We start from the raw sequence: 57,152 nt of genomic DNA, 5'->3' as shown, positions 1-57,152 counted from the left end.
GCGAGACCGCCGCCATCGTCAGCCAGACCAACCGGAACTTGATCGAGTACTTCGCGTGCCGGATACAGGCGAACGCCACCAGCGCGCCGAGCGCCGACAGATCCAACGCGAGCCACGCGATACCGGTGCCGTGCGCGAAGGTTTCGGCACCGCTCGCGGCAAGCACATCAAGCACGCCTGCCCGCTCCTTCGAACTGCTGCGGCTCGAGCTGGGCGATGGCGTATTCGGTCACCGCCGCCAGCGCCTGACGGACCTCGACGGCATTGCGCGCGTCGATGTCGACGATCGGGATGCCCTCGCGCACCGAGAGCGCTTCGCGCAGTTCGGCGATGGGGAAGCGCGGGGCGTTGGGGAAGCGGTTGACCGCGATCAGGAACGGCAGTCCGCGTGCCTCGAAGAAGTCGACGGCGGCGAAACTGTCTTCCAGCCTGCGGGTGTCGATCAGCACCACCGCGCCGATGGCGCCACGGATCAGGTCGTCCCACATGAACCAGAACCGTTTCTGACCCGGCGTGCCGAACAGGTAGAGCACCAGGTTGCCGGGCAGCACGATACGCCCGAAGTCCATGGCGACGGTGGTGGTTTCCTTCTCCGGCGTCTCGGCGAGATCGTCGATGCCGTCGGAGAAGTGCGTCACCATCGCCTCGGTGCGCAGCGGCACGATCTCCGATACCGCACCGACGAAAGTCGTTTTGCCCGCACCGAATCCACCGGCCACCACGATCTTGGTCGACGCGACTCGTTGTTCCTGTGTCGGCGGGCGCATGCCATCAGAGGCCACGGAGTCCACGCAAAGTCCTCTCCATCAGTGATCGGCGTTCGTCGTAGCTCGCCTGCTCGGTCAGCGTCGAATGCACTCGAAGAATCCCGCCCACTACGAGATCGCCGATCATCACCCGGACCATACCCAGTGGGCGACCAAGGTATGCGGCAATCTCGACGACAGAAAGCCGATGTGTGGCAAGACGCACGATTTCGATCCGCAAATCGCCTGCGGACCAGTCGTTGTGCGCTGTATAAGAGACCGTTTCCACGACCGCCTCCAGGGGCAGTGCGATCGCGGGTTCGGTGCGGCCGGAGGTCAGTGCATAGGGCCTGACTCGCGTCGTGGGCCGCTGATCGGATCCGTAAGGGCTCGACATCTCACCTCAGCCGGCGGAGCGGGCGGTGGCGGTGACCGCCGAGCCCACCCGGTCGACGAGCAGTGCCATCTCGTAGCCGATCCGGCCGATGTCGTGGCTCTTGTTGGCCAGAACCGCCAGGTGCGAACCGTTTCCGACGCTCATCACCAGCAGATAGCCCCGCTGCATCTCCACGATCGACTGCATCACCTTGCCGCCGTCGAACAGGTGCGCCGCACCCATCGACAGGCTGGCCAGGCCCGCGGTGACCGCGGCCAGCTGCTCGGCGCGATCGGCGGGCAGGTGCGGACTGGTCGCCTGGAGCAATCCGTCGGCGGAGACGAGCACCGCGTGCGAGACGCCGGGCACGTCGCGGGTGAAGCGGGCGACCAACCAGTTCAGATTCTCGTCTGTGGGGTGCGCGTTGCTCATTCGAGGCCTCCGTCGTTGTACTGGATCTCGGCACGGCCGCTGCGGACGCCGCTGAGATGTCGGGTCAAGTTGTTGCGGATCTCCTCGGGGTCGCGCGCGCCCGCTTCCTCCGCGGGGGTGAGCCCGCCCGGGACGAGCTGGGCGCCCGGCTTGCGGATCGGCAGCCCGCCGCTCGTGCGCGAGGACGTGGGTGGGTGGTCCGCCTCTGCGGCGGCCGACCAGCCCGCGTCGCCGGGGGCGCTCCACGACCCGCTGTTGCCGTTACCGGATTCGGTAGGGGCGGAGGCGGGTTCGACCAGCCACTCCGAGACCATCCGCTGGTAGATCGGGGTCGGCGCCGGGCCGGAGACCGGCTGTAAACGGGTGCTCGTCGTCGGCATCGGGTCGGCGTCGACCGGCCGCGACACCGGCTCCGGCTCGGGATCCGGCGGCACGGCAGGCGTGGCGAGCTCGGCGAGTGCGTTCGCGGGTATGCGTTGCGGCAGGCCGAAGGGCGTCGAGTCGGCGGCGGGCGTAGGCGGATCGGTGGACACCGGGAGATCGTCGGTGTCGTGTTCGTGCTCGGCCCACATGCCCACCGGCGCGGCGTCCACGTCGGGCTCGACCGCGACCGGTTCCGGTGGCGGCGCCGGTACCGAGGCCGGAACGCGTTGCGGGAGACCGACGCTGGTGAGCGGGGTCTTCGGCGTGCCAGTGCCGTTGGCCGGGACGACCGGATCCGGACTCGCGGGCGTGTAGATCGGGGGCAGTGGTGATGCCGGGAGATCGGGGAGGTCGAGCCCGGTCACCGCGTCCAGAGAGACCAACGGGCGCGGGCCGATCGGCATGATCGGATTCGGGCCGGTGATGTCGGCCGGAGTCAGGGCGTACGGGCCGATTCCGGCGGGCATGATCGGATTCGGGCCGGTCGCCAGTGGATTCGGTCCGGTGGACTGGCCCGCCGACGGGACGGGCGGCGACGGCGCGACGAGCGCGCTGGGCAGATGCACACTGGCGGTGATGCCGGGCTGCGGTGCCGCACCGCTGGTCCGGCGCAGGCTGACCGTGATGGTGTGGCGCTTGGCGAGCCTGCCGACGACGAAAAGACCCATCCGGCGCGCCGTCTCGATGGTGACCTCACCACCGGAGGCGAGCCGGTCGTTGGTCGTGCGCAGATCCTCGGCCGACATGCCGAGGCCGCGGTCGGTGATCTCGATCAGATAGCCGCTGTCGACCGCCCGGCCGACGATGACCGCCACCGACGTGCTCGGCGGGGAGTAGCGCAGCGCGTTGTCGATGAGCTCGGCCAGCAGGTGCTCGATGTCGACCGCGGACTCACCGGCGACGACACCGTCGGGCACATTGCCGATCTCGACCCGCTGGTAGTCCTCCACCTGCGAGACCGCGCTCCAGAGCATGTCCGACAGCGGCACCGGCGGCAGATGACCGCGGCGCAGCACGGTGCCCGCGAGCACGAGCAGGTTGTCGCCGTTGCGGCGCATACGGGTGGCGAGGTGGTCGAGGCGGAACAGCGTCTGCAGGCGCGAGGGGTTGTCCTCGTCGTGCTCGAGTTCCTCGATGAGCGCGAGCTGCTGTTCCACCAGCGACTGACTGCGCCGCGACAGCGTCTCGAACATGTTGCCGATCTGCAGGCGCAGACGGGCCTGGTCGCCCGCGAGATTCAGGGCCTGCTCGTGGATCTCGTCGACGGCACGGGCCAGCTGGCCGATCTCGTCGGTGGAGTGCACACCCACCGGGGTGATCTCCGGCGTCGCGCCGCCGCTGCGAACCACGGCGAGCTCGTCGGGCAGCTTCACGTGAGCCACCTCGAGCGCGTCGCGTCGCAGCCTGCGCACCGGCACCACCAGGGTGCGGGCCACGGCCAGCGCGAGCGCGAGGCCCGCCAGCAGCATGCCGAGCACCAGGGTGGTCTCCCGCAGGGCGCCGGTCTGGGCGGTCGCGGTGTTGCTGTCGAGGGTGTGGTCGACGGTGTCGAGTAGCGCCGAGATGGTGGACGAATAGGTGTCGGCGCTGACCTGCAGGGTGTTGAGCACCGCGGCGTTGGTGGTCGGGTCGCCGTTGTTCTGGCTGAACACGCTGATCCGGGTCTGCACCGCGTCCAGCAATGCCGCCTGATTGCCCGCGTGCTCGGGCAGGACCATCGCGTAGGTCTTGATCATGTTCGCTTCGGCGCCGAGCTCCACGAGCATCTTCGCCCGCGCGCTCTGGCTGCGACCCGACTCGGGCGCGACGACCAGCGTGCGTTCCCTGGTGAGGATCCGGCGCGATTGGTGCAGCGCGGTCAGCTGCAGGAAGTAGCGCTGCACGACGGTGTCGTCGACCTGCGGGGTCTGGGCGAGCGCGTTGCCGATTCGTTCGCCGATCATGTCGGTCTGTTCGCTGACCATCGCCGGGGAACCGCCGCGCACCGTATTGCGCAGGGTGGCGCCGGTGGTGACGGCCGCGTTGAGCTCCCTGGCGACGCCGGGTTCGATGCGGGCCGTGCGCAGCGCGCTCTGCACCTCGGCCAGCGCCTGGTCATAGGTGGTGAGCGCGGCGTCGGTCTGCGGGTCGGCGATCGCACCCCAGTTGGCCGTCGCGGCGACGGCGAGTTGCTCGGTCGCGGTGGCGAATTTGACGACGGGACGGATGACGGTGGCCTGTTCGGTAGCCGCGCCGAGCTGCGTCATCGTCTGCAGTTCGTTGTTGATGCGCAGCACCGCGAAGGTGGTCGCGAGCATCACCGGCAGCACCAGCACCACACCGACCTTGCGCGTTACCGACCAGTTGGACAGGCTGAATTGCCAGGAGCGCGATGCAGGTTCCATCCGCGTGCGTTGCCTCTGCTTCCACGTGTGACCCCGGCCCGCGCGGGGAGGTCGCGGAGCGATGCGAGCGCAGAACCAACTGGAGGTCTTCTTTTACCGCAGGAAAGATACCGTGCTGGGTGGTCAACGGCAATCCGGGCGGCTCGTTTCATAATTCTCCGAATAGCCGCCGCCACAACGACGATTCGGCCGATCTTGTCAAGACCTACAACCGATCCGCCGAAGTGCTGTGCGCGGACACGTCGACTCGCCCGGCGGCCCTCTCAGTACGTTCTCAGTCGATCACGGCAAACTACAGCCATGCGCATTCTGGTAGTCGACGACGATCGCGCGGTGCGGGAATCACTGCGCCGGTCACTGAGCTTCAACGGCTACACCGTCGACCTCGCCGTCGACGGTCTGGACGCACTGGAAAAAGTGACCGCATCCAGGCCCGATGCCCTCGTCCTAGACGTCATGATGCCGCGCCTGGATGGCCTCGAAGTGTGCCGCCGACTGCGCAGTACGGGCGACGATCTGCCGATTCTCGTTTTGACCGCGCGCGATTCGGTATCCGAACGGGTGGCCGGGCTCGACGCGGGTGCCGACGATTATTTGCCGAAGCCTTTCGCGTTGGAGGAATTGCTCGCGCGTTTACGGGCGTTGCTTCGCCGGCGTACGCCAGATCCTGGTGAAGCGTCCGAGGCGATGGTGTTCGCTGACTTGTCGCTGGATCCGGTCACCCGCGAGGTTTCGCGCGGCGAACGCGCGATCAGCCTGACGCGCACCGAGTTCTCGTTGCTCGAGATGCTGATGGCCAATCCGCGCCGGGTACTCACCCGCGGCCGGATCCTCGAAGAGGTCTGGGGCTACGACTTTCCCACCTCCGGCAACGCGCTGGAGGTCTACATCGGCTATTTGCGGCGCAAGACCGAGGCCGACGGCGAAGAGCGATTGATCCACACCGTGCGTGGCGTCGGCTACGTGCTGCGCGAGACCCCTCCGTAGGCGGGCGCTATGGCACACAAGGAACCGGTGGTCGCCGTTCTCGGCAGGCCGCTCGACGCGAGCGAGATGCGTCCCCCGACCCCGCTGACCAGGTCGGTCTCGCTGCGCTGGCGGGTGACCCTGCTGGCGGCGTCGGTGGTGCTGATCGCGGTCGCGCTCACCTCGATCGCGGCCTACGCGATGGTGGCGCGCGCGTTGTACGCCGATGTCGACGCGCAGCTGGAGGCGCGCGCGGCGACGATGATCAACAACAATTTCGAGACCGCCGGTTTCCAGTCGATCGTGCTGGCGGGGCTGTTCTCCAACGATGTCGGCGTCGCGTTGATCTACTCCGGCCACAAGCCGTATATGCCGCCCCAGCAGACGATTCCGCCGGTCGGCGCCCAGGAGCTCGCCGTGGCCGACGGCAAGATCAGCTCCTCGCTGCGCACCGTCGGCGACCAACGGGTCCTCGCCGCGCGCACGAACAGCGGCGCGACGCTGATCATCTCGCAGAAGCTCTACCGCACCCGCGAGGTGCTCGACCAGCTGGCCTGGCTGCTGTTCGTGGTCGGCGCGTGCGGTGTGGTGCTGGCCGCCGCGGCAGGCACCGCGGTGGGGCGCACCGGCCTTCGCCCGATCGCCCGGCTCACGGCGGCGACCGAGCGCATCGCCCGCACCGATGACCTGACGCCGATTCCGGTGACCGGTGACGACGAATTAGCCAGTCTCACCGAGAGTTTCAACACGATGCTGCGGGCGCTGACCGAATCACGCGATCGTCAGCGCAGGCTCGTCGCCGACGCGGGCCACGAGCTGCGGACCCCGCTCACCTCACTGCGGACCAATATGGAGCTGCTCATCGCCTCGGGCAGGCCGGGCGCGCCCCAGTTGCCGGACGAGGACATGGCCGAATTGCGCGCCGATGTGGTCGCACAGATCGGTGAGCTGTCGACGCTGGTCGGCGACCTGGTCGATCTCGCCCGCGAGGACGCCCCCGAAACCGTCTACGAGCGGGTGGATCTCGGTGAGGTGGCCGAGCGCGCGCTCGAGCGTGCACGGCGTCGGCGGGTGGGGATCACCTTTGTGGCCGATCTCGCGCCGTGGTTCGTCTACGGGCACGAGGCGGGGCTGGAACGGGCCGTCCTCAACGTCCTCGACAACGCGGCCAAGTGGAGTCCGCCCGACGCGGTCGTGCAGATCGCCATGCGCCCGGCCGGACCGGGCCTGCTCGAACTGGCCGTCGGCGACGCGGGACCCGGCATCCCCGCCGGCGAACGGGAACTGGTCTTCGAACGCTTCTACCGCACCACCGCCTCGCGCTCGATGCCCGGATCCGGGCTCGGGCTGGCGATCGTCAAACAGGTCGTGACCAAACACGGCGGCACCATCGCCGTCGACACCTCCGATCGCGGCGGCGCGCTGGTCCGGATCGTGCTGCCGGGGGAGGCGCCGACCGTGCTCGACGAGGTCGACGACGAGTGAGCGCCGGAGTCTCGGCGAACTGATAGTCCGATCTCAGGCGCCTCTCAGTAGCCATCAGGAAGCTGGTCAGCAAGCGTGAGGAGACAGATACCATGACCGACGATCCCCAGCACCCCGCTGACCGGCCCGCCGCTACCGGACCGGGCGACGCGGGCCATCCCGCCGAGTCGGGCCCGCCGGCCGGGAATCAGGGGCAGGCGCCAGGCTCCGGCGGCCAGCCACCCTACCGCGACCCGTCCCATGGACAGGCGCCCCACGGCGGACAGGCGCCCTATGGGGGGCAGCCGACTGCGCCGTTCGGGGCTTCCGCGCCCTACCACGGCCCCATGTCGTTCGGTGGCCAGCCCGCGCAGGGTGGCCAGGCGTCACACGGCGGTGCCCAGCCGCAGGCATTCGGGCCCGTGCAGACTCCGCAGCGCAAGCCGTTGCGGCTCGGCCTGGTCGCCGGTGCGACGGCCTTGGCTCTGGTCAGCGGTGGTGTCGGTGGCGTTGTCGGAGTGCTGGCCGCCGACTCGGGTTCCGCGCCGGTGACCAACGCGCTCGAGGTGCCGAAGCCCGAGGTGAACACCGTCGCCAACGCGCCCGCCGGGTCCACTCAGGCCGTGGCGCAGCGGGTGCTGCCCAGTGTCGTGATGATCAAGGTCGCGGGAAGCCGCGCGTCCGGCGAGGGTTCCGGGGTCGTGTTGTCCTCGGACGGGCTGATCCTCACCAACAATCACGTCGCCGCGGGCGCCGGTGCCGCGGCGAAGATGGAAGTGGTGTTCAGCGACGGCAGCACCGCGCCCGCCACCATGATCGGCGCGGATCCGGTGTCCGACCTGGCGGTCATCAAGGTCAGTGGCAAGACCGGCCTCACGCCGATCGAACTCGGCACCTCCGACGGTCTGGCTGTCGGTCAGCCGGTGATCGCGATCGGTTCCCCGCTCGGCCTGGCCGGCACGGTCACCACCGGCATCGTCTCGGCCCTCAATCGGCCGGTCTCGACCAGCGGCGAGGGCACGCCGAGCCAGGTGAACCCGGTGATCGACGCGATCCAGACCGACGCGGCGATCAACCCGGGCAACTCCGGCGGCGCGCTGGTCGACGGGCAGGGCAAGCTGATCGGCATCAACACCGCCATCGCCAGCCTGGGCGGCGAGGCGGCGGGCGGCACCCAGAGTGGGTCGATCGGCCTCGGGTTCGCGATCCCGGTGGATCAGGCGCGCCGGGTGGCCGACGAACTGATCAAGACCGGCCACGCCACCTACGCCCAGATCGGCATCAAACTGCGCCCGCAGGACACCGCCGCGCGCGTGCTCGAGGCCACCCCAGGCGGCCCCGCGGCGAATGCGGGCATCCCCACCGGTGCCGTCATCACCCGTCTCGACGACCGTCCCATCGATTCCGGCGACGCGCTGATCGCGGCCGTCCGCTCACACCAGCCAGGAGACAAGGTGAAGGTGACTTACACCGACGAACAGGGCGGTAACTCCAAGACCGTCGAGGTCACGCTCACCGCCGCGGCGGCGGAAGGCGGCCGATGATGCGTTCGAACGCAAACCTGTCGTGCGTAAGCGCTACGGTGATGACCATGGACATCGATGCTCCCGTGGCAGGGCGCGCACTGGTTGTTGTCGTCGACGATCGGACGGCTCATGGCGGCGTGGATTCGCTCGGCCCGCTCGTCACCGAACTGCTCAACGAGGCCGGGTTCCTCGTCGATGCCTCGGTGACGGTGCAGGCCGAGGAGGTCGAGATCCGCAACGCGCTCAACACCGCGGTGATCGGCGGAGTCGACCTGGTGATCTCGGTCGGCGGCACCGGCATGTCGCCGCGCGATATCACCCCTGAGGCCACCACCCAGGTGCTCGACCGTGAACTGCCCGGCATCACCGAGGCGCTGCGCGCGTCCGGCCGGGTCGCCGGCTCGCTCGACGCGGGCTTGTCGCGTGGTGTCGCGGGCATCTCCGGCAGCACCCTGGTGGTGAACCTGCCGGGCACCCGCGCGTCGATCCGCGACGGGATGGCGACCCTCGGCCCGCTGGCCAGCAAGGTGATCGGCGAGCTGTCCGGTCTGGACGAATGACCTCCGACTCCCACGCCCCGGTTCCCGGCCCCGATGATCAGGGCCGGGAACCCGCTTCGGCGGAGGCGATCCGGCGCAAGGCGGCCGAGGCGGCGCGGCTGGCGCGGATCTTCGGCGATGTGCTGCCGGAAACCACCGGTGACGAGCGCGGCGAGGGATCGGGCGGCGCGGGCGGCGACGAATGGTTACGCTCCCAAGTTCCCCCGCATCACGGGTGATCGTCCCGTTATCTACGTAGCCGCTACGTAATAGGCGATCTTCGAAAAGCCGTTTTCTGAACGAACGTGAACGGCGGACAAATACTCGAGACCACGCGAAAGCGTGGTCTTTTGTCGTTCGCCGACCCAGATCGTTATCTCCGACGGGTTCCTGTCAAGGTGCCATGACAGGAGTCTTCGCGACTGCATCAATGCACGTCAAGGCATGTGGCGATGTACGAATGTGTGCTGTGGTTCACAGTGAAATTTACGAACTCTTTCGTTGCCGTGTCCATAGAACGGCGTTTAATGTTCGCCATTGAGCCACCAACTATCGGTCCCCGCAGTACTCCCACCTCTGTGCGTTGAACCACCCGGTGGAACCCTGGCTCGGGTTCGCCACACCGGCCCCGGCCGTATCGTCGAAATAACAGTTGGTTACGTAACGGCAACAAAGGGGCGACACACTGATCTGGGCCCTGTGAGGTCCATTTGTCCGGCTTCGAAAGTCGAAGTCGGCTGTTAGACACCTGATGAGGGGAAGTATGAGCGAGAACCGCACCACCGGTGTGCGCCGTGGCGTCCGTGCCGCGGGCGTCGGCGCTGCCGCGGCCGCCGTGGCCATGGGCCTGCTGTCGACCGGTGCCGCCAACGCCGATACCTTCGTGCCGTTGCCGGACGGCCAGAAGGTCAGCCCTGCTGGCGTGACCATCACCCGCACCCACGAGTCCGCACTGATCTCGCCGTCGATGGCCGCCAACGGCGCGGGACGCGTCGTCTGGGTCTCGGGCACCGCGATCGCCGAGGTCACCGAGACCCCCGAGGGCGAGGTCGGCCCCTGGAACGGCCCGACCGGCCGTCCCGGCTCCAACAACTCGTCGACACACGGCACCTCCCAGTTGAACACCGGCTACATCGTCGGTTGCCAGGTGAGCATCGCCGACGACGCGATCGGCGCCGGTCTCTCCGGTGGTCTGAGCACCGGTGGCGTGAGCGCAGGCGGCTCCATCGGCGTCAACCTCGGCCCCGGCGAAGTGAAGTTCGTGCAGATCAGCTCGAAGGACATCCTGAAGGCCGGTACGTACGCGATCGACTACCAGGACGCGGAAATCGAGATCCAGGGTTGCGCCGGCTACGCGCAGGCCCGGGCGTACACCGTCGTCGAGGTCATCGGCGACAACTACTCGAAGACCACCCTGTACGGCATGCCGTTCAGCATCGGCTGACGTCTTTCGATCCGGCACGAATCTTCTTCTCGCTGCGGCGAACTCAATCCTCGAGGGACAAATCCTATGATCAACCGTAAGTTCATGGCGAAGGTGGCGGGCGTCAGCGCTGCGGCCACCGTGGCCGTCGGCCTGTTCTCGACGGGCGCGGCCAACGCCGATACCTTCATTCCCCTGCCGGGTGGACACATCACCAAGACGCTGTCCGACGGCACCGTGGTCGACATCGCCCTGGTCGGCGAGTCGGCCAACATCAGCCCGTCGATGGGCTCCACCCCGGTCCACCGCAACGCGTGGGTCTCGGGTAGCGCTCAGGTCACCGTCTCCGACGGCGGCTCCGGCAAGATCTACCCCGGCTACACCGTGGGTTGCCAGGTCAACATCGCGGGCGGCGGCGTCTCCGGCGACGGCTCGGTCGAGAGCGACTGGGAAGGCAACGTCGACGCGGGCGTCGGCACCGGCGGCGAGCTGTCGCTCGGCCCCGGCCAGTCGAGCTCGTTCTACATCCTCGACCGCGAGGTTGCCGACGACTTCGGCAACGAATCGCACAGCAAGAACAACAAGTTCAAGAACGGCTCCGGTTCGGTGACCTGGTCCGACACCACCATCGGCCTGACCGGCTGCGCCGGCTACGCGCAGGCGCGTGCCTTCGTCTCCGTCGAGGTCGAGACCGACAACGTCATCTCCTGGGTGACCCTGTGGGGCGCTCCGTTCAGCCTCGGCTGATCTGTTCGCATCCCGAACTCGAAACGGGCCGGTCGCTACTGCGACCGGCCCGTTTTGTTGTGCTTTCAACGTCGTAGCGCTGGACATTACGAGTCCGCCTCATTATGTTGAACCCCGATTCATAGCTTCTCGATTCACCTCCCGGCAGGACGCTCAGTCCTGTTGCCAGCGGTGCCTGTCCCCGTGACACACCCCAGCTGGGTCCGGGCGCATCACAGATATCGGCCTCGATGGTCGAGGTCGGATTTGCGTATACCTCGAGGGGAAGAATGAGCGAGAACCGCACCAACCGCGGGCGTCGCGTCGCGTGGAGCGCAGGCGCCGCAGTGGCCGTGACGATCGGCCTGTTGCCGGCCGGTGCTGCCAACGCGGACACCTTTGTCCCGTTGCCGGACGGCCAGAAGGCCGGTCCCGGTGTCACTTTGAGTCGTACCGGCGAGCATGCCGTCGTCTCCCCGTCGCTGGCCGCCAACGGCGCTGGTCGCGTCGTGTGGGTATCGGGCAACGCGCGCGCCGATGTGCAGGTCACGCCGGAGGGTGAGGTCGGGCCGTGGAACGGTCCGTCGAACCGTCCCGGCTCCAACAATTCTTCGACGCATGGCGCGTCGAACCTGAGTCACGGATACATCGTCGGTTGCCAGGTCAGCATCGGCGACGACGCGGTCAGCGCCGGATTGTCCGGTGGTGTTTCGACTGGTGGCCCGTCGGCCGGTGGTTCGATCGGCCTCAACCTCGGACCAGGTCAGGTCGCCTTCGTGCAGATCGATGCCAAGGACATCCTGAAGCCCGGCGTCTATTCGGTGGAGTACCAGGACGCGGAGATCCAGGTCCAGGGTTGCGCGGGCTATGCCCAGGCTCGGTCCTACTCGGTGGTCGAGATCATCGGCGACCACTACTCCAAGACCACGTTGTACGGAGCACCGTTCAGCATCGGCTGATCGCGCATCCGAACCGAAACTCTTTCTCGTTCACACGAATTCACCCTCGAGGGGTCACTGTGATGATCAACCGTAAGAGCATGGCGCGCGCAGCCGGTGTCACGGCAGCGGCGACCGTGGCGTTGGGTCTGCTTTCCACAGGTGCGGCCAACGCCGACACCTTTGTTCCGCTGCCGGGCGGGCACATCACCAAGACACTGTCCGATGGCACCGTCGTCGATATCAGCCTGGTCGGCGAGTCTGCCAATATCAATCCGTCCCTGGGTTCCACGCCCGCGCATCGCAACGCCTGGGTTTCCGGCAGCGCGCAGGTGACGGTATCCGGTGGCGGCGGCGGCAAGATCTTCCCCGGTTACACGGTCGGCTGCCAGGTCAATATCGCCGGTGGCGGCGCGACCGGCGGCGCGGACGCCGAAAGTGATTGGGAGGGCGCTGTCACCGGCGGCGTGTCCTCCGGCGGCGAGCTCTCCATCGGCCCCGGCCAGTCGAAGTCCTTCTACGTCCTCGACCTCGAAATGGCCGACGACTTCGGCAACGAAACCCACAAGACCCGCAACGCCTTCAAGGGTGGCTCGGGCTCGGTGACCTGGGCCGACGAGACCATCGGCCTGTCCGGCTGCGGCGGCTACGCCCAGGCCCGTGCCTTCGTGAGCGTCGAGGTGGAAACCGACAACGTGATGAGCTGGGTAACCCTCTGGGGCGCGCCGTTCAGCCTCGGCTGAGCAATCGCAACAGATGAATTCGGGTCCCGCTCACCAGGTGAGCGGGACCCGAGCTGGTTGTGGGAGTGCCCGGATCAGTAGGTGTTCTTACCGTCGGCATTCGGCGCCGGTTCGGGCAGGTAGCTGTGCTTGCCGTTCGACAGACTGTGCTGTTCGGCGAGCAGGTCGCGGATCTGGATGAGCAATTCGTTTTCGCTGAGTTTCTCGTCGGCCTTGGAGAATCGTTTCTTCGCCTTGGTCGCCGGCACCACCAGGACGAAGTAGAGGATCAGCGCGACCAGCAGGAAGTTGATCGCCGCGGTGATGATCGGCCCGATCTCGATGAAGGTCGCCGGTTTGTCCGCGACGAGCTGGAAGCCGAGCCCCATCTCGTTCGATCCGCCGAACACCGCGAGGATCGGATTGATGATCCCGTTGGTGAACGCGGTGACGATCGCGACGAACGCCGTGCCGATGACGACGGCGACCGCCAGGTCGACCACATTGCCGCGAAGTAGGAAGTCCTTGAAACCTTTGAGCATTGCCGATGTCTCCTTCGTCCAGGAGCCGGCCGTGGGCGCTGTGCTCCCTATCGAATGATGCGAAACGGTGGTGCTTGGTTCCTCTGCGATGCTATCGAGAGTTCGGGCAAATCTCTCGCGAACTATACCGTCGCCGACGACAGGACGTTCAGTGGAAGACGACTGTCAGTGCCGTTCGCAGAGAAGCACCGGCGACAGCGGTCGCGTATTCGGTATCAAGGGCGAGCAGGACCACCCGTTCCGCCCCGCGTCGATCGCCCGTCGCGGTGACGAGCACGACCGCGGCATCGGTGGCCAGCGTCCGTGCGGGCTTGCTCGCCCCTGGTCCGCCCGCGTCCTCGACACCGATCACATCGACCCGGTCGCCCGCCCGCAACACATCAGCCACCGCGGCATCGGCCAACCGGATCGGCACGATCCGCGCATCGGCACTGCCTGCGGCCGCCGCGGCCAGCCGTGGACCGACGACGCGCAGATCGGTGAAGGTCTCGCCCGCGCGCATGGCACCGGTCAGTGTCGCGCCGAGCAGGGGAGCGGTCGAATCGACGGAACCGGTTGGCAGCGAACGGGATTCGTGGTGATCTATGCGCAGATCATCGGCGGTGAGCAGCCGACCGGGCGCCAGATCGCGGGCCGCGACGACCACGGTGACCTTCGCTCCGCCGGGGTCACCGCGCACGAACAACACGACGGCGGCGATGGCCAATACGGCGGCGGCGATGCGCCGGGCGAGTAGGGCATCGGCCCAGCCCGGACGATTACCGAGGGCGAAACGCCAGGAGCTGCCACGTCCCAGATCGGCGAGACTGCGAGTCATGGCGAAAGCGTAGAACCGTGGCAGTGCGGAAAAGCCGCCGAAAGCCCCGCCTGTGGATAACTACGGGGCTGTGGATAACTGCCGAAAAGTCAGCTGGCGGCGGCCGGAGTGGAGGTGGTGCTCGCACTCGACGACGAATCCCCGTTGCCGCTCGATCCGTTGCTGCTGGTACTGCTGCCGCTCTCGGCGGAGGTCTTCGCCGGCTCGCTCGCGGTGGACGCGCCGCCCCGGCTGTCGGTGCGGTAGAAACCGCTGCCCTTGAACACGATGCCGACGGAGTTGAACAGCTTGCGCAGCTTCCCGGAGCACTGCGGGCAGACCGTCAGTGTGTCGTCGGAGAAGGACTGAACGATATCGAAGCGGTTGTCACACTCGGTGCACGCGTACGAATAAGTTGGCACAGGATCCTCCGCAAGTCTCTCGTCGATCTAGCACTCTACCGCCGACACTGCCAACGTCGCGAATCGCCGTTTCATTCCGGCGAAACAGGGAGGTCGCGGCCCAGCTGCCGTAGCCCGCCGCCCGGGGTGAGCGCCCAACCCATTCGCCGATCGTGCGGTTCCTCGGGAAGCCGGTCGACCAGTTCATTATCCCGGACAACGGCGATCAGGCGAACGTCCGAGCGCGCGGCACCGAGCGTCCGGTCGTAGTACCCGGCGCCACGCCCGAGCCGCACCCCGCGTCGATCCACGGCGAGCGCCGGAACCAGGATGGTCGTGGCCTCGGCCACCACCGCGGGCGGCAACGTCTCGGTGGCCGGTTCGAGCAGGCCGTAACGGGCCTTGCGCAACGAACTCGCACCCTCGTAGCGCGCCCACTGCAGCGGACCCGGCTCGCCGGTCACCGGCAGCAACACGGTGGCGCCACGCTCGCGCACCGCGTCGAGCATCCGCAGATCGCCGGGTTCGCCCCGCACCGCGACGTAGGCGCACACGATGTCATCGACCCCGGCCAGACGGGCCGCGGCGGCGGCGAGGGCCGCCGCGTCGACAGCGTGTTCAGCGGGGTCGACCTGTGCGCGAGTGGCCAGGATCTCGCGGCGCCACGCATATTTGGTGCGCTCACCGGGCATCTCCACAGCGACCACCATAGTCTGCACAGACACGCAGCGATCCGGCGTCTTTCGCGCAGGGCCGCAGCGTTGGCGGAGGTACGCACAGGGTGCACAGCCGCCGAGCGATCCGATGTCTTTCGCGCATGGCCGGAGCAGAGGCGGAGGTACGCCTAAGCTCTTGCCGACGCCGGATCGCCGCGAGGAGACGATCGGACGGCACTGAATGGATAGGGTATTCGCATGACAGACAAGACTTCCGGTTTCCGCACTGCGGTGGTACCCGCGGCCGGACTCGGGACGCGGTTTCTGCCTGCCACCAAGACGGTGCCCAAGGAGTTGCTGCCGGTGGTCGACACCCCCGGAATCGAGCTGGTCGCCGCGGAGGCCGCCGACTCCGGCGCCGACCGCTTGGTGATCGTGACCTCGCCGGGCAAGGACGGCGTGGTCGCCCACTTCGTCGAGGATCTGGTGCTGGAGAGCACCCTGGCCGAGCGCGGGAAGTTCGCGCTGCTGGAGAAGGTTCGCAAGGCCCCGGCGCTGCTCGACGTAACCTCGGTCGTGCAGGAGGAGCCGCTCGGCCTCGGCCACGCGGTCGCCCAGGCCGAAGCCGTGCTCGACGACGACGAACTGGCCATCGCCGTTCTGCTGCCCGACGATCTGGTGCTGCCGTGTGGCGTGCTCGAGACGATGAGCCGGGTCCGTCGCGAACGCGGCGGGTCCGTGCTGTGCGCCATCGACGTGCCGAAATCCCAGGTCAGCGCCTACGGCGTCTTCGACGTCGAGGAATGTGCCGACGGCGCCGAAACCGACGTGCTGCGGGTGAAGGGCATGGTCGAGAAGCCCGACCTCGCCGACGCGCCGTCGACCCTGGCCGCAGCGGGCCGCTACCTGCTCGACCGAGTGATCTTCGACGCACTGCGCCGGATCACCCCCGGCGCGGGTGGGGAACTGCAGCTCACCGACGCCATCGCCCTGCTGATCGCCGAGGGCCACCCGGTGCACGTGGTGGTCCACCGTGGGTCGCGCCACGACTTGGGCAACCCGGGCGGTTATCTTCGAGCTGCTGTGGATTTCGCCCTCGAGCGGGAGGAATACGGTCCGCAACTGCGCGAGTGGCTGAACTTCCGGCTCAGCCCGGAGTGGGATCCACAGTCGCCCGTCGCCTAAACGCGCCAGATACGCCGCCGCCATAGATACAGGAGCTCGATGCGCTCGGTTGAGGATCAGCTGATCAAGGTCACCGCGGCTGCGGTCGCACCCCGGCCGGTCCGGGTGGCGATATCCGAAGCCCAGGGTTTGCTGTGCGCCGAGGACGTCGTCACCGAACGGCCGCTGCCCGGCTTCGATCAGGCCGCCATCGACGGGTACGCGGTGCGCAGCGTCGACGTCACCGCCGCGGGCGTCGACGTGCGCGACGAGGAGGGCGAGCTGATCGACCTCACCCTGCCGGTGGTCGGCGAGGTGGTGGCCGGTTCGCGCCAGCCCATCCGCTTGCAGCCGCGCCAGACCGTGCGGGTCGATACCGGCGCGCCGCTGCCGACCCTGGCCGACGCGGTGCTGCCGGTGGAGTTCACCGACGGTGGGCGGGCCAGGATCAAGGTTTTCGAGCCGGTGCGCTCCGGCGACTACGTCCGCCGCGTCGGTGACGATGTGCAGCCCGGCGATGTGGCCGTGCGCGCGGGCACGATCATCGGCGCGGCCCAGGTCGGCCTGCTCGCCGCCGTCGGCCAGGACAAGGTGCTCGTGCACCCGCGTCCACGGCTGTCGGTGATCTCCATCGGCGGCGAGCTGATCGACATCGATCGCACGCCCGGCCCCGGCCAGGTCTACGACGTGAACTCCTATGCCCTCGCGGCGGCCGCGCGCGACGCGGGCGCCGACGTGAACCGGGTCGGCATCGTCAGCGCCGATCCGCGCCGGCTGCGTGACGTGGTCGAAGGACAGCTGGTGCGCTCTGAGGTCGTGGTGATCGCGGGCGCGGTCGGCGGCTGGGCCTCGGATCAGGTGCGCGAGGCGCTCGACGGGCTCGGCGAACTGGAGGTCGACCGGGTCGCGATGCACCCCGGCTCGGTACAGGGTTTCGGCCGACTCGGGCGCGACGAGGTGCCCACCTTCCTGCTGCCCGCGAATCCGGTGAGCGCGCTGGTGGTGTTCGAGGTGATGGTGCGTCCGCTGATCCGGATCGCGCTCGGCCGTCGTCAGCCGATGCGTCGAATCGTCAACGCGCGCACCATCACTCCCATCACCTCCATGCCGGGCCGCAAGGGCTACCTGCGCGCGCAACTGCTGCGCGACGAGGCGACCGGCGACTACCTGGTGCAGCCGCTCGGCAACGGCAACAGCGGCTCCTCGCATCTGCTGGCCACCCTCGCCGAGGCCAACAGCCTGATCGTGGTGGAACCCGACGACACCGATTTCCGTACCGGTGACGAAGTGCAGGTCGCGTTCCTGGCGCAGCGCGGCTGAGCAGTGGACTCCATGAACGTGTTCCGGGCCGGACAGCACCCCGGATGGCCCGCCCGGCTCGGTCCGGTGCTGGTGGCAGGCGGCAAGGTGACGCTGCGACCGGTGCGTTTCCGCGACGCGGCCGCATGGAGCCGGATCCGGTTGCGCGACCGCGACCATCTGGAGCGGTGGGAACCGACCGGGCGCGGCTCGTGGGAGGCGCGCAATCACGCGTCGAACTGGCCGTCGCTGTGGACGAGTTTGAAGGCAGAGGCCCGGCGTGGGGCGATGATCCCGCTCGTCATCGAGGTCGACGGGCAGTTCAGCGGTCAGCTCACGATCGGCAATATCGTGCGCGGCGCGCTGCGGTCGGGCTGGATCGGGTATTGGGTGGCCAAGGATCTGGGCGGTCAGGGGGTGGCGACGGCCGCGTTGGCGCTCGGCCTCGACCACTGCTTCGGATCAGTCGGCCTGCATCGCGTCGAAGCGACCGTGCGACCGGAAAACCTTGCCAGCCAGGCGGTTCTGCGCAATGTCGGCTTCCGGGAAGAGGGCATGCTGCGCCGCTACCTCGATGTCGACGGCGCGTGGCGCGATCACCTTCTGGTCGGGTTGACCGTCGAAGAGGTTATGGGCACTGTGGTGGATCGCCTGGTCAGGGAGGGTCGAGCGGCGCGGCCGTGAAATTTCTGTTACTCATGTGGCAGGTGTGCACGGCGCGCCTGCCACACGGGCGCGTCTGCCCGAATTAACCTACGGACGTCAGTGGTGCGTCCACAGATGGACAACACGTAGGTGGGGACGGGAGGTGATGACCGCGATGCCGAACTCGATCCTGTGGATCGGACTGGTAGTGCTGTGGGTCTTCGTTCTGTTCCCGATCCTGGCGGACCGGCATCCCCGGATCCGCCGTACCACCGATGCCGCGCTCGCCACACGCGTGCTGCACCGTGGCGGGGCCGAACGACGGATCCGCATCGGCGCGGCAGGCGGTCACGAGAGTGACCCCGATTACCGACCCCGTGTGCTGCGCAAGCGCCCCCACCGAACTGATTCGGAGGATCGGATGACGACCGAAGAGCCCGTCACCGAAGATGACGACGAAAAGCTGACCCCCGCAGTCGAACTCGAAGCGGCGGCCGAGGTGGGCTCCGGCGAAGCCGAAGAGCCTACTGAAACAGCTGATCTCGACGACGACGTAGCTGAAGATGCCGCGGCGGAGCCACTCTCGGCGCAAGCGGGCGAAGATCCGCCCGTCGCCGCGCGCATCCCACCCGCGCCACCGGCCCGCCTCGACGACCTCACCGCCGAAGACGCCGAGTTCGATGACGACGACGACTTCACCCCCACGCGACGCGGCCGTGGCGGCTACGACCCCGAGGCCGACGCCATCGCCCGCGCCGCCCGCTACCGCTTCCGTCAGCGCGCGGTCATGGGCCTGATCATCGGCATGATCCTGTTCCTCGCCTTCGGGCTGCTGCTGAACTCGATGTTCTGGTGGGCGTGCGGGCTGTCCGCTGCCGTGCTCACCGGCTATCTCGCGTACCTGCGCAAGCAGGTCCACGTGGAGGAGGAGATCCGCCGCAGGCGCGCTGCCCGCCTGACCCGCGGCAAGCGTCAGGAAGCCGCTGAGGCGACCCCTGAGGCGGCTACCACGCGTCGCACGATGGACCGCGACACCGCACGCGCCCTGCGGCGCCGCTCCACGCTGCTCGACACCGACGACGAGGACCCGAGGTTCGAGTTCCTCGAGATCTTCGATCCGGCCACTTCTCGCGCACTCCGCAACCGGGTCGAGGACCTCGGTCAAGCCGTCGGCGAGTAACTGGTGCAACCACGCAATATCCGCAGGTCAGAGTACCGATTCGGTATCCGGGCGCAAGCCCTGATACAGTGTCACAGCGCGGTTCACCAGAGCCGCACGGGGCTATAGCGCAGTTGGTAGCGCGTCTCGTTCGCATCGAGAAGGTCAGGGGTTCGATTCCCCTTAGCTCCACCCAAGAAGGGCCCGGTCATCGACCGGGCCCTTTCTCTGTGTCGCCCCGACCCTGCTGCGAACCGCCACGCGGCACGCACTCTAGGCGTGCCGACGATCAATCGCATGCCCCCAATTGTTTTGGCATGACTATTGATGAATAGATACCGGCGAGTAAGAGCCTTTTCCATTTCGGGGGTCTGAATATTCGAGCCGCCGGCAGTTCTGCGCGCACGATGCCGGAGTGCAGTCTGAAAGCCTCATTTTGCTGTACAGCAGGGGTTTTGAATTATTCGCCTACTGCCTAAACCGTTAGCTCGGTCACATCGGTAACGCTGTCCAGGTAATAGCCGATAGAACGCAAACGGCTATTACTCTGCAGGTCAGCGCATTTGCGGACCTTGCCGAATAGCAGTAACGTTTCGGTAAATTACATGATCCGCGCAGGACCGCGAGCGCCCGCGCTCACCAAGTTCGCTGCCGGGGAGGAATCGGTTCACCAGCGAACAGATGTGACGCCACCAACGGGAGGGGGCGTCGAACGCGTCTGTTGGAAAGCATCAGAGGCAGTTCATGACAGCGGTCATCGAGGTTCGTTCCGAGCCCGAAGAAATACCGAATACCCATCCGTCGTTCGCTTTTCGTGGCGTCGCGCTGATCGCCTCGATCGCCGCGATAGCGCTGACGGTCACCGCGGGACGCTTCGACTTCTTCGGCGATGAACTCTATTTCCTTTCCGCCGGAAGACGACTCGACTACACCTTCGCCGATCAGGGTGCGGTGGTACCACTGTTCGCCTGGATCGCCGACACGCTCGCGCCGGGATCGGTGACGGCACTGCGGTTCCCGGCCATCCTGATGTGTGTCGGTGCGATCGTGGTGTCGGCGCTGATCGCCTACGAACTCCGGGGCAGTCACCGCGTGCAACTGCTCGCCGCGGCCACCTACGCGACCTCCAACCTGGTGGCCACCCAGGTCATCTTGAGCACCTTCGCCTTCGACGCCACCCTCACGGCCGTGATCACCTGGCTGTTCATCCGCTGGGTGCGGACGCGCCAGGACTGGCTGATCGTCGTGGCGGGACTGGTTGCCGCCGTTGACATGCAAGTGAAGTGGATGATCCCGATCGTCTGGGGATCCCTCGGCCTCGCCGTCATTCTGTGCGGACCCCGCGAGGTTCTGCGTCGTCCCGCACTCTGGGTGGCGTCGGGCATCCTTACGCTGTCGCTGGTTCCGATTCTGTTCTGGCAGTCGCAGCACAACTGGCCGCAGTTGGCCATGGGCTCGATTATCGCCGCCGAGCAGGATGCCACCGGATTCGGTCAGCTGGGATTCGTTCCGCAGTGGCTCGGTTTGGCGGGTTTCCTCGGCGTATTGCTGATGGCTGTCGGATTCTGGGCTGTGTTCAAACAGGAATCGTTACGGCCGTACCGATTCATTGCGATCGCCTTGGTGATCATGACCACAGTTGTTATCGTCACGCGCGGTCGGCCTTACTACCCGACGGGCTTCTTCCCGGCCATGTTCGCCCTCGGCGCCGTCGGCCTGTGGCAGTACGACCGGAAACGGTGGATGAATCTGGCGATGATTCCGGTCGCCGCCCTCTCGGTATTGGGATTCATCGTCTCGATCACGGTCACGCCGCTGCCCGCCAGTTGGCGCTTTGTCGCCGAAGACGGCATCGATCTCGGCATTCGATCGGGCTTCTGGGGCACCACCAATTGGACGGCACCGGTCGCGGCGGTCGACACCGGTTACGACAAGCTGTCACCCGCCGAGAAGGCGAATGCGGTCGTTGTGGCCCAGGGTTATTGGCAGGCGGGCGCCGTCGAACAATTCGGCGGGCAATACGACCTGCCTGCCACCTACAGCCCGAGTCGGGGCTTCGGCTTCTTCGGCCCACCACCGGACTCCGCGACCTCGGTGATCTACCTCGGGCTCGATTCCGCCGAGCCCGAATTGCGCTCCCGTTTCACCGAAGTGGAACGGGTCGCGCACCTCGACGACCCCATGGGCATCCCGGGCATCGACCGCATGACGGCCGTCTGGGTGTGCAAGGGCCCGAAGCAGCAGTGGTCGACCGCCTGGGACACCATGACCACCCTGTACTTCGATCTCGGTCTCTGGCGAGACCACCGGGCCACCACCCGGCCCACTCGCTGAGTCACGCAGAAACGCGAAAGGCCCGCCTCACCGGAGGCGGGCCTTTCGATACTCGGGAGATCGCGGTCAGTTCTTGACCAGCTCCGGCTCGTCAGCGGCGTCCTGCACGGGTGCGGCGTGCGGGTCGGTCGCCGCGCGGTTCGGCAGCAGGACCGCCATGACGATCACGATCAGGGCCAGGGCGGCCGAGATCAGGAAGGCCAGGCGCATGCCGTCCAGGGTGGCGGTGGCCGGTGCGACGCCCTCGTCGATGAGCGAGGTGCTGCGCGCCGACATGACGGTGACCACCAGGGCGGTGCCGAAGGCGGCCGCCACCTGCTGGATGGTGCCAAGCATCGAGCTGCCGTGCGAGTACAGGTTCATCGGCAGGGCGCCCAGACCCAGGGTGAACACCGGCGTGAACGCGGCGGCCAGCGACACCATCAGCAGGATGTGCAGGCCGAGCAGCTGCCAGTACGGCATGTCCGTCGAGATCTGGGTGAAACCGGCCAGCGAGGCGAAGATGCCGATCGAGCCGGGGATCACCAGCGCGCGCCCACCGAACTTGTCGAACATCTTGCCGACTGTCGGGCCGAGCAGACCCATCGCCAGACCACCCGGCATCACCAGCAGACCGGTCTGCAGTGGGCTCAGCCCGCGCAGGTTCTGCAGGTACAGCGGCAGCAGGATCATCGAGCCCATCATCGCCAGGAACGCGATCGACATGAGCACCAGCGCCTTGGTGTAGGTGCCCTGCAGCAGCACGCGCAGATCCAGCAGCGGGGTGCCGTTGCGCTGCAAGCTGATCTGACGCAGCGCGAACGCCGCGATCAGTGCGACACCACCGGCGGTGATCAGTGCCGCGGTGGTGTAGCTGTCACCGTGGAACTTGCTCAGACCGAACACCAGCCCACCGAAGCCGAGGGCGGCCAGCGCCACGCTGGGGAGGTCGAGCGTGCCGGGCTGCGGCTCGCCGACGTTCTCGAGCTGACGCAGACCCAGCCAGGTGACCACACCGGCGATCGGCAGCATCACCACGAACAGCAGTCGCCAGGATTCGATCCCGGGGATCTCGATCTGCAGGATCAGGCCGGAGATGACCGGGCCCATGGCGGGCGCGACCGAGATGGCCAGGGTGACGTTGCCCATCACGCGGCCACGGTCCCGCTCCGCCACGACGGTCATCAGGGTGGTCATCAGCAGCGGCATCATCACCGCGGTGCCACCGGCCTGGATGACGCGGCCGATCAGCAGTATCGCGAACGTCGGCGCGAGAGCCGAGATCACGGTGCCGACGATGAACACGCCCATCGCGGCCGCATAGGCCTGCCGGGTCGTGACCCGCTGCAGGAACCAGCCGGTGGTGGGGATGATCGCGGCCATCGTGAGCATGAACGCGGTGGAGACCCACTGCGCGGCGACCTCGGTGACGTGCAGGTCGCTCATCAACCGCGGGATCGCGTTGATCATGATGGTCTCGTTGAGGATGACGACGAAGGTCGCGAGCACCAGCACGCGGATGACGGTCGGTGTCTTGCCCTTCGTCATCGGTGGGGAGACGTCGGCTGGCATCGGGGTACCTCCGGGAAACATGGGAGCGGCTGGGCGGGAGCTGTGGCCCGATACCGAGTCGACGATGTCCCGGCACCACATGAGAAAAGACGGATTCCGTCGGTTTAACTCATCGGGCGCCGGTCAGTATTCCGGTCGGGTACGACACAAATCACCTGGTTTTTCGGGTGCGCGCTGGTCTGTGCGGGCTCGAAGCCACAGGTCAGCGGGGTTATCGAAGCGAATCTCAGATCCGATGGTGAGCCTGGTCACTGCGGGATCCGGGCTCATGACCGATCGGTGTGTTCGCCTGTGTTTACCTCCGGACGCCGGGTATACCGGGATTGTGACTACATCGAGAACGTGGCTTGCTGTGGTGTGCGCGATGATTGCTGCTCTCGGGGGTGCGAAGGCATCGGCCGATCCGGGGGCCTATGTGGCGGGGGAGGCGCCGCTGGGTGGTAGGTCCGCTCAGATCGATGTGTATTCGCCCGCGATGGGGCGGGTGATCCAGAACAAGGTGATCAAGGCTGCGGGGGCTGGGGCGCCCACGTTGTATCTCCTCACGGGGGCAGGCGGTGGCGCGGACGGGATCTCGTGGTGGGACAACACCGATGTCCGCAACTTCTTCGCCGACAAGTTCGTGAACGTGGTGATGCCGGTCGGCGGCGCGTTCACGTTGTACACCGACTGGGTGTCCGATGATCCGGGGGTCGGGCGGGTGCGGTGGGAGACGTATCTGACCCAGGAGTTGCCCGGGGTGATCGACGGTGCGCTCGATGCGAGCGGGCGCAATGCGATCGCGGGGGTGTCGATGAGTGCGTCGTCGGCGCTGGACCTGGCTATTCAGAGCGGGACGCGGTTCTCCGCGGTGGCGGCGTTGAGTGGGTGTCCGTGGGCTTCGGATCCGATGGGGATCGCGATGGCCAGTGCGCAGGCGGTGCGTGGTGGTGGGAATCCGGGGAACATGTGGGGGATTCCGGGTGGGCCGGGGTGGCGGGAGCATGACGTCTTCGCCAATGCGGGGCGGCTTGCGGGTAAGACTATTTTCCTGTCTGCCGCGACGGGCTTTCCTGGAGCGAAGGATCGTGGGTTGCCGATGCCGCCGATCGAGACTTTGGCGGGGGCGTGTACGGCTGCCTTTGCGGGGCGGCTTGGGCAGTTGGGGATTCCGGCTGTGCATGTTCATCGGCCGACTGGGTCGCATACGTGGGGGCAGTTCGAGGCTGATTTGCATGAAGCGTGGCCGCATCTGGCCGCGGCTATCGGGTGAGGAGACAGGCCGGTGTGCACGGTGTGGTGGGTGGGTTGTGGAAGACGGGGACGGGTTGGGGTGCGCGGTGTGGTCGGGAGTGTGGTGGGTGGGTTGGGAGGTGTGTGAAGACCTGGACAAGCTATGTGCTGGGGGTGGTGGGTGAGTTCGGCGTGGTCTGTAGGGCGGAAACTGCTTGGGGGTGTTGGGTGTTGGGTGGGGTGGGGTGGCGGGTGCGGCGGGACCACCACTGGAGGAGTGCGATACCGATCAGGGCCAGTAGGGCGGTTGTGAGGCTGATCGGCAGGCCGGGTGGGCGCCAGGTGACGGTGAGGGTCGCGTTGTGGGTGCCGGGAGGGATGTCGACCGCGACGAAGGTTCCCGCGACTGCTCGGATGGGGATTTCGCTGTTGCCGAGGGTGGCGGTGTAGCCGGGCCAGGCCAGGCGGGACAACACGATTCGGCCGCCGGTGCCGGAGGAGACGGTGGCGCGGTTGGTGAGGCCCGCTTCGGGCATGACGGTGGCGTGGACGCCGGATTCGTGGGCGATCAGGTCGCCGGGGGAGGGCAGCGGGTTCAGTCGTTCCAGGACCCAGATCTGGCGTTCGTGGCCGGGGTAGTGGACGAACTTCCAGCCGGCGGGGGCGGGGTCGTTTCCCGCGTGGGGGTACTGACTGCGTTGCAGGACAATGCGATCCAGCCGCATCAGGTCGACGATCGGTGTGTCGGTCGACGGTTCGACGGCGAAGACCCGCCGGTACGCGTCCGGGCAGGTGCCGCCGTCCCATGCCATGCACAGCAATCCGGCGAAGGCCGCGTGCCCGACGGGGGTGTAGCCGTTCACGTACTGCAGACCGAGGTTCTTGGCATAGCTGCCCAGTGCGATGGAGCCGTAAGTGCCCGCGAGCGTGCGCTCTTCGTCGCGCACCATGATCCGGTCCGCCAATTGCAGTGTGCGACCACCGAAATCGGGGAACGCGGCGGTCATGTCCGAGCGCTGCTCGGCGAAACCGTAGGACATCGGGGTTCGCGGTGCCGATGCCACCTGGGCGAACGCGATCGGGAATGTCGCGACGATGGTCAACGCCGCCGCGGCCGCGATCCCGCGAGTGCGTGCCAGCCACACCACCCCGGCGCCGAGCCCGACCACCACGAACGCGGCGAGGGCATGGCGTTCGACGAGTTTCGGTGCGGCGGAGAACGATCGGATGAACAGCAAGGCGATCAGGGCACCCGCCGCCGCGTACCGCCGCCGCGACGCAGTGAAGTCCCCGTACCGGCTGATCAGCACACACACCAGCACAAGCAGCGCGATCGCGAGCATCGGCAATACCCGCGCCGGCCATCGCAGCGGTCCGATCGCGCCAGGTCCCGCTGTCCACATCAGGGTCGCCACCGCGAACAGCGCGATGCCGCTCCACGACGCGGCATGACGCGCCGCGGCCTTCCAATCGATGAACGCGAGCGCCGGAATCACGAACCACGCGATGTAGACCATCGGCAGTGGCTGCACATGTCCCCACCACGCGGTGAACGCGGGCACGGTGCTGGGCAGGCTCGCATTGAGCGATTCCGACCACGGCACGGTCAGGAAGGGGTCGTTGTGGATGGTGGAGACGTCACCGCGCCAGGTGGCCTGTGAGGACAGCAGGATCGGCAGGTTCGCGATCATCGACGCGAGCACCGCGAGCCCGGATGCCGTGAGCAGCCGCAGAACCGGCGCCCACTTGCGCTGGTACAGGTACTCGCCCGCGGCGACGGTGGCGATCATCAGTCCGGATTCGACTGCGGGAAAGGCGTATTGGATGGTCAGTGCCAGGTACAGGAACACGAAGACCGGAATCGGCCCTGAGCGCCCGCGTGCGTAGAGAACGGCCGAGGCCCAGGCGTGGACCAGCCAGGCGGTGCCGGTCTGCGAGGTGAACCAGCTGGCCTCGTCGAAGAACAGGAACCACCCACTGAACGGAAACGCCACGCCGGCGACCGCGGCCCACGGCGCACGGGCGCCGTAGGCCAGGCAGATACGGAACACGCCGAGCGCGGCGATCGCGGCGAACACGAACTTCACGGCGGTCGCGTACAGGGCGAGATTGTCGAACGAGGGCGCCAGCAGATACACCAGCAACTGCGCGGGGTTGTAGAGCCCGGCCTCCTCGAGGCTGTAGTTGCCCGCCATCCATTCCCACGGCACCATCGCCGGGAAGCGGCCTGCCCGCAATTCGGTACCGAGCAGTTGCCACATGGGCACGTACTGCGCCTCGGTGTCGTCGGTATAGAAGTGCCGCGAATCGCCAAGTAGCACAGCGAGATACCCGACCAATACGGCGGCGACGACCACACCGGCCCACTGCACGACTTGTTTTCGCGGTTCGAGCTCCGCGCGTACCCACACGAGCGCGGGAGTTTAGGGCATCCAGGTGAATCGAACAATAGCGTGCGGTATCCACGCCGGGGTGGTGGACGTTTGTCCAGCTCAGATGTGGTTAGGGTGGGGTTTGATAGCATGGCGCAACCCGAGCAGGACCCTTCGAGAGAGTCATCAATTGCAGTTCGAATTCGTCGAGCGGGACGAGACCTGGGTGGCCGGGCTTCCGGTCCGCAGTCCCAAACGCGCACTCGGTGAGCTGCGCGACCGTGACCTCGAAGCAGCCTGGTCGGCGGTCCTGCATCAGGATCTCGGCGGGCCACTGGCCAGCGCGTACACCGACTACACCGGCGAGCTGAGCACCTACAACACCCAGATCGTGGGTTATCAGTGCGATTCGCTCGAGCAGGTCACCCGTGGACATCTGGCGGCGCGGCTCCCGCGCGGCACCTACGCGCGCTTCTCCTCGGTCGGTAACTTCCCGCAGGTGATGACGGATCTGTGGACCCAGATCGCCTACGCCGAAGAACACAACCAGATCAAGCGCACCTTCACCGGCGATTTCGAGTGCTACCCGCACGCCTACAAGATCGACCTGTACCTGGCGGTCGACCCGCGATGACCTATTCGATCGTGGTCCGTGGCGCGGCGCTGTACGGAGGGCTGGCGGTGCCGCGGGTGCACCCGAGCTTCAAGGTGAGCAACAGCGACCTGATCGAGTTCCTCAAAGACCGGCTGCGCGACCGTCCCGGCGGCGGCGAACCGCTGCACACGGTCTACGTCCCGGATCCGGCGGGCAACTGGAACGCGCTGGTCGCCCGCGAATACGCCACCCCCGCCGACGTGCCGGTCGGCGATCTCATGCTGGCTGTCCCCAAGGGCATCTACGCCCGCTTCGCGCCCAACGGCGACTATCACGACCCGGTGGAAGACGTCTGGGCTCAGGTCGACGACGCGACCGCGTCCGCCGAGATCTCCCGCGCCTACCGCGAGGAGATCGAAGTGTGGCACGGCCCCGATACGGTCGAGTTGTTCGTGTCGATCACCGTCGATAGCTGAAAGTTAGCCGAATTCGAACCGATCGGTTTGCATTACCTCGCCTTGCGTGTATACACCCGTTCTGACCTGGGGTTATTTCAACTGGCTCAGAAGGTTACCGGAAAATTAGCCACTCGTATGGTGCATTCGTTCCGAATGACGGATACTGCACCAGTTGGCATCGGTAGGAAGCCGACCGCGCACGGGCGTTGAGCACGGAGTAGGAACACGATGGCTGTCGAAGAAATACTGGCTGGAGTGTGGTTGCGGAGCATTCACCGTCGGGCCGAATCGGTCGAGGTGCTCCCGGCGCGGGATCGGATCGCTCCATGACCGGCCCCGACTATCCGGCGATGGATCATCGCCCGCTCGTTCTCGACCCGACCGACCCCGCCGACACGGCAACTCTGCGGCAGCTGTCGGACCTGGCCGGAATCCGCACCGACGACCTGCGTGCCGGGCTGCGTGCCGAGCTGGACCGGCTCACCGGTGTGCCGCCGGGGATCGACGCGGGCGAGGAACGCTGGGTCTACTACCCGTGGCGACGCGCGCTGGTCGCGATCCTCGGGCCAACGGCGTTCCAGGCGATTCGCTCCGACCGCAACCGCAACAAACTCACCAGGAGCGAACAGCAGCGCCTCACCCAGCTGAGGGTCGGCGTCGTCGGGCAGAGCGTCGGCCACTCGATCGCCTACACCCTCGCGCTCGAGGGGGCCTGCGGGCTGCTGCGCCTGGCCGACTTCGACACGATCGAGCTGTCGAATCTGAATCGAGTGCCCGGCGGGCTGTTCGACGTCGGCGTGAACAAGGCGATCGTCACCGCGCGCCGGATCGCCGAACTCGACCCCTTCCTGCCGGTCGAGATCTGGCCCGCGGGTGTGCTGGCCGACACGGTCGACGAGTTCCTCGACGGGCTGTCGGTGGTGGTGGAGGAATGCGATTCCCTCGACATCAAATTCGCGGTGCGCGAGGCCGCGCGCAGGCACCGGATGCCGCTGCTGATGGAGACCAGCGACCGTGGTCTGTTCGATGTCGAACGCTACGACCTCGAACCCGACCGCGAACCCTTCCACGGCCTGCTCGGCGCGACCACCGGCGAACAACTGGCCGACCTCGACACCAAGGCCAAGGCACCGCACGTGCTGCGGATCCTCGACCCGGGGCAGCTGTCCTCGCGGATGGCGGCCAGCCTCGCCGAGATCGGTGAAACGATCACCACCTGGCCCCAACTCGGCAGCGACGTGCAGCTCGGCGCCGCGATCGTCACCGCGGCTGTCCGCCGGATCGGGCTCGGCGCCAAGCTGTCCTCCGGTCGCACCCGCGTCGACCTCGACGCCACCCTCGACTCCCTCGCCGAACCCGGATACCTCGACGACGGCATCGACGCCGTCGTCGATGACCCCGTCGAACCGCCGCCTGCCGACCCGGTCGCGGCGATACTCGCCTGCGCGCAGCGCGCGCCGTCCGGCGGCAACGTGCAGCCGTGGCGGTTGCGCGGCGATACCGAGCTGATCGAGCTCGCCCTCGATCCCGCGGGGTCGACGGCCATGGACGTGCGCCTGCGTGGCAGTGCTGTCGCGATCGGTGCCGCAGTGCACAACGCCCGCGCTGCCGCGGCTGCGCACGGGTTGCTCGCCGACCACGAACTGGTCGTCGACGACCCGGCCGCCCCCTTGATCGCCCGATTGCGACTGCGTGCGGGCACCGACCCCGACCTCGCCGCCGACTATCCGCTCGCGCTCGCCAGGCACACCAACCGCCGCCTCGGCCGCCCGGCGCCGCTGCCGGGAACGGTCCTGCCCGCGCTGGCCGTAGCCGCCGCGGCCGAACAGGCGAGCGTGCGCGCCATCACCGGTGTCGACGCGCTGGCCGAGGCGGCGCTGTTGCTCGGCGCCAGCGATCGCGTCCGCTACCTCACGCCTCAGCTGCACGAACAGCTCTACGCTGAATTGCGTTGGCCAGGTGAAGATTTGATGACCGGGATCGACGTGCGCACGCTCGACCCGGCCCCGGACGAACTGGCGAAGATGCAGGTCGGTCGCCGCACCGATGTCATGGATCGGTTGCGCGAGTGGTCGGCGGGTTCGGCGCTCGGCGAGTTCACCGTCGACCGGGTGCGGGCCAGCTCCGCGCTGGTGGCGATCACCTTCGGTGCCCGCGACGGTGAGCCGGATCTGGCCGGCTACGCGCGGGCCGGTGCCGCGGTGGAAAGAGTATGGCTACGTGCGCAACTGCTCGGTCTCGCGGTGCAGCCGGTGTCGCCGGTGTTCCTCTATGCCGACCGGCCCGATGATTTGCGCAGCGTTTCTCCCGAGTTCACAGATACACTTGCCAGCATTCAGAGACGTTTCCTGGACCTGCTGGGAATCCCTGAGGATGAGAACGTGGCATTGGTTCTTCGTCTGAGCTACGCCGCGGCTGCGAGCGTTCGCAGTCGACGGTTGCCGGTGCCCGGCAGTAGAACTGTGCCGGTGCCCGGCAGTAGCAACGACGGATAGCGCGGATCGGAGACAACGTGCCTCGGCAAACGCTCGACTCACTGGTGACCCAGGTCGCCTCCGAGTTGATGGGTGTCGACGCCACGACCATGGTGGCGGTGAGCGAGCGTGTGCTCGCCTCCCTGGTCGAGCACTTCGATGTCGACGTGAGCTATCTACGCCACACCGACCGTGCGCGGCGTACGACCGTCCTCATCGCGGAATGGCCACCTCGCGTCGACATTCCCGATCCCGATCCGCTGCGCGAGGTCGAATTCGAGCATGCCGATTCGGTCTTCCGCGCCCTCGAATACGCCGTCGAACCGATCATCGTCCGACCCGATACCGCCAGCGCCGACTATCAGGAGACGATCCGCAAGTCCTCTGGCATCCCCGAGGTGGCCATGGCCTGCGTGCCGTTGGTCTCGCGCGGGGAGTCGACGGGCGTGCTCGGTTTCGTGAAGATGGGCGACCGCGCGTGGTCCAAGCGCGAGCTCAACGTCCTCAAGGCGATCGCCGCGCTGTTCGCACAATTGCAAGCGCGCGTGGTAGCCGAGGAGAAGCTGCGCTACATCGCCCTGCACGACGATCTGACCGGTCTGGCCAACCGCCGCGCCCTGCTCGAGTACATGGAGCAGCGATTGCGGGCGGGCAATCCGGGCCCGATCGCCACCTTCTTCCTCGATCTGGACCGGCTGAAGGCGCTCAACGACTTCCTCGGCCACAGCGCGGGCGACAATTTCATCCGCACGCTGGCCCACCGGCTGCGCGAGAATCTGGAACCCGACGACATGATCGCCCGGCTCGGTGGCGACGAGTTCGTGATCGTGCCCGCGGCGCCGATGGACGCGGTCGCCGCCGAACTGGAGGCGACCCGCATCCAGGAGCTCATCGGGCGCCGCGTCTCGGTGGGCCGGGAATCGGTCAGTCGTGGTGTGAGTGTCGGGGTGGCACTCGGCATTCCGGGCGAGACCCAGGTGTCGGATGTGCTGCGCCGCGCCGATCACGCGCTGTTGTCGGCGAAGTCCGGCGGCGGCAATGGGGTTGCGGTGTTCACCGACGCCATGCGCGCGCAATTCGAACTGCAGGACGACGTGGAGCTGAACCTGCGCAGCGCGGTGTCGGACGGGTCGCTGGTGCTGCACTACCAGCCCGAGGTCGACCTGCGCACCGGGCGGATCGTGGCGCTGGAAGCGCTGGTGCGCTGGCAGCATCCCACGCGCGGGCTGCTGCCGCCTGGCGCGTTCGTCTCGGTGGCCGAGGCCACCAACCTGGCCGGTGAACTGGGCCGGTGGGTAATCCGTTCCGCCTGTTCGCAATTCGCGGATTGGCGCCGACGCGGGCTGGCCTCGAATGTGGTGATCCGGATCAATGTCTCGCCGGTGCAGCTGGTTTCGGTGGATTTCGTCGAACGCATCGAAGATGTCCTGCAGCTGTTCGGCATCGACGGCAGTTCGGTGTGCCTCGAGATCACCGAACATGTCGTGGTGCAAGACCTCGTGCGTACCCGGCTCACCCTGCGCGGGCTCAAGCGGATGGGCGTGCAGATCGCCATCGATGACTTCGGTACCGGCTACAGCTCGCTGTCGCATCTCAAGGCGCTGCCGGTGGACGCGGTGAAGATCGACCGCGGGTTCGTCCAGCGTCTCGGTGACAGCAACGACGACCTGGCGATCGTGAAATCGATCATTGGACTCGCAGGCTCGTTCGGCCTCGGCGTGGTCGGCGAGGGCGTGGAGACGGCGATGGCGGCGCGCACGCTCGTCGGACTCGGTTGCTATCGCGCGCAGGGCTTCCTGATCGCACGGCCGATGCCCGCCGAGGAAGTCGAGGCGCAGTTACGGGAGGGCCGTATTCCGCTCGATCTCGATCTGCCGCGAGCGGGCCGCGGCGTGGCGCCGAGCTGATCGCGAATATGCCGGCTGGTAGATGGCTGCTGCTGGAGACCCTCGCCGGGGATCTCGAGCCCACCCTCGTCGCCGAGGACGCCACCACCAGACCGTGGACCGTTGCCGCGCGGCTGCACCGCACGGTCGGTCCGGCGCGTGCTCGCCTCGTCGTCGACACGGTGCGCCGATGCGTAGCCGCCGGCGACCCGCAGCGCGCGGTCGAGGGTGACAACGTCGTGCTGGCCGAGCCGATTCGCTGCGCCTTCGACGGAATCCACGGCGTCCAGGTCTGGGTCGGTCCGGTGGACGCGCCGGTCCGGCCGAAACGGCGGGTCGCCGCATGGGATTGGGACGCGGTCACCGAACTCGCCCATCACGGGCCCGGTTTGGAGGAACTCGTCTTCGCCAGGGAGTCGGAGCACGTGCAGGTGGTCCGCACGCCGCCCGACGCGTTCGGGCGCATGGTTCGCTTCGACGGCCGGGTCGACTATTTCGACATGGCCACCCGGCTCGAGCCTGGCGGGCACTGGCAGGGCGAGGTCGACATGCTCGGTGACGACGACGGCGTTCGCCGATTCCAGATGGTGACAAGGGCGCGACCCGAGCAGCGCAGAGTGAGCGCGTTGATGCACGCGCTGCCCGAACTCGGCGATGACGCGGCGGCCGTCGACCCCGACGTCGCGATGCTGCGTGCGGTGTCGCAGCGCAGCGGTGTCGGCGTCGGCATCGTCCTGCTGTCGAGCGGGATCATCTACGAATGGGCAGCGGATCCGCCCCCGCCCCTTGACCGGTGGGCGGTGGAACGACCGGCCATCGATCCCGCGGATTTCGCCGCACTGCGGGCGGCGTGCGCTGACGCCGCCCGACGGCCGGGTACCTCACAGCGGCTCGCACTGCGCGTGCGCTTCGCGGAGGGGGAGTGGATCAACGCGGACGCCGAGCTGGTGACCATCACCACGGCCGCCACCGGTCACGGGTTGCTGCGCGTCTGGTCGGCCGACCACCCCGGCTGATCGCCGTCCGATCCGGCGTCTTCGCTGGTCGGCGGGTTGTGCGGGCAGGCGGTCCCGGTGTCCCGATGCTGGTTGGTCGCATCTTTCGACGCTGTTCACTTCCCGTTCCTCGGGCATAACCCCTGGGTAACCCGCGCGGCGCGACGATCGGCGGGTGCGCATCGTGCAGCTAGCCAATTTCTATGGCCCGCGGTCGGGTGGGTTGCGCACTGCCCTGCACCACCTGGGTGAGGGCTATGTGGCAGCGGGGCACGAAGTGGTGCTGATCGTGCCGGGGTCGCGTCGTTCCGAAGAGGTGCTGCCCACGGGCGCGCTGCGAATTACCCTGCCCGCATTGGGAATTCCGTGGACCGGTGGATATCGGGCAGCCGATCCGCGGCGGGTGGCCGATGTGCTGTCGGGGTTGTCGCCGGATGTGCTCGAGGTGTCCGACCGGCTCACGCTGCGCGGATTCGGCCGATGGGCGGGGCGACGCGGAGTGGCGAGCGTGATGATCTCGCACGAGCGGCTGGACCGGCTCCTCGGCCAGTTCTTGCCCGGACCCGCGGCGCGCCGCTGCGCCGATGTCGCCAACCGGCGCACGGCCGACGACTACGACATGGTCGTGTGCACCACTGATTTCGCGCGCGAGGAATTCCTGCGGATCGGCGCGCCCAACGTGGAACTGGTGCCGCTCGGCGTCGACCTCGACCTGTTCAGCCCACGCCGCCGCGACCTCGGCCTGCGCGCCGATCTCGGCGTCGCCGGACACCCGCTGCTGGTGCACTGCGGACGGCTCTCGGTGGAGAAGCGCGTCGACCGCAGCATCGAAGCGGTCGGCGCCCTGCATCGAGCCGGGGTGCCCGCCCGCCTGGTCGTCGCGGGTGACGGCCCCCGCCGCGAGTCACTCGAACGCCGCGCCCGCACCCTGCCTGCCCTCCCGGGCGGCGCACCGGCGGTCCACTTCACCGGGTTCATCAACGACCGCGCGATGGTGGCGAAACTCCTTGCCACCGCGGATGTTTCACTCGCCCCCGGCCCGCACGAAACCTTCGGCCTCGCCGCCCTGGAGGCCTTGGCGGCAGGCACCCCGGTGGTCGCGAGCCGCTCCTCCGCCCTCGCCGACATCGTCACCACCGAGTGCGGAGCCATCGCCGCCGACCGCCCCCGAGCCTTCGCCCAGGCCGTCACCGACGTCCTGGCCATGCCGACCTCCGGTCGCCGCCGAGCCGCCCGCTCCCGCGCCGAACAATTCGGCTGGCCCCGCGCGGTCGCGGGCATGCTGGCCGTGCTCGGCAGGCCGTAGCCGCTATTTCCAGGCGGCGAGCAGGGTGGTCGCCTCGCTGCCCAGCGCGGCCTGGAGGAACGGGCCGAAGCTGATGCGGGCTACGCCGAGGCCGGCGAAGTAGTCCTTGGCCGGGGTGCCCGGTTGGCCGATCGCGTTGATCGGCAACGGCAGGTCGGTGGTGAGCCGGCGCAGGTCGGCGTCGGCGTGCTTGCCCACCGGGTACAGCACGTCGGCGCCCGCTTCGGCGGCCAGGGTCAGGCGGGCGATAGCGCGGTCGAGGCGGTCGGATTCCTCGCCGTCTTGCCGGAGGAACAGGTCGGTGCGGGCGTTGACCACCACGTGGACGCCTGCCGCGTCGGCGGCTTCGCGGAGGCCGCGGACCAGGTCGGCGTGTTCGGTGGGGGTGCGAAGACGCTTGCCTTCGCTGTGGACGGTGTCTTCGATATTGAGGCCGACGGCGCCCGCGGCGAGCAGGCCGTCGATGAGCTGTAGCGGTTCGAGGCCGTAGCCGGATTCGATGTCGACCGAGACCGGGACCTCCACCGAGGCGGTGACCTGGGCGACGCGGGCGAGGAGTTCATCGAAGCTCATACCCTCGCCGTCGGCGCGGCCGATCGAGTCGGCGACCGGGTGGCTACCCATGGTCAAACCCGAAAAACCGGCCGCCACAGCGACATTCGCCGACCACGCGTCCCATACGGTCGGCAGCACCACCGGATTTCCCGGACGGTGCAGTTCGAGCAGGGTTTTCGCCTTGGTATCCAGAGAAGTCATACCCGCGATGATGCCCCAGGCGTCCGACAAGGGCTATACGCAGCCGGATTTGGGCGGGCAGTTCACCTGAACATCCAGCACGCGCGCGCCGGGGCCCTCCGCGCCGAGGCGGTCGTGCTCGTTGACGAGCTTGCACGAGCCGAGCGAGAGGCAGCCACAGCCGATGCAGCCGGTCAGGTTGTCGCGCAGGCGGACGAGCTGGGTGATGCGGTCGTCGAGATCCGCACGCCAGGTCGTCGACAGATTCTCCCAGTCGCGACGGGTCGGGGTGCGGCCTTCTGGGAGCCGGTCCAATGCCGACCGGATCTCACTGAGTGGGATGCCGACTCGTTGCGAGATGCGGATGAAGGCGACCCGGCGCAACGTCTCGCGAGAATATCGGCGTTGATTGCCGCTGGTTCGACGGCTCGATATGAGACCTTCGCGTTCATAGAAGTGCAACGCGGACACTGCAACTCCACTACGATCGGAAAGCTGCCCGGGGGTCAGCTCCTTCGTTTGCCAATCGGCCATCGTCATCTATAGCTCCTCCCACTTCCACCTAAACAATACTTCAGGTATTCGTGTCCTGTACGAAAAATGAGCGGAACAGGTGTGCGAACGCGCACTGACGGGCCGAACCCAGCGCGTTGCGGCTCGCAGACATGCCGTCCTCGCATTACGGTTTGCAGATGGGAACCGCCCCCGACTCACGCCTGACCGTCACCTCCGAGGTAGGCAGGCTACGGACGGTGCTGCTGCACCGCCCCGGTGCAGAACTACGCCGACTCACCCCGAGCAACAACGATCAGCTGCTGTTCGACGGCATCCCCTGGGTCGAGCGCGCGCAAGCCGAACACGACGCCTTCGCCACCGTACTGCGCGAGCGCGGGGTGGAAGTGCTGTTATTGGCAGATCTGCTGACCGAAACCCTCAGTGCCAGTGGGGCTGCCAGGATCCAGGGCATCTCGGCAGCGGTCGACGCCCGCAGGCTCGGCCACGGCCTGGCCGACCAGCTCGCCGCCGAACTGCGCAAATTCGACGCACGCGAGCTCGCCGACATCCTGATGGCCGGGATGACCTTCGACGAGCTGCCGTTCGGCCCCGACGCGACCTCGCTGGTGCGGCGGATGCACCACGGCGGCGATTTCGTCATCGATCCGCTGCCGAATCTGCTGTTCACCCGCGATTCCTCGTTCTGGGTGGGTCCGAAGGTCGCCATCACCTCGCTGGCCCTGCCCGCCCGCGGCCGCGAGACCTCGATCACCGACCTCGTCTACGCGTTCCATCCGCGCTTCCTCGGCGTGCGGCGGGCCTACGAATCACACACGGCGCCGATCGAGGGCGGCGATGTGCTGTTGCTCGCCAAAGGTGTTGTCGCCGTTGGTGTCGGCGAGCGAACGACGCCCGCGGGCGCGGAAGCGTTGGCGCGCAGCCTGTTCGACGACGACCTCGCGCACACCGTGCTGGTGGTGCCGATCGCGCAGAACCGGGCGACCATGCATCTCGACACCGTCTGCACCATGGTCGACTCCGACGCGGTGGTCATGTATCCCGGCGTGCGGAAAACGTTGGAGGCGTTCACGATCCGTCGCGAGGACGGTTTCTCCGGACGCGGCGATCTCGAACGCATCAGCATCACCGGACCCGAACCCTTCCTGCCCGCCGCCGCCACCGCGATGGGCATCGCGAAGCTGCGCGTGATCGACACCGGCCGCGAAGGACCCGACGCCGAACGCGAACAGTGGGACGACGGCAACAACACCCTCGCCCTGGCGCCCGGCGTGGTCGTGGCCTACGAACGCAACGAAATGACCAACTCGCGCCTGACCGAGGCGGGTATCGAGGTGGTCACCATCAGTGGCTCGGAGTTGGGCTCCGGCCGCGGCGGTCCCCGCTGTATGTCCTGCCCGCTGTCCCGAGACGAGGTGTGAGCACCGTGTTCCACGTCGAGCTGTCCACCGATTCCACCCAGCCGCCCTATGAGCAACTACGGATGGCCGTGATCGAACAGGTCCGCGCGGGCACGCTCACCGCGGGCACCAAGATCCCCACGGTCCGCGCGCTGGCCGCCGACCTCGGCATCGCCCCCAACACCGTCGCCCGCGCCTATCGCGAACTGGAAGCCGACGGCGTCCTCGAAACCCGCGGCCGCCAAGGCTCGTTCATCGCCTCCTCCGGCGACCCCACCCGCGATATAGCCAGCCGCGCCGCCGTCGACTACGTCACGACCACCCGGCGACTCGGCCTCTCCGACGCGGACGCGGTCGATCTGGTCCATCGAGCACTGAATATTTAGCGCCAGCTGGGTAGCCAAAGATGGTCCTGCCAGTTCTGTGGCGTGATCGGATGACCCGTGAGGATCGGCCACAGCCAGACGAAGTTCGCGATCACCAAACCAAGGTAGATGCTGACGATCAGCAATCCGAGCGCGTACCGCTCGTTCACCGGGGTGGGTAGATAGGTGCCCGTCGGGCTGCGCGGTATTCCAGCCGGCCTCGCCGAGCCGAGAATGTCACCGAGGGCCAGCGCCATCCCCATCACCAGGAACGGCGCGAGCACCACCGCGTAGAAGAAGTACATCTGCCGGTCCAGCGTCAGGAACCACGGCAGCAGCCCGGCGCCGTACCCCACCAGGATCGCCGCGTAGCGCCAGTCGCTCCGCACGACCGAACGCCACACCATCCAGCCGATCAGCGGCAGTGCCAGCCACCACAGCGCTGGTGTGCCGACGGCCATCACGGCCTTCACGCACTGCGCTTCACCGCAGCCGGTGACCGTGCCGTCCGCGTAGTAGTAGAGCATCGGGCGCAGGCCCATCGGCCAGGTCCACGGCTTGGATTCCCACGGATGGTGGTTGCCCGCCGAATTGGTGAGGCTGGAATGGAAGTCGAGGGTTTCGCCCTGGTAGTACCAGAGCGAACGCAACGCGTCGGGCACGAAGGCGAACGCACCGCCGCTGCCGACCTGATTGCCGACCGCGTACCGGAACACCCCGGTCTCGCTGGCGAACCACGCCCAGTACGAGGACAGGTACACCACCAGCGGAATCACCACCAGCGCGTACAGCGCCGGCCCCACGTCGCGCACCATCGTGCCGAGCCAGGGCCTGCGCACCCCGTACGCGCGTCGCGCGCTCACGTCGAAGGCCACGCTGAGCAGGCCGAAGAACATGATGTAGTAGACGCCCGACCATTTGGTGCCGCACGCCAGCCCGAGCAGCACGCCCGCGCCGAACCGCCACCAGCGCACGCCGAGTCGTGGCCCCCAGTCCGAGACGCGGACCCGACCCGCCAGATCGGCGCGAGCCATTCGCTCGCGGACTTCGTCGCGGTCGACTATCAGACAGCCGAAAGCCGCGGTGACCAGCAGCGACATGAAGATGTCGAGCATGCCGATGCGGGAGGAGACGAAGGTCAGGCTCTCGGCGATGAGCAGCACGCCCGCGAACGCGCCGATCAGCGTCGACCGGGCCATCCGGCGCACGATTCGCACCACCAGCAGCACCAGGATCGTGCCCGCCAGCGCCGCGGTGCCGCGCCAGCCCCACGCGTTGTAGCCGAAGATCGCCTCGCTGATGGCGATGAACTGTTTGCCGACGGGTGGGTGCACGACCAGGCCGTAGGCGGGGTTGTCCTCCACACCGCCGCCGGTGACCATCTGCCAGGCCTGTGGGGCGTAGTGCTTTTCGTCGAAGACGGGAGTGCGCGCGTCGGTCGGATAGTTCAGGTTGGCGAACCGGGTCACCGCGGCGATGAGGGTGAGTACACCGGTGACCACCCAGCCGCGCGCGGTGTCGAGCGGACCGAAATCGGGGGCCGGGCGCAGCGGCGCGGGACTCACCGACGCCGACGCGGGGCGCGCCGGGGGCATCGCGCGCTCATCGGTCACCGGGATCACGCCCCGATCGTAGGCGGTACGCCCACTGAAGTCCGACCCGACACCGCGCCCCCTCGTTTCCCCACCTACGCGCGCACAGCGGCGGCACGCTCGCCTGACAGAATGTACGGGCGCCATCTGCTCATCGCACGCACCGCTCGCCGTACACGATCGCCTGCGGCCAAAATACCGGAGAGGCGGGACAACACTGTGTTGGTCTTAGCGGCAACCCCCATGGGCGATATCGGCGACGCGTCGCAGCGACTGCGCGACGCGCTCGGTTCGGCCGACGTGGTCGCCGCCGAGGACACCCGTCGCACGAAATCGCTCGCGAAGGCGCTCGGCGTGGAGATCACCGGCCGCGTCGTCAGCTTCTACGATCACGTGGAAACCGCCCGCATCCCCGCCCTGCTCGACGACATCGAGAGCGGCCTGCAGGTCCTGCTGGTGACCGATGCAGGCATGCCGTCGGTGAGCGATCCCGGTTATCGACTTGTCGCGGCCGCCGTCGCACGCGACCTGCCGGTCACCTGTCTACCCGGGCCCTCCGCGGTCACCACCGCGCTGGCCCTGTCCGGTCTCCCGGTGGAACGCTTCTGCTTCGACGGGTTCGCCCCACGCAAGGGTGGCCAGCGCCGGGAGTGGCTGCGCACCTTGGCCTCCGAACAACGCGCCATCGTCTTCTTCGAGGCACCGCACCGCCTCGCCGACTGCATGGCCGACGCGGTCGCGGTCCTCGGGCCCGACCGTCGCGCCGCCATCTGCCGCGAACTCACCAAAACCTACGAGGAGGTCGTCCGCGGCACCCTGGGTGAACTGGCCGCCTGGTCCGCCGACGGCGCCCGTGGCGAGATCACCGTGGTTCTCGAAGGCTCCCAACCGGTTTCGGCCGAGCCCGCCGAATTGGTCGACGAGGTCGAGACATTGGTGGCGGGCGGGATGCGGCTCAAGGACGCCTGCGCCGAAGTCTCCGCGGGCCGCGGCGCTTCCCGCCGCGAACTGTACGACGCCGTCTTGGCGGCCAGGTCCGCCGAAGACTGATCGCGAGCGGCTGCGATGGGTCACCGTCGGTCGCGGACCTGCCTGGCGAACGACGGTGACCCCGGTGAGCTGAGGTCGTCGACCCCGCTCAGACGACTATTCCTTGGGCTCGATGTAGCGCGGGAAGATCGGTTCCGGCGCGGGCAGGTCGAGACCGGGGACCAGGGGAGTGGCGATGTCGGCGAAGGCGCGGCCTTCTTGAGCGAGCAGATCCAGGATCTTGGCCGCCGAGCCGGGCATGACCGGCTGGACCAGGATGGCGACGATGCGGACTACCTCGAGGGTGACGTAGAGGACCGTCGCCATGCGGGCCAGGTCTTCGTCGGTGCCCGACTTGCGCAGCGCCCAGGGGGCGTTGGCGGAGAAGTAGCGATTGGTTTCGCCGAGGGTGAGCCAGATGGCTTCCAGGGCGAGGTGCATCTGCTGGGCGTCGAACTCGGTGCGGCACTTGGCGAGGAGCCCGTTGGCGCGGTCGAGCAGGGCGCGGTCGTCGTCGGTGAATTCGCCGGGCGTGGGGGACTTGGCGTCGCAGTTCTTGTTGACCATGGTCAGGCTGCGCTGGACCAGGTTGCCGAACTCGTTGGCCAGGTCGCTGTTGATGCGGCCCGCGATGGCGTCGTTGCTGTAGCTGCCGTCCTGGCCGTAGGAGATCTCGCGCAGCAGGAAGAAGCGCACCTGGTCGAGGCCGTAGGTGGACACCAGCGCGAGCGGGTCGACGACGTTGCCCGTCGACTTCGACATCTTCTCGCCCTTGTTGTACAGGAACCCGTGCACGAAAACCCGGTCCGGCAAAGCGATCCCGGCCGACATCAGGAACGCGGGCCAGTACACCGTGTGGAAGCGGGTGATGTCCTTGCCGATGATGTGCAGGTTCGCCGGCCAGAACTTCTCGAACGACGCGGAGTCGGTGGTCGGAAAGCCGACGCCCGTCAGGTAATTGGTGAGCGCGTCGACCCACACGTACATCACGTGGTCGGGCTCACCGGGGACCGGAACGCCCCAGTCGAAGGTGGTGCGCGAGATCGACAGATCCTTCAGACCGGCCTTGACATAGCTGACGATCTCGTTGCGCCGGGTCGAGGGCGCGATGAACTCGGGCCGCTCCTCGTAGAGGGCCAGGAGTTTGTCCTGGTACTCCGAGAGCTTGAAGAAGTAGTTCGACTCCTCGGTCCAGGTGACCGGGGTCTTGGTCTCGGTGGACTCGCGGGTGCCGTCGGGCAGGAGGGTGGTCTCGTCCTCGTTGTAGAAGGCCTCGTCGCGCACCGAGTACCAGCCGGAGTAGTTGCCGAGGTAGATGTCGCCGTTGGCGAGCATCCGCTCCCAGATGGCGACGCAGGCGGCCTGGTGGTCCTCATCGGTGGTGCGGATGAAGCGGTCGAACGAGATGTCGAGCGCCTTGTCCATCGCCTCGAAGACGTCGGAGTTGCGGGCCGCGAGCTCCTGCACCGGGATGCCTTCGGTGGCCGCGGTCTGCTGCATCTTCTGACCGTGCTCGTCGGTGCCGGTCATGAAGAACACGTCGAATCCGTCGAGTCGCTTGAAGCGGGCGATCGCGTCGGTGGAGATGTACTCGTACGCGTGGCCGATATGCGGCGCACCGTTCGGGTACGCGATGGCCGTCGTGACGTAGAAGGCGGGCGCCTCGGCGCCTTCGGCTGCACTCATGATGCCCATTACTGTAATCCGGGTGGCAAACACGAATCGTCCGGCTCCGCCCCTACCTCCGCCGCTCGCGCCGCTGATCGATGCGCACACACACCTCGATGCCTGTGGCGCAACCGATGCCGCGTCCACCGCGGCCATCGTGGACCGGGCCGCCTCGGCCGGTGTCGGGCACGTGGTGACCGTCGCCGACGATCTCGCGGCCGCGCAGTGGGCTGTGCAGGCGGCGCAGTGGGATCCGCGGGTGTACGCCGCCGTCGCGTTGCACCCCACCCGGGCCAACGCCCTCGATGACAAGGCCAAGGCCGAACTCGAACACCTCGCCACCGACCCGCGCGTGGTCGCGGTCGGTGAGACCGGCCTCGACTACTACTGGCCCGGCAAGCTCGACGGCTGCGCCGATATCGAAACCCAGATCGAGGGTTTCCGCTGGCACATCGACCTGGCCAAACGCGTGCGCAAACCGCTGATGATCCACAACCGCGAAGCCGACCACGACCTGCTCACGGTGCTGCTCGACGAGGGCGCGCCGGACACGGTGATCTTCCACTGCTTCTCCTCGGGCCCCACGATGGCCGAGGCGTGCGTGGCGGAGGGATATGTGCTGAGTTTCTCTGGCACCGTGAGTTTCAAGAACGCGCATGAACTTCGCGAGGCCGCCAAGCTGGTCCCGGACGACCAGATCCTGGTGGAAACCGACGCGCCGTATCTCACGCCGCAGCCGTATCGCGGTGCGCCGAACGAGCCGTACTGCCTGCCGTACACCGTGCGCGCGCTCGCCGAAGTGCGCGAACAGGATCCGCAGGCGCTGGCCGAGATCACCACCGCCAACGCGCGCAGGCTGTATCGGATTCGGTAGTCCGATTCGTCTGGTCGGTAGGGGGCTGGACGATAAACGTGAGTCGGCTCACATTCGCCCGCTCGCGCCGTTATCTACCAGCGCCGTCTATATCGAATCGTGATCTACGATCCCGCTGATCGGACGGCCTGGTGTTGTCTACCGCGCATCGCGTCGTTATCGTCCTGTAATCATGTCAGCTTTTGCGCGGATCAACTCGTCACGTTCACCGCTGCTGTTCGCAGCAGTGGCGGCCATGCTGCTGATTCTGCTCGTCGGCGCCTCGCTGGCCATCGTCAACCACAAAACGGTCGCGATCGTCATCGACGGCGAGCGGACCGAGCTCTCGACGATGTCGCGCGATGTGCGCGCCATCCTGGCCGACGCGGGCTACGAGATCGCCGAACACGACGAGGTGATCCCCGCCGCGAGCGCCAAGGTCGGCGACGGTGCGACCATCACCTTCAACCGGGGCCGCGAGATCACGGTCACCGTCGACGGTGTCGAGCGCAAGGTGTGGACCACCGGCACCACCGCGGGCGACGCGCTCGTGGCGATGCAGATCCCGTCCGACACCCACGTGTTGCCGTCCCGCGCCGAGAAGCTGCCCCTCGCGGGCGCGGCGCTGAGCGTGTACACCCCGCGCAATATCTCGCTGATCGACGGTGGCGCAGCCCCGGTCGATGTGCGCCTTGCCGCCGCGACGATCGGTGAATTCCTCACGGCCGCAGGCGTTCCGTTGAAGGACGAGGACTTCACCGAACCCGCCGCCACGACGCCGCTCGCCGAGGGCATGCAGGTGGTCGTCACGCGCCAGCGCACCGAACAGCGCACCGAGACGCTGCCGCTCGATCCCACCGAAACGGTGATCGAGGACGTGACCATGAACATGAGCCGCACGGTGGTCGAGAATCCGGGCATGCCGGGTCTGCACGAGGCGACCTTCGCGGTGAAGATGGTGAACGGGGTCGAAGCCTCACGCGTGCAGGTGCATTCGAATGTGATCACGCCGGCGCAGAACAAGACGATTCGTAAGGGTGCCAAGCCGGGGACCGAGGTTCCGCCGGTGCGTGATGGTGCGGTATGGGATGCGTTGGCGAAGTGTGAGTCGACGGGGAACTGGGCTATCAACACGGGCAACGGGTACTACGGCGGCATCCAGTTCGACCAGAGCACCTGGGAGCGCCAGGGTGGCTTGAAGTACGCACCCCGCGCCGACCTGGCCAGCCGCGAAGAACAGATCGCGATCGCCGAGGTGACTCGGGCGCGACAGGGTTGGGGTGCCTGGCCTGCTTGCACCGGGCGCTTGGGAATCAGCTGATCTCGCGAGAACATGGGTAACTCCCCAGCCACCTCCCATCTGACGCACACCCAACGCGCGGACGACAACGAACAGCCGAGCTCCCGGACGACACGCTGAATATCCGGGGAGGCGGTACTGTGCTCTCGTTTCGCCGGGTCTGCTGTGCTCGTGCGGCGGGTTCGGCTCGGTGACGAGTCGACAGGGGTTGTGATGCGTGGGGTTTCGGCCTGGCGGCGTGTGGTTGCCGCGATAGTTCTGTCGGCGGGTGCCGGAGTGTGCGCGCCGATTACGGTGGCGCACGCGGAGGCGCCGGGCACGGTCATCGCGGTGGTTCCGCAGGGTGACGGGTTTCACGGGATGTCCGGCGCTCAGGTCATCGACTACTGGACGCGCGGCGTCGGTGGTGTGTCACAACCTGCGAGCGGTGCGCTGTATCTGCCGACCGGAGTCGCGCCCGCGGGCGGTTGGCCGGTTGCCACGTATGACCACGGGACCACGGGGTTGGGCGCGGGGTGTGGGGGTCAATCGGATCCGGCGGGGGCGCCGTGGCCGGAATCGCAAGTGGGACAGGATGTTTTCCTTCGGCACCTGGTGTCGAAGGGGTTCGCCGTTGTCGCGCCGGACTATCTGGGGCTCGGCAGGTTCGATACCGGTCCGCATCCGTATCTCGGGATCGACACCGAGGCCACTGCCACCATCGACATGCTCCGGGCCGCGCATTCGGTGCGTGATGATCTGTCACCGGTGTGGGTGGCGACGGGAATGTCGCAGGGTGGGCAGGCCGCGCTCGGCACCGCGCACCGGCAGACGAGCTACGCGCCGGAGCTGGACTTCCGCGGGACCATCGCGATCGACCCGGAATCGGACGTGGAGAAGGTAGCGACGTTGCTCGGGCCGGGTAATCCCGATCGGGTCAGCGGCGGGATTCTGGGGTTCTCGTCCAGCATCCTGGCCGGACTGCGCGCCGCCCGCCCGGACGCACAGGTCGACAGTTACCTCAGCCCGCTCGGCCGCCAGGTCATCGACGAGATCGGGACCATACGGTGCCGACGAGCGGATACGACGCCCCGATCCTGCTGCTGGTCAACGCCACCGACCGCACGGTGCCCTCGCCACTGCACGCGGCACTGGCGGCGCAGTTCACCGCGGGCGGCGTGAACTACAAGCCGGTAGTCGGGACAGGCAGCCACTGCGACCTGAACCCCGCCATGTGGTCGGCGATCGACGAGTTCCTCGGTCAGGTTCACTGATCGCCCGGCCGCGCCGCAGCGCTGACTCCAAGACTGAGGATTCTCTGTCATTCAGGGGTAGGGGCCCGGTGGATCTGTACACTCGTCCAAGATCTTGATCGCCTGGTAGAGAGACCGGACTGTGCTGAAAAACCCGATGCGGGCGGCCGTTGTCGCCGCGCTGGCCGCGAGTGCTTTCGCGGCCGCAGGCTTCACCCCGGCGCTGGCCGGAACTCCCGGTTCGCTGATCTCGGTGCAGGCCGAACCCGCGGGCTGGCACGGGCTCGCCAGGGGCTCGTCGGTCGAGTACTGGATGACCGACTCGGCCGGGGTCCAGCGCCCGGCCAGCGGTGCGATGTTCCTGCCCGAAGGTGACGCTCCGGCCGGTGGCTGGCCGATCCTGGCCTACGCCCACGGCACCTCGGGCTCGGGCCCGGGTTGCGGCGGTCAGGCCGACCCGGAACTCGCGCCGCTGCCGCTGCACCGCGCGTCCGAGGACCGGCTGATCAAACGGTTCGTCGACCAGGGTTTCGCCGTGGTCACCCCCGACTACCTCGGTCTCGGCCGGTTCGACACCGGCCCGCACCCCTACCTCGAGGTGCGCAGCGAGGCGACCGCGACGATCGACCTGGTCCGCGCGGCCAGAGCCGCCAGTCCCGAACTGTCGCGGACCTGGAGCGCCGCGGGCACCTCCCAGGGCGGCCACGCCGCGCTGAGTGCGGCACATGTGCAGGCTGAATATGCCCCTGAGCTGGACTTCCGCGGCACCGCCGCTATCGACGCGGCCTCCGATGTGGAGAAGATCGTGCCGTTCCTCGGGCCGGATGTCCCGTCGGTGCCCGGCCTTTCGGGCACCACGTCGTTCATCGTCAGCATCCTGGCCGGGCTGCGCGCCACCCACCCTGAACTCGACGTGGACTCCTACCTGACCGAACGCGGCAAGGCGCTCGTCGACGACGCGGGCACCCAGTGCCTGGACGAGATCATCACCGCCACCAAGGGCGTGACCTCGGCCGATTTCCTGGCGCGCCCGCTCGCCCCGCTGCGGGACGCGCTCGCCGCCTACATGATGCTGCCGACCAGCGGCTACGACGCCCCGATTCTGCTGACGATGAACATCACCGACACGATCGTGCCCTCCCCGCTGCACGCGGCGCTGGTCGCCCAGCTCGCGGCCAACGGCGTCGACCAGCAGGTGGTCACCGGCACCGGTCAGCACGGCTCGGTCTCGGCCGAGCAACTCGCCGCCATCGACGGGTTCCTCGCGCGCGTCAACGCGGCCCCGACACAGCGCTGAGCTGCCCCATCGGTGAGGTTGGTAGGTTCTAGCAGTGTCCGAACCAGATAATTCCGCCCGAGGTAACCGTGCCGCATTGCTCGGTCCCGCCGAGGTGCGGACCCTGGCCGAGCGTTTCGGCGTCCGGCCTACCAAGCAGCTCGGGCAGAACTTCGTGCACGACGGCAACACGGTGCGTCGGATCGTGTCGGCGGCAGGCGTGGGCGCGGGGGACACCGTGCTCGAGGTCGGCCCTGGCCTCGGCTCGCTGACATTGGCGCTGCTCGACGTGGTCGACCAGGTGGTCGCCGTCGAGATCGATCCCGTGCTCGCCAACTATCTGCCCGAAACCGTCGCCGCTCGCGCGCCCGGTCTGGTCGAGCATCTGCGCGTGGTCGAGGCCGACGCGCTGCGGGTGCGCCCCGAGCAGCTGCCCGCCGTGCCCACCGCGCTGGTGGCGAACCTGCCGTACAACGTGGCGGTGCCCGTGCTGTTGCACCTGCTCGCCACCCTGCCGAGCATCATGGTGTCGCTGGTGATGGTCCAGGCCGAAGTGGCCGACCGGCTCGCCGCCGAACCCGGCAATCGGGTCTACGGGGTGCCGAGTGTCAAGGCCGGTTTCTTCGGCAAGGTCCGGCGGGCCGGGCACGTGGGGACGCAGGTGTTCTGGCCGGTGCCGCGCGTGGAATCGGGCTTGGTACGGATCGATCGCTACGCCGAACCGCCGTGGCCGATGGACGACGCGCATCGCCGCCGGGTGTTCGAGGTGATCGACGCCGCGTTCGCGCAGCGGCGAAAGACATTGCGGGCGGCGTTGTCCGGCTGGGCGGGCTCGCCCGCCGAGGCCGAGCGCCGGCTCATCGCCGCGGGTATCGATCCGACCGCACGGGGCGAGACGCTCGAGACCGCGGCGTTCGTCCGCCTGGCGGCCACGACCTAGCTCGGCGAATCATGGGTTCTGGCAGGGGAACCCGCAGTACACCGGCCGTTCATCGGGCGGGTTGTGCACATGGAGTGAAAGCAATTGTGGACAACCGGTTTTCGCCGCCTTCGGAGTTGATCATGATCCGCGCGTGGCGCTCCCGGTCGAACCCGGAAATTCGTGTCTCACCACGCCCGGTCAGGGATGTGGATGACGTTGTGGATGATTCGTCGGCCTGCGCGACGCGGATGAACCGCTGGTGAACGGCCTGTCAGCCGCACCGCGCTCCGCTGGGCGAGGCGGCGGAAGGTCTCACCCAGCAGGAACGGTCTCGCGTCATCGGCGAGGAGATCAGGCGCTCAGCGCGTAGCCCGCTTCGTCGACCGCGGCGGCCACGTCGGTATCGGCCAGCTCGCCCGCGCTGTCGACGCGAACGAGACCGCTCGCGAGGTCGACATCCACGCTGGTGACGCCGTCGATCTTGCCGATCTCCTGCTTGACCGAGCTCACGCAGTGTCCGCAGGTCATCCCCGTGACGGTGTAGGTGGTGGTGGCCATGGCTGGCTCCTTCGCTCTTCGATCATACGGTCCAGGGGTATGTCCCCGACACGAATGAACATACCCCCCATAGGTATATGACGCAACCCGTCGATCGAACTGTGGGCGTTCGACGTGCGTACTCGTCGGTGGAACCTATTACGCTGGGTAATCGTGCTGTCAGTTGTGCCCAGCCCGGTCGTCGTGCGAGCTCCGTCGAAGGTGAACCTGCATCTCGGAGTCGGTGATCTGCGTCCGGACGGCTACCACGATCTGACCACCGTCTTCCAGGCATTGTCCCTCGCCGACGACATCCGCTTGGCACCGTCGGCCTCGCTCGCCGTGCGGGTGAGCGGCGAGGGCGCCGCCGAGGTGCCCACCGATCGGGCCAACCTGGTCTGGAAGGCCGCGGTCCGCCTCGCGCATCTGGCGGGTCGTGCCCCGCTGGTCGAGATCGCCATCACCAAGGGCATCCCCGTGGCCGGTGGCATGGCGGGCGGTAGCGCCGACGCGGCCGCGACCCTGGTCGGGCTCAACGAGCTGTGGGACCTCGGCCTGACCCGCGACGAACTGTCCGCGATCGCCGCCGAACTCGGCAGCGATGTCCCGTTCTCCCTGCACGGCGGCACGGCGCTGGGCACCGGCCGCGGCGAACGACTACTTCCGGTGCTGTCGCGCAACACTTTTCACTGGGTCCTCGCGCTGGCCAAGGAAGGGCTGTCCACCCCTTCGGTCTTCCGTGAACTCGACCGCCTCCGCGCCGAGGGTGAGCCCCCGCGCCTCGGTGACCCCCAAAAACTCATGCAGGCACTGGCCGCGGGCGACCCCCACACGCTCGCGCCGCTGCTTGGCAACGACCTCCAAGCCGCGGCCCTCTCACTGAAACCCGAACTGCGCCGCACCCTGCGCGCGGGCGTCGGCGCGGGCGCCCTGGCCGGGTTGGTCTCGGGCTCCGGCCCCACCTGCGCCTTCCTCTGTGAATCCGAGGAGGCCGCGATCGGTGTCGCCGCGGAGCTGGCAGGCGCGGGCGTGTGCCGCAGCGTGCGCACCGCGACCGGGCCGGTGTCGGGAGCGCGTGTGCTCGACAGCGAGGCACCGTCCAAACGCTGACGACCACCAGCTGAGCCCGGCCGCAGCGCCGCCGGACAGACCACCCGGCGGCGTCCACTATGATCGCAATCAACATCTCGCACGAACATGGGTAACTCACCGGGTACGGGCCAACTGGTCCAGCAAATCCCCCGTCGGACGCCGACGCGCCGCACCTATGTCTGGCCTCGAGTCGCGGAGAGGCGGCAATGCCCAACCTGATCAACCTGGAACAGGTCTCCAAGAGCTTCGGTGTCAAGCCGCTGCTGGATGACGTCTCCCTCGGAATTCACGCGGGGGAACGGATCGGGGTGGTCGGCCTCAACGGTGGCGGTAAGACCACGCTGCTCGAGGTCCTGACCGGACTGGAGCCGCCCGACAATGGCCGGGTGAGCCGGGTGGGTGGGCTGCGGATGGCCGTGGTCACCCAGCGCGGCGTGCTGCCAGCGGGCGCGAGCATCGGTTCGATCGTGTTCGCGGGGCTGTCCGACGACCTGTCCACCGTCGACATCGCCGACCACCAGTGGGCCGCCGATTCGCGCGTGCGCTCGATCCTCGAGGGCATCGGCATCGCCGATCTCGGCCTCGACACGCTCGTCACCAACCTCTCCGGTGGTGAACGCCGTCGCGTCGCACTGGCGGCCGCCCTGGTGCGCGATCTGGACCTGCTGGTTCTCGATGAGCCGACCAACCACCTCGACATCGAGGGTGTGCAGTGGCTGGCCGAACATCTGGTCGCCCGGCGCACCGCGCTCGTCGTCGTCACCCACGATCGCTGGTTCCTCGACACCGTCGCCAACCGGACCTGGGAGGTCGTCGGCGGCAAGGTGGAGGTTTACGAGGGCGGCTACGGCGACTGGATCTTCGCTCGCGCCGAGCGTGCCCGTCAGGCCGACGCCTCCGAATCGCGCCGCCAGAACCTGGCCCGCAAGGAACTGGCCTGGCTGCGCCGTGGCGCCAAGGCCCGCACGTCCAAGCCGCGCTACCGCGTCGAGGCCGCCGAGGCGCTGATCGCCGATGTGCCCGCGCCGCGCGACTCGGTCTCGCTGGCCGCGTTCGCGCGCAAGCGCCTTGGCCGCGTGGTGATCGAACTAGAGGATGCCGCGCTCACCACCCCCGACGGCCGCGTCCTGGTCGACGACCTCACCTGGCGGCTCGCGCCGGGCGAGCGAGTGGGCCTGGTCGGCGTCAACGGGTCGGGCAAGACCACCCTGCTGCGCGCGCTGGCCGGGGAGACCGAGCCAGCCAAGGGCAAGCGGATCCAGGGCCAGACCGTGCAGATCGGCTGGTTACGCCAGGAGCTCGACGACCTGCCCACCGATATGCGGGTGCTCGAGGCCGTGCAGCAGGTCGCGCAGCGAATCATGCTCGGCGACAAGGAGATCTCGGCCGGTCAGCTCGCCGAACGGCTCGGGTTCACCCCGGCCCGCCAGCGCACTCCGGTCGGCGACCTCTCCGGTGGTGAACGCCGTCGCCTGCAGCTCACCCGCATCCTGATGGCCGAACCGAACGTCCTGCTGCTCGACGAGCCGACCAACGACCTCGACATCGACACCCTGCAGCAGCTCGAGGATCTCCTCGACAACTGGGCAGGCACGCTGGTGGTCATCAGCCACGATCGCTACCTGGTCGAGCGCATCTGCGACTCCACCTGGGCCCTGTTCGGCGACGGCAAACTCACCAACCTTCCCGGCGGCATCGACTCCTACCTCGCCAAGCGCGCCACCATGGCGGGCAACGCCAAGCCGCTCACCGCGAAAACCGGTGGTACCTCGACGGATTCGTCCGACCGCCGCGCCGCCCGCAAGGAACTGTCGAAGGTCGAACGCAGCATCGCCAAACTCGACGAGCGCGAACAGAAGCTTCACGCCGCCCTCGCCGACGCCGCGACGGATCCCGACAAGCTGGTCAAGCTCGGGTCCGAGCTGAAGGCTGTTGTCGCCGAAAAGGAAGCGGCAGAAGAGCGCTGGATGGAACTGGCCGAGCTCGGGGAGAGCTAGGTCGCGGTCTCGCGTCCGTCATTGATGACTACCGGTAAACATGTCTGGACGAAGTCGGCGCCGAATTCGGTGAGCAGGATACTGCGGTAGGTCACCTTCGTGCCGAAACCGGGGCGCTTCAACGCTTCCCGCACCTGCTCCTGTGCCTCGATCACCTGGTAGCGGTGCGGGTTGCCGACAGGTTCGCGGGTGGACTCGATGAGTCCGAGCCTGCGCAGGTTGGGCAGGTATTGCGGCACCCGGTTCGGGAACCGCAGGCCCGCGTGGTCGCCCAGCATGGTGAGTCCGCTGATCAGCCGCTCGCCACCGAATGCCCGCTGGCGCCCGGTGCGCACATCGATGGCCGGCTGCGGCCCGTCGACGTGCAGGAAGCGCAGGATCCGGGCTTCGTCGGGCGTGATCTCGGCGAGGATGCCGGGATAGGCCGGATGGGTGTCGGGCTGGGCAGCGGTGGTGCTGGCGGACAGGCGAAGCAGTTCGGCGCCCTGTTCGCGCAGGGTCGGCGCGCCGTCGTCGCTGCGGTGCTCGGGACCTGTGGGCAGGCCGAGCGCGTGCCGAAGCCGGTCGCGCACTTCGGTTTCCGCGTCCGCGAGCACCTCGTTGGGCGGGTTGCCCGCCATGCTGCCGCGCAGCACCGTAACGGTCACCCCGAGCGCGGTGTCCAGGGTCCACAGCGTCATCCCGGAGGCGGCGGTGAGCGCCACCCTGGCCACGCCGGTGGCCGCCCGCACCGTGCGCACCGGTGAGACGGGCAGCAAGCCACCACGCTTGTCGAGCGGCGGTACCGATCGTCGCACCAGGTCGGTGGACGGGGTCCCGTCGTCTACATCCATGTCGTCGCTACTCCTGTTCCGAAGACCAGGATGTGAGCGTATCCGGCGAGCAGTCCCAGCGCGCCGCCATGGACGAAAAGCAACCATTCGTCCTGTTTGATCGCCGAGCGCAGCATGTCCACGAAGTCATGTGGCGAAAGTGCGGACATTTGCCGGGCGATATATTCGTTCACCTGCCTGCCCTGTTGGACATTGAACGCGGGATCGGCGAACGCCATCGGCGCGATCGTCATCGCCTGCGCGGTGAGAGTTGTTTGTAGCGTGTCGTATTCGCGGCTGCCGAGCATGAATTTCACCGCGGGCCGCGCGGGCCCGAGCGCACGGTCGGCGGCCGGGCGCAGGGTGTCCTCCAGCATCTGCAGGGTGCGGTCGGAGCGCGGTCCGTTGAGCAGTTCGTCGCCGATATTGGCCACCGTGACGACCTCGGTGGACACCAATGCCGCGTAACCGGCGGTGATCTCGGGCTGACGCTTGATCAGCAGACCCTGCCGCCACGGGCACCACCACTTCGGCGTGGCGGGCGCGAAGATCATGTTGATCCCCACCCAGTTCACCACCCACCCGATGATGATGCCGCCGACGGGCAGCACGACCAGCGGCGAGAGCGCGGTGGTGTGCAGCGCCAGAACCAGCAGCAGCCCGCAGGGTGCGCCGAAGTAGAAGCCGAAGTTCTGCATGAAGCGCAGTTCCTTGGCGCCGAGCACCTGGAACAGCTGGTTGAGCAATTGCGGGCGTGCCTGGAAGTAGCGGATCACCATCTGTTTCACATCGAGCAGCTGGTCGATATTGGCGCCGAGTTCCATGGTGAGGTCGCGCAGGATCTCCGGCAATTGCGAGCGCACCCGCTGATGGATCATCTCCCTGACCCCGGCGGGCAGGTTGTACCAGAGCTGCGGGTGTTCGCGGCGCAGGATCACCTCGACGATGTCGCGGATCTGCGCATCGGCGACCTCGGCCAGATGTTCGGCCAGCTTCTCCGGGTCGAGCTCGCGATAGAAGTCGGCGACACTGCCCAGCTTGGACAGTCCCTTGTCGACCGCGATGCTGGCCATCTTGTCGGCGCGCGAAGGCACGATGCCCTGCCAGCCGATCCGGCCGTCATAGCTGAGCAGCGGCAATACCTGAATCCGCTTGGGCAGATAGGGAAAGACCGCGCGCAGACCGGGCAGTCGGAATCCATGGAATTTGATCGGCTGGAACAGCATGAGAATGCCGGACCAGTTGGTTATGTAACCGATAATTCCTGTGAAAAGAGGAATGGTCAGAATTTCTAGCAGGAGTGTCGGGTGTAACCCGAACACACTCTCCAACACGACACGCCCTCCTGCCGATACCCGGTGACCACCGCCTCACCGAGAACCAAAATTTATCACCCCCGCGGCGAGGTGACCCTACTGTGAGATGAGGAACTGGGTCCATTCGTCGTGTGTCAGGCCACAGGGTAGTGTCTGAGACATCAGTCACAGAACCTGTCCCGAATGCCGTACTCCCCTTGGCGAGTCGGACACAATGACCATCACCACCTTTCGTGACAGGCCACAAATATCGTGCAGAGGGGACGCGCGGTAGTGGCAGCACTGTTCACATGGCGAGACTTCGGAGTAGGACGTGACAGACGACAGGACCGGACAGGACCTGGCCCGTGCCGGTACCCGCGCCGTCGAGCGCAGCTCGGATGTCGAGCAGCGACAGATCAGTAATGAAGCACGGTTGATCCGTGGCGTTTTCCGCGCCGCCGGATTGGCCGCCGGTACCGCGGTGCGTGGCAGCCAGTGGGCTGTCGGCACCACCTATGAGGTCACCAAGGAACTGGCGCAGGCGGCGCTGGACGGCGAGTCCTCCGCCGATATCGCCGAGCGCACCGGCAACGCCCTGCGCTCCATCGCGCGCAGCGCACTCGGCGTCACCGAGGGGTCGGTGCGCGAGATCGTCAGCTATGTGCCGACGCCGAACGGGGCGAACCAGCAGGCCATCACCGTCGGCCCGTACCTGCGCTCGGCCACCACCGACGACCTGCGCCGACGCGGCGACGCGCTGCTGGCCCGTTCGGCGGATGTGTACTTCACCGAAGACGTGCACCCGGCCTACGACCGCATCCTCGACGAGGTCGCGCCCGACGAGGCCCGCATCCTTCGATTCATGGCCCTCAACGGTCCGCAGCCCTCGGTCGACGTGCGCACCAACCGCCCGCTCGGCATCGGCTCCGAGCTGGTGCAGGGCGACCTGACCTCGGTCCCCGAACAGGCGGGCGTGCGCTACCCGGACCGCGCGCGGTCCTACCTGATCAACCTCAACCGCCTCGGTCTCACGCTCACCTCCGACGATCCGGTGGTGCTGAGCCGGTACATGGTGCTGGAAGTACAGCCCGTGGTGGAGCACGCGCTCAAGAAGGCGGGCCGCGCGCCCAAGATCGTGCGCAAGAGCCTTCGCCTCTCGGAATTCGGTGAGGATTTCTGCCGCACCTGCTTCACCATCGGGTAGCCCAGACACCCCGGGCCTGCCGGCGCCGGAGGTCACACTCCGGTGTCGGCAGTGATAGCGATCTGATACAGAACGGGCGGCGAGCCGGTTCTGGTGGGATCGTGGAGGGATGGAGCAGGGTCCGGAAACTCCGAACGTGCACGTCGACGAACCTGTCGCGGCCGTGTGGACAGGTCCTGCGCCATTGCTGCCCGGTGAGGACGCGCCGTTGGTCCCTGGGTCGAACTCGGGGGAGGCTTGGATGGCGTCAGAGCCGTCGGACGACGAAGAACAGCCCGCACCGATCGAGCGGCCGCCGGATCACCCCGACGACCTCATCGCGATCAGCAGGCTGAAGTACCGCTACCTGCGCAGCCTCGATACGAAGTCCTGGGACGAGTTCGCCGACACCCTTGTCCCCGAGGCCACCGCCACCTACAGCGAATACCTGCAGTTCGAGTCGCGCGAGGCCTTCCTTGCCTTCCTGCGCAACACCCTCGGACCACACGTGATCACCGAGCACCGCTGCGACCATCCCGAGATCGATGTCGACGGCGACACCGCCTCCGGCACCTGGTACCTGGCCGATACGGTGATCATCCCCGAACACAATATGTGCCTGCGCGGCGCCGCTTTCTACACCGACAGCTACGTCCGCTGCGACGACGGGCACTGGCGCATCTCGCACACCGGCTACGAGCGCACCTATGAGGTGGTGCTCTCCCTCAGTGATCTGCCCAGCCTGCGGCTCACCGCGAGCCGCTGGGGCATGATCGCGCAGGAGAACCATATCTCCCCGGTGGAACGCAACCCGGGACCGGCCGCGTAGCCGACCCAGACAGCCTGAGTCCTAATCCGCGGTCGCGACCAGCGGTTCCAGCGTGAGCTTCGGGTGTTCCTTCTCGATGTACTGCAGCCGCCACTTGTCGCTGAACAGTGCCAGGATCACGCCGTCGGTGCGGGTGAACACCTCGACCCCGCGCTGGCGGTCGAGTTCGGGCGCCGACTCCGCATCGGTGCGCCGAGCCAGCGTGAAGGGCAAAAAGTCCAGCTGGGTCTCGACGTTGAACTCGCCCTGCATGCGAGCGGTGACCACCTCGAACTGCATCGGACCGACGGCGGCGAGCACCGGCGTGGCGTCACCGCGCGCGTCGTTGCGCAGCACCTGCACCACGCCCTCGGAATCGAGCTGGTCGATGGCCTTGCGGAACTGCTTGTACTTGCCCGCGCTCTGCGCGCGCAACGTCGCGAAATGTTCGGGGGCGAAGCTCGGAATCGGCGGGTACTCCACCTTCTTCTCGACGAACAGCGTGTGCCCCGGCGCCAGTGCGGTGGCGTTGACCAGGCCGACCACATCGCCGGGGTAGGCGGTGTCGACGGTGGTGCGCTCGCGGCCGAAGACGGTCAGCGCGTACTTGGTGGCGAACGGGCGACCGGTCTGCGCGTGGGTCACCACCATGCCGCGCTCGAATTCACCGGACACGATCCGCATGAACGCCAGCCGGTCGCGGTGGGCGGTATCCATTCCGGCCTGCACCTTGAACACCACGGCGCTGAACGGGTCACCGGTCGTGCGTTCCTTGCCCGTCACGTCCTCGCGGGAACCGGGTGCGGGCGCCAGTTCCACCAGCGTCTCGAGCAGTTGGCGCACACCGAAATTCAGCATGGCCGAGGCGTAGATGACCGGCGAGGTCTGGCCGGCCAGGAACATTTCCTGATCGTGGTCCTGCCCGGTCGCCGAGAGCAGTTCGCTCTCCTCGGCCGCGGTCGTCCACGCTTCGCCCTCGCGCGCCTCGGCTTCGTCGGCGGTGAGGTACTCCTCGGGTGCGATGGTCGCGCCACCGGCGGTGCGGGTGAAGTGGATGTACTCGGCCGCCTCGCCCTCGGGCCCGCGGCGCAGCAGACCGCGGAAATCGCCGGCGATGCCGACCGGAAGGAACAGGGGAGTGGGGGTGAGGCCGATCCGCTCGCTGATCTCGTCGAGCAATTCCAGCGGCGCCTGGCCCGGCCGGTCCCACTTGTTGATCACGGTGATCACCGGGATGCCCCGATGGCGACAGACCTGGAACAGCTTCAGCGTCTGCGGTTCGAGGCCCTTGGCCGCGTCGATCAACATCACCGCGGCGTCGACGGCGGTGAGGACGCGGTAGGTGTCCTCGGAGAAATCGGAGTGACCGGGGGTGTCGACCAGATTGATCACATTGTCGATATCGGAGCCGGCGGCCCGGTAGTTGAACTGCAGCGCGGTCGAGCTCACCGAGATGCCGCGCGCCTTCTCCATCTCCATCCAGTCCGACACGGTCGACTTGCGACCGGCCTTACCGTGGATCGCGCCCGCTTCCGAGATCATCCGAGCGTGCAGGGCGAGCGCTTCGGTCAGCGTCGACTTACCCGCGTCGGGGTGCGAGATCACGGCGAACGTGCGCCGGCGGGCCACCTCGGCGGGCAGCCCGCGTGGGGTGGTGGCGACGACTTCTCCGGACTCGGTCAACGGACGGACCTTTCGCAGTGGGCGGCAACCTATCTACAGTATTGGAGCGCTGGCGCGCTCGAGTTCGCGCCCCCGGCGGTCCCGTCGATCAGGCACCGTTGCTTGCTCCTTCGTCGCCTACGCAACGGCACCTGATCGACGGGACGGGCGCGAACCGCCGACGTCGTCGGCGATCCCTCCTCGAGGTCGGGATGTGCGGGTCGGTGTGCGGTCACATGGCGGTTTCAGGGTGCGATTGTCGATGCGGTATGGTTGGCGGGTTGTCTCGGCGAGGGTGAGTGCCCGTTTTGGTGCGCACACCGTGATCGACGCGGCTCGGCTGAGTTGTTTGGGCCGTCCTCGTTCGT

Annotated in this window: 51 protein-coding genes, 1 tRNA gene and 1 pseudogene (1 of these 53 only partly in view); 34 read left to right on the top strand and 19 right to left on the bottom strand. The window is 67.5% G+C overall.

Annotated elements, in window-relative coordinates; genetic code table 11:
* The 5 genes in view from ACQHI0_RS24285 to ACQHI0_RS24265 are tightly spaced (at most 6 nt apart) and all read right to left on the bottom strand, a layout consistent with a single transcriptional unit that may run on beyond the window.
* Positions 1–175, bottom strand: partial view of an MHYT domain-containing protein gene (locus ACQHI0_RS24285; RefSeq protein ID WP_427904126.1) — the start only. Its footprint begins 602 nt before the window's first position; 175 of the gene's 777 nt are visible here — the first part of the coding sequence; the start codon lies at positions 173–175; its stop codon lies off the left edge, out of view.
* Positions 168–767 (bottom strand): GTP-binding protein, encoded by a 600-nt coding sequence (locus ACQHI0_RS24280; RefSeq protein WP_379238986.1) that lies wholly within the window; start codon positions 765–767, stop codon positions 168–170. Before ACQHI0_RS24280 ends, ACQHI0_RS24285 begins: the two co-directional genes overlap by 8 nt.
* A gap of 4 nt (positions 768–771) precedes the next feature.
* Positions 772–1,143, bottom strand: a complete 372-nt coding sequence (locus tag ACQHI0_RS24275) for a DUF742 domain-containing protein (RefSeq protein ID WP_067449576.1) — start codon at positions 1,141–1,143, stop codon at positions 772–774.
* Between the two features lie 6 nt (positions 1,144–1,149).
* A complete protein-coding gene (locus ACQHI0_RS24270; protein ID WP_056813970.1) occupies positions 1,150–1,554 on the bottom strand; it encodes a roadblock/LC7 domain-containing protein in 405 nt (134 codons plus the stop codon).
* The gene (locus ACQHI0_RS24265) at positions 1,551–4,361 is read right to left on the bottom strand and encodes an ATP-binding protein (protein WP_427904125.1); all 2,811 of its coding nucleotides are present in this window, start codon (positions 4,359–4,361) and stop codon (positions 1,551–1,553) included. Before ACQHI0_RS24265 ends, ACQHI0_RS24270 begins: the two co-directional genes overlap by 4 nt.
* Before the next feature lie 300 nt (positions 4,362–4,661).
* Between ACQHI0_RS24265 and ACQHI0_RS24260 the strand changes: the two genes are divergently transcribed.
* The 9 genes from ACQHI0_RS24260 to ACQHI0_RS24220 all read left to right on the top strand — a co-directional run bounded on the left by ACQHI0_RS24260 (position 4,662) and on the right by ACQHI0_RS24220 (position 12,686).
* Complete coding sequence (locus ACQHI0_RS24260; RefSeq protein WP_378911181.1) at positions 4,662–5,348, top strand: response regulator transcription factor; 687 nt, start codon at positions 4,662–4,664, stop codon at positions 5,346–5,348.
* Between the two features lie 9 nt (positions 5,349–5,357).
* Entirely contained in the window at positions 5,358–6,812 is a 1,455-nt protein-coding gene (locus tag ACQHI0_RS24255; RefSeq protein ID WP_427904124.1) for an ATP-binding protein, read from the top strand.
* Between the two features lie 92 nt (positions 6,813–6,904).
* A complete protein-coding gene (locus ACQHI0_RS24250) occupies positions 6,905–8,335 on the top strand; it encodes a trypsin-like peptidase domain-containing protein (protein WP_427904123.1) in 1,431 nt (476 codons plus the stop codon).
* Positions 8,335–8,877 (top strand): MogA/MoaB family molybdenum cofactor biosynthesis protein, encoded by a 543-nt coding sequence (locus ACQHI0_RS24245; protein WP_427904122.1) that lies wholly within the window; start codon positions 8,335–8,337, stop codon positions 8,875–8,877. The genes ACQHI0_RS24250 and ACQHI0_RS24245 overlap by 1 nt, the downstream gene beginning before the upstream one ends.
* The gene (locus ACQHI0_RS24240; RefSeq protein WP_427904121.1) at positions 8,874–9,095 is read left to right on the top strand and encodes a hypothetical protein; all 222 of its coding nucleotides are present in this window, start codon (positions 8,874–8,876) and stop codon (positions 9,093–9,095) included. The genes ACQHI0_RS24245 and ACQHI0_RS24240 overlap by 4 nt, the downstream gene beginning before the upstream one ends.
* A 524-nt stretch (positions 9,096–9,619) precedes the next feature.
* A complete protein-coding gene (locus ACQHI0_RS24235) occupies positions 9,620–10,300 on the top strand; it encodes an MspA family porin (protein WP_427904120.1) in 681 nt (226 codons plus the stop codon).
* A gap of 66 nt (positions 10,301–10,366) precedes the next feature.
* A complete protein-coding gene (locus tag ACQHI0_RS24230; protein WP_427904119.1) occupies positions 10,367–11,026 on the top strand; it encodes an MspA family porin in 660 nt (219 codons plus the stop codon).
* A gap of 269 nt (positions 11,027–11,295) precedes the next feature.
* Complete coding sequence (locus ACQHI0_RS24225) at positions 11,296–11,964, top strand: MspA family porin (RefSeq protein WP_427904118.1); 669 nt, start codon at positions 11,296–11,298, stop codon at positions 11,962–11,964.
* 62 nt (positions 11,965–12,026) lie between these two features.
* On the top strand, positions 12,027–12,686 hold the full coding sequence (locus ACQHI0_RS24220; protein ID WP_427904117.1) for an MspA family porin: 660 nt from the start codon (positions 12,027–12,029) through the stop codon (positions 12,684–12,686).
* Between the two features lie 74 nt (positions 12,687–12,760).
* Here ACQHI0_RS24220 and mscL read toward each other — a convergent pair whose 3' ends face one another.
* From mscL to ACQHI0_RS24200, 4 genes are all read right to left on the bottom strand, one after another.
* The gene (mscL, locus tag ACQHI0_RS24215) at positions 12,761–13,207 is read right to left on the bottom strand and encodes a large conductance mechanosensitive channel protein MscL (RefSeq protein WP_427904116.1); all 447 of its coding nucleotides are present in this window, start codon (positions 13,205–13,207) and stop codon (positions 12,761–12,763) included.
* A gap of 148 nt (positions 13,208–13,355) precedes the next feature.
* Positions 13,356–14,024 (bottom strand): SAF domain-containing protein, encoded by a 669-nt coding sequence (locus ACQHI0_RS24210; RefSeq protein ID WP_427904115.1) that lies wholly within the window; start codon positions 14,022–14,024, stop codon positions 13,356–13,358.
* An 89-nt stretch (positions 14,025–14,113) separates the two neighbouring features.
* Entirely contained in the window at positions 14,114–14,425 is a 312-nt protein-coding gene (locus ACQHI0_RS24205; RefSeq protein WP_427904114.1) for an FmdB family zinc ribbon protein, read from the bottom strand.
* 71 nt (positions 14,426–14,496) lie between these two features.
* Positions 14,497–15,114: a 5-formyltetrahydrofolate cyclo-ligase gene (locus ACQHI0_RS24200; RefSeq protein WP_427909279.1), complete on the bottom strand. Its 618-nt coding sequence runs from the start codon at positions 15,112–15,114 to the stop codon at positions 14,497–14,499.
* 204 nt (positions 15,115–15,318) lie between these two features.
* Between ACQHI0_RS24200 and ACQHI0_RS24195 the strand changes: the two genes are divergently transcribed.
* The 6 genes from ACQHI0_RS24195 to ACQHI0_RS24170 all read left to right on the top strand — a co-directional run bounded on the left by ACQHI0_RS24195 (position 15,319) and on the right by ACQHI0_RS24170 (position 21,661).
* Positions 15,319–16,245 (top strand): UTP--glucose-1-phosphate uridylyltransferase, encoded by a 927-nt coding sequence (locus ACQHI0_RS24195; RefSeq protein WP_427904113.1) that lies wholly within the window; start codon positions 15,319–15,321, stop codon positions 16,243–16,245.
* Between the two features lie 39 nt (positions 16,246–16,284).
* Positions 16,285–17,544, top strand: coding sequence for a molybdotransferase-like divisome protein Glp (glp, locus tag ACQHI0_RS24190; RefSeq protein WP_266293338.1), 1,260 nt, complete (start codon positions 16,285–16,287; stop codon positions 17,542–17,544).
* A 12-nt stretch (positions 17,545–17,556) separates the two neighbouring features.
* Positions 17,557–18,207: a GNAT family N-acetyltransferase gene (locus ACQHI0_RS24185; RefSeq protein ID WP_427904112.1), complete on the top strand. Its 651-nt coding sequence runs from the start codon at positions 17,557–17,559 to the stop codon at positions 18,205–18,207.
* Between the two features lie 136 nt (positions 18,208–18,343).
* Positions 18,344–19,348, top strand: coding sequence for a divisome protein SepX/GlpR (gene sepX, locus ACQHI0_RS24180; protein WP_427904111.1), 1,005 nt, complete (start codon positions 18,344–18,346; stop codon positions 19,346–19,348).
* 98 nt (positions 19,349–19,446) lie between these two features.
* Positions 19,447–19,519 (top strand) — tRNA-Ala (locus tag ACQHI0_RS24175).
* A 552-nt stretch (positions 19,520–20,071) separates the two neighbouring features.
* The gene (locus ACQHI0_RS24170) at positions 20,072–21,661 is read left to right on the top strand and encodes a glycosyltransferase family 39 protein (protein ID WP_427904110.1); all 1,590 of its coding nucleotides are present in this window, start codon (positions 20,072–20,074) and stop codon (positions 21,659–21,661) included.
* 66 nt (positions 21,662–21,727) lie between these two features.
* Here ACQHI0_RS24170 and ACQHI0_RS24165 read toward each other — a convergent pair whose 3' ends face one another.
* The gene (locus ACQHI0_RS24165) at positions 21,728–23,212 is read right to left on the bottom strand and encodes an MDR family MFS transporter (RefSeq protein WP_427904109.1); all 1,485 of its coding nucleotides are present in this window, start codon (positions 23,210–23,212) and stop codon (positions 21,728–21,730) included.
* A 364-nt stretch (positions 23,213–23,576) separates the two neighbouring features.
* On the opposite strand from ACQHI0_RS24165, the gene ACQHI0_RS24160 reads away from it, so the two are divergent.
* Positions 23,577–24,464: an alpha/beta hydrolase gene (locus ACQHI0_RS24160; protein ID WP_427904108.1), complete on the top strand. Its 888-nt coding sequence runs from the start codon at positions 23,577–23,579 to the stop codon at positions 24,462–24,464.
* Positions 24,465–24,585: 121 nt separating this feature from the next.
* On the opposite strand, the gene ACQHI0_RS24155 is transcribed toward ACQHI0_RS24160, so the two are convergent.
* A complete protein-coding gene (locus ACQHI0_RS24155; protein WP_427904107.1) occupies positions 24,586–26,835 on the bottom strand; it encodes a hypothetical protein in 2,250 nt (749 codons plus the stop codon).
* 151 nt (positions 26,836–26,986) lie between these two features.
* Between ACQHI0_RS24155 and ACQHI0_RS24150 the strand changes: the two genes are divergently transcribed.
* From ACQHI0_RS24150 to ACQHI0_RS24125, 6 genes are all read left to right on the top strand, one after another.
* A complete protein-coding gene (locus ACQHI0_RS24150; protein WP_379325758.1) occupies positions 26,987–27,430 on the top strand; it encodes a GyrI-like domain-containing protein in 444 nt (147 codons plus the stop codon).
* Positions 27,427–27,867, top strand: a complete 441-nt coding sequence (locus tag ACQHI0_RS24145; protein WP_427904106.1) for an AraC family transcriptional regulator — start codon at positions 27,427–27,429, stop codon at positions 27,865–27,867. Before ACQHI0_RS24150 ends, ACQHI0_RS24145 begins: the two co-directional genes overlap by 4 nt.
* 308 nt (positions 27,868–28,175) lie before the next feature.
* Positions 28,176–30,344, top strand: a complete 2,169-nt coding sequence (locus tag ACQHI0_RS24140) for an Rv1355c family protein (protein WP_427904105.1) — start codon at positions 28,176–28,178, stop codon at positions 30,342–30,344.
* A gap of 68 nt (positions 30,345–30,412) precedes the next feature.
* Positions 30,413–32,230 carry a putative bifunctional diguanylate cyclase/phosphodiesterase gene (locus ACQHI0_RS24135; protein ID WP_427909278.1) on the top strand — a complete coding sequence of 606 codons (1,818 nt, stop codon included), beginning with the start codon at positions 30,413–30,415 and terminating at the stop codon, positions 32,228–32,230.
* Between the two features lie 8 nt (positions 32,231–32,238).
* Positions 32,239–33,225, top strand: a complete 987-nt coding sequence (locus tag ACQHI0_RS24130; protein ID WP_427904104.1) for a GAF domain-containing protein — start codon at positions 32,239–32,241, stop codon at positions 33,223–33,225.
* Positions 33,226–33,379: 154 nt separating this feature from the next.
* Complete coding sequence (locus ACQHI0_RS24125; RefSeq protein WP_427904103.1) at positions 33,380–34,510, top strand: glycosyltransferase; 1,131 nt, start codon at positions 33,380–33,382, stop codon at positions 34,508–34,510.
* 3 nt (positions 34,511–34,513) lie between these two features.
* On the opposite strand, the gene ACQHI0_RS24120 is transcribed toward ACQHI0_RS24125, so the two are convergent.
* Both ACQHI0_RS24120 and soxR read right to left on the bottom strand, forming a co-directional pair.
* Positions 34,514–35,266: an isocitrate lyase/PEP mutase family protein gene (locus ACQHI0_RS24120; protein ID WP_427904102.1), complete on the bottom strand. Its 753-nt coding sequence runs from the start codon at positions 35,264–35,266 to the stop codon at positions 34,514–34,516.
* Positions 35,267–35,299: 33 nt separating this feature from the next.
* Positions 35,300–35,785 carry a redox-sensitive transcriptional activator SoxR gene (gene soxR, locus ACQHI0_RS24115; protein ID WP_427904101.1) on the bottom strand — a complete coding sequence of 162 codons (486 nt, stop codon included), beginning with the start codon at positions 35,783–35,785 and terminating at the stop codon, positions 35,300–35,302.
* A 152-nt stretch (positions 35,786–35,937) separates the two neighbouring features.
* Between soxR and arcA the strand changes: the two genes are divergently transcribed.
* Both arcA and ACQHI0_RS24105 read left to right on the top strand, forming a co-directional pair.
* Positions 35,938–37,179 (top strand): arginine deiminase, encoded by a 1,242-nt coding sequence (gene arcA, locus ACQHI0_RS24110; protein ID WP_427904100.1) that lies wholly within the window; start codon positions 35,938–35,940, stop codon positions 37,177–37,179.
* 5 nt (positions 37,180–37,184) lie between these two features.
* Entirely contained in the window at positions 37,185–37,544 is a 360-nt protein-coding gene (locus ACQHI0_RS24105) for a GntR family transcriptional regulator (RefSeq protein ID WP_427909277.1), read from the top strand.
* Here ACQHI0_RS24105 and ACQHI0_RS24100 read toward each other — a convergent pair.
* Entirely contained in the window at positions 37,541–39,145 is a 1,605-nt protein-coding gene (locus ACQHI0_RS24100; RefSeq protein ID WP_427904099.1) for a dolichyl-phosphate-mannose--protein mannosyltransferase, read from the bottom strand. The two genes, ACQHI0_RS24105 and ACQHI0_RS24100, sit on opposite strands and share 4 nt — an antisense overlap.
* A 189-nt stretch (positions 39,146–39,334) precedes the next feature.
* On the opposite strand from ACQHI0_RS24100, the gene rsmI reads away from it, so the two are divergent.
* On the top strand, positions 39,335–40,165 hold the full coding sequence (gene rsmI / locus ACQHI0_RS24095) for a 16S rRNA (cytidine(1402)-2'-O)-methyltransferase (protein WP_427904098.1): 831 nt from the start codon (positions 39,335–39,337) through the stop codon (positions 40,163–40,165).
* Positions 40,166–40,261: 96 nt separating this feature from the next.
* Here rsmI and metG read toward each other — a convergent pair whose 3' ends face one another.
* Positions 40,262–41,830 (bottom strand): methionine--tRNA ligase, encoded by a 1,569-nt coding sequence (metG, locus tag ACQHI0_RS24090; RefSeq protein WP_427904097.1) that lies wholly within the window; start codon positions 41,828–41,830, stop codon positions 40,262–40,264.
* Positions 41,831–41,852: 22 nt separating this feature from the next.
* Here metG and ACQHI0_RS24085 point away from each other — a divergent pair, with 22 nt between their 5' ends.
* From ACQHI0_RS24085 to rsmA, 5 genes and pseudogenes are all read left to right on the top strand, one after another.
* Positions 41,853–42,686 carry a TatD family hydrolase gene (locus ACQHI0_RS24085; RefSeq protein WP_427904096.1) on the top strand — a complete coding sequence of 278 codons (834 nt, stop codon included), beginning with the start codon at positions 41,853–41,855 and terminating at the stop codon, positions 42,684–42,686.
* A gap of 172 nt (positions 42,687–42,858) precedes the next feature.
* On the top strand, positions 42,859–43,986 hold the full coding sequence (locus ACQHI0_RS24080) for a transglycosylase family protein (protein ID WP_427904095.1): 1,128 nt from the start codon (positions 42,859–42,861) through the stop codon (positions 43,984–43,986).
* Positions 43,987–44,178: 192 nt separating this feature from the next.
* Positions 44,179–45,218: pseudogene (locus tag ACQHI0_RS24075) on the top strand (alpha/beta fold hydrolase).
* A gap of 121 nt (positions 45,219–45,339) precedes the next feature.
* Positions 45,340–46,494, top strand: coding sequence for a lipase family protein (locus ACQHI0_RS24070; RefSeq protein WP_427904094.1), 1,155 nt, complete (start codon positions 45,340–45,342; stop codon positions 46,492–46,494).
* A gap of 34 nt (positions 46,495–46,528) precedes the next feature.
* On the top strand, positions 46,529–47,413 hold the full coding sequence (gene rsmA / locus ACQHI0_RS24065; RefSeq protein WP_427904093.1) for a 16S rRNA (adenine(1518)-N(6)/adenine(1519)-N(6))-dimethyltransferase RsmA: 885 nt from the start codon (positions 46,529–46,531) through the stop codon (positions 47,411–47,413).
* Between the two features lie 333 nt (positions 47,414–47,746).
* Here the strand turns inward: rsmA and ACQHI0_RS24060 are convergent, their stop codons facing one another.
* Complete coding sequence (locus ACQHI0_RS24060; protein ID WP_358071300.1) at positions 47,747–47,953, bottom strand: heavy-metal-associated domain-containing protein; 207 nt, start codon at positions 47,951–47,953, stop codon at positions 47,747–47,749.
* A 153-nt stretch (positions 47,954–48,106) separates the two neighbouring features.
* Here ACQHI0_RS24060 and ACQHI0_RS24055 point away from each other — a divergent pair, with 153 nt between their 5' ends.
* Positions 48,107–49,042: a 4-(cytidine 5'-diphospho)-2-C-methyl-D-erythritol kinase gene (locus ACQHI0_RS24055; protein ID WP_427904092.1), complete on the top strand. Its 936-nt coding sequence runs from the start codon at positions 48,107–48,109 to the stop codon at positions 49,040–49,042.
* A gap of 188 nt (positions 49,043–49,230) precedes the next feature.
* Positions 49,231–51,021, top strand: coding sequence for an ABC-F family ATP-binding cassette domain-containing protein (locus tag ACQHI0_RS24050; protein WP_427904091.1), 1,791 nt, complete (start codon positions 49,231–49,233; stop codon positions 51,019–51,021).
* On the opposite strand, the gene ACQHI0_RS24045 is transcribed toward ACQHI0_RS24050, so the two are convergent.
* Together ACQHI0_RS24045 and ACQHI0_RS24040 are read right to left on the bottom strand one after the other, a co-directional pair.
* On the bottom strand, positions 51,018–51,854 hold the full coding sequence (locus tag ACQHI0_RS24045) for an Abi-alpha family protein (protein WP_427904090.1): 837 nt from the start codon (positions 51,852–51,854) through the stop codon (positions 51,018–51,020). The two genes, ACQHI0_RS24050 and ACQHI0_RS24045, sit on opposite strands and share 4 nt — an antisense overlap.
* Complete coding sequence (locus tag ACQHI0_RS24040; RefSeq protein ID WP_427904089.1) at positions 51,845–53,059, bottom strand: hypothetical protein; 1,215 nt, start codon at positions 53,057–53,059, stop codon at positions 51,845–51,847. The genes ACQHI0_RS24045 and ACQHI0_RS24040 overlap by 10 nt, the downstream gene beginning before the upstream one ends.
* Before the next feature lie 403 nt (positions 53,060–53,462).
* On the opposite strand from ACQHI0_RS24040, the gene ACQHI0_RS24035 reads away from it, so the two are divergent.
* Positions 53,463–54,335: an Abi-alpha family protein gene (locus tag ACQHI0_RS24035; protein ID WP_427904088.1), complete on the top strand. Its 873-nt coding sequence runs from the start codon at positions 53,463–53,465 to the stop codon at positions 54,333–54,335.
* Positions 54,336–54,576: 241 nt separating this feature from the next.
* On the top strand, positions 54,577–55,143 hold the full coding sequence (locus ACQHI0_RS24030) for a nuclear transport factor 2 family protein (protein WP_427904087.1): 567 nt from the start codon (positions 54,577–54,579) through the stop codon (positions 55,141–55,143).
* Between the two features lie 21 nt (positions 55,144–55,164).
* Here the strand turns inward: ACQHI0_RS24030 and ACQHI0_RS24025 are convergent, their stop codons facing one another.
* Positions 55,165–56,805, bottom strand: a complete 1,641-nt coding sequence (locus ACQHI0_RS24025; protein WP_427904086.1) for a peptide chain release factor 3 — start codon at positions 56,803–56,805, stop codon at positions 55,165–55,167.
* Between the last annotated feature and the right edge of the window lie 347 nt (positions 56,806–57,152).

The sequence above is a fragment of the Nocardia sp. FBN12 genome (genome assembly GCF_050320175.1).
GTDB lineage: Bacteria > Actinomycetota > Actinomycetes > Mycobacteriales > Mycobacteriaceae > Nocardia.
Note: the sequence above shows the minus strand (reverse complement) of the source record. Positions and strands in the feature narration are given on the sequence as shown.

Bases quoted from the DNA above. Each gene is read 5' to 3' on its own strand.
- ACQHI0_RS24280 (WP_379238986.1), bottom strand. From the start codon at position 767: ATGCGCCCGCCGACACAGGAACAACGAGTCGCGTCGACCAAGATCGTG.
- ACQHI0_RS24275 (WP_067449576.1), bottom strand. From the start codon at position 1,143: ATGTCGAGCCCTTACGGATCCGATCAGCGGCCCACGACGCGAGTCAGG.
- ACQHI0_RS24270 (WP_056813970.1), bottom strand. From the start codon at position 1,554: ATGAGCAACGCGCACCCCACAGACGAGAATCTGAACTGGTTGGTCGCC.
- ACQHI0_RS24265 (WP_427904125.1), bottom strand. From the start codon at position 4,361: ATGGAACCTGCATCGCGCTCCTGGCAATTCAGCCTGTCCAACTGGTCG.
- ACQHI0_RS24260 (WP_378911181.1), top strand. From the start codon at position 4,662: ATGCGCATTCTGGTAGTCGACGACGATCGCGCGGTGCGGGAATCACTG.
- ACQHI0_RS24255 (WP_427904124.1), top strand. From the start codon at position 5,358: ATGGCACACAAGGAACCGGTGGTCGCCGTTCTCGGCAGGCCGCTCGAC.
- ACQHI0_RS24250 (WP_427904123.1), top strand. From the start codon at position 6,905: ATGACCGACGATCCCCAGCACCCCGCTGACCGGCCCGCCGCTACCGGA.
- ACQHI0_RS24245 (WP_427904122.1), top strand. From the start codon at position 8,335: ATGCGTTCGAACGCAAACCTGTCGTGCGTAAGCGCTACGGTGATGACC.
- ACQHI0_RS24240 (WP_427904121.1), top strand. From the start codon at position 8,874: ATGACCTCCGACTCCCACGCCCCGGTTCCCGGCCCCGATGATCAGGGC.
- ACQHI0_RS24235 (WP_427904120.1), top strand. From the start codon at position 9,620: ATGAGCGAGAACCGCACCACCGGTGTGCGCCGTGGCGTCCGTGCCGCG.
- ACQHI0_RS24230 (WP_427904119.1), top strand. From the start codon at position 10,367: ATGATCAACCGTAAGTTCATGGCGAAGGTGGCGGGCGTCAGCGCTGCG.
- ACQHI0_RS24225 (WP_427904118.1), top strand. From the start codon at position 11,296: ATGAGCGAGAACCGCACCAACCGCGGGCGTCGCGTCGCGTGGAGCGCA.
- ACQHI0_RS24220 (WP_427904117.1), top strand. From the start codon at position 12,027: ATGATCAACCGTAAGAGCATGGCGCGCGCAGCCGGTGTCACGGCAGCG.
- mscL (WP_427904116.1), bottom strand. From the start codon at position 13,207: ATGCTCAAAGGTTTCAAGGACTTCCTACTTCGCGGCAATGTGGTCGAC.
- ACQHI0_RS24210 (WP_427904115.1), bottom strand. From the start codon at position 14,024: ATGACTCGCAGTCTCGCCGATCTGGGACGTGGCAGCTCCTGGCGTTTC.
- ACQHI0_RS24200 (WP_427909279.1), bottom strand. From the start codon at position 15,114: ATGGTGGTCGCTGTGGAGATGCCCGGTGAGCGCACCAAATATGCGTGG.
- ACQHI0_RS24195 (WP_427904113.1), top strand. From the start codon at position 15,319: ATGACAGACAAGACTTCCGGTTTCCGCACTGCGGTGGTACCCGCGGCC.
- glp (WP_266293338.1), top strand. From the start codon at position 16,285: ATGCGCTCGGTTGAGGATCAGCTGATCAAGGTCACCGCGGCTGCGGTC.
- ACQHI0_RS24185 (WP_427904112.1), top strand. From the start codon at position 17,557: ATGAACGTGTTCCGGGCCGGACAGCACCCCGGATGGCCCGCCCGGCTC.
- sepX (WP_427904111.1), top strand. From the start codon at position 18,344: ATGCCGAACTCGATCCTGTGGATCGGACTGGTAGTGCTGTGGGTCTTC.
- ACQHI0_RS24170 (WP_427904110.1), top strand. From the start codon at position 20,072: ATGACAGCGGTCATCGAGGTTCGTTCCGAGCCCGAAGAAATACCGAAT.
- ACQHI0_RS24165 (WP_427904109.1), bottom strand. From the start codon at position 23,212: ATGCCAGCCGACGTCTCCCCACCGATGACGAAGGGCAAGACACCGACC.
- ACQHI0_RS24160 (WP_427904108.1), top strand. From the start codon at position 23,577: ATGATTGCTGCTCTCGGGGGTGCGAAGGCATCGGCCGATCCGGGGGCC.
- ACQHI0_RS24145 (WP_427904106.1), top strand. From the start codon at position 27,427: ATGACCTATTCGATCGTGGTCCGTGGCGCGGCGCTGTACGGAGGGCTG.
- ACQHI0_RS24140 (WP_427904105.1), top strand. From the start codon at position 28,176: ATGACCGGCCCCGACTATCCGGCGATGGATCATCGCCCGCTCGTTCTC.
- ACQHI0_RS24135 (WP_427909278.1), top strand. From the start codon at position 30,413: ATGGGTGTCGACGCCACGACCATGGTGGCGGTGAGCGAGCGTGTGCTC.
- ACQHI0_RS24130 (WP_427904104.1), top strand. From the start codon at position 32,239: ATGCCGGCTGGTAGATGGCTGCTGCTGGAGACCCTCGCCGGGGATCTC.
- ACQHI0_RS24120 (WP_427904102.1), bottom strand. From the start codon at position 35,266: ATGACTTCTCTGGATACCAAGGCGAAAACCCTGCTCGAACTGCACCGT.
- soxR (WP_427904101.1), bottom strand. From the start codon at position 35,785: ATGACGATGGCCGATTGGCAAACGAAGGAGCTGACCCCCGGGCAGCTT.
- arcA (WP_427904100.1), top strand. From the start codon at position 35,938: ATGGGAACCGCCCCCGACTCACGCCTGACCGTCACCTCCGAGGTAGGC.
- metG (WP_427904097.1), bottom strand. From the start codon at position 41,830: ATGAGTGCAGCCGAAGGCGCCGAGGCGCCCGCCTTCTACGTCACGACG.
- ACQHI0_RS24080 (WP_427904095.1), top strand. From the start codon at position 42,859: ATGTCAGCTTTTGCGCGGATCAACTCGTCACGTTCACCGCTGCTGTTC.
- ACQHI0_RS24060 (WP_358071300.1), bottom strand. From the start codon at position 47,953: ATGGCCACCACCACCTACACCGTCACGGGGATGACCTGCGGACACTGC.
- ACQHI0_RS24050 (WP_427904091.1), top strand. From the start codon at position 49,231: ATGCCCAACCTGATCAACCTGGAACAGGTCTCCAAGAGCTTCGGTGTC.
- ACQHI0_RS24045 (WP_427904090.1), bottom strand. From the start codon at position 51,854: ATGGATGTAGACGACGGGACCCCGTCCACCGACCTGGTGCGACGATCG.
- ACQHI0_RS24040 (WP_427904089.1), bottom strand. From the start codon at position 53,059: ATGCTGTTCCAGCCGATCAAATTCCATGGATTCCGACTGCCCGGTCTG.
- ACQHI0_RS24030 (WP_427904087.1), top strand. From the start codon at position 54,577: ATGGCGTCAGAGCCGTCGGACGACGAAGAACAGCCCGCACCGATCGAG.